This is a genomic window from Anaerofilum hominis (assembly GCF_014287275.1).
Classification (GTDB): domain Bacteria; phylum Bacillota; class Clostridia; order Oscillospirales; family Ruminococcaceae; genus Pygmaiobacter; species Pygmaiobacter hominis.
In genome coordinates this window covers 55904-113574 of the sequence record NZ_JACONZ010000001.1, presented here as the reverse complement: position 1 = coordinate 113574, position 57671 = coordinate 55904, and the positions used below count along the sequence as shown (strand labels likewise).

At 59.6% G+C, this 57671-nt stretch carries 47 protein-coding genes, 1 pseudogene and 1 other annotated feature (2 of these 49 running past the window's edge); of the genes and pseudogenes, 32 read left to right on the top strand and 16 right to left on the bottom strand.

Annotated features, from left to right (window positions below):
* The 16 genes from H8S23_RS00535 to clpX all read left to right on the top strand — a co-directional run.
* On the top strand, positions 1–6807 hold the 3' portion of the coding sequence (locus H8S23_RS00535; protein WP_186886366.1) for a hypothetical protein. It extends 78 nt beyond the left edge of the window; the window shows 6807 of its 6885 coding nt (coding positions 79–6885); its start codon lies beyond the left edge, outside the window; its stop codon occupies positions 6805–6807.
* 196 nt (positions 6808–7003) lie between these two features.
* Positions 7004–7456 carry a MerR family transcriptional regulator gene (locus H8S23_RS13860; protein WP_186886365.1) on the top strand — a complete coding sequence of 151 codons (453 nt, stop codon included), beginning with the start codon at positions 7004–7006 and terminating at the stop codon, positions 7454–7456.
* 79 nt (positions 7457–7535) lie between these two features.
* A complete protein-coding gene (locus H8S23_RS00525; RefSeq protein ID WP_186886364.1) occupies positions 7536–8573 on the top strand; it encodes an aldo/keto reductase in 1038 nt (345 codons plus the stop codon).
* A gap of 29 nt (positions 8574–8602) precedes the next feature.
* Positions 8603–9295, top strand: a complete 693-nt coding sequence (locus tag H8S23_RS00520) for a carboxymuconolactone decarboxylase family protein (RefSeq protein ID WP_186886363.1) — start codon at positions 8603–8605, stop codon at positions 9293–9295.
* A gap of 839 nt (positions 9296–10134) precedes the next feature.
* Positions 10135–11967 (top strand): TIGR03960 family B12-binding radical SAM protein, encoded by a 1833-nt coding sequence (locus H8S23_RS00515; protein WP_186886362.1) that lies wholly within the window; start codon positions 10135–10137, stop codon positions 11965–11967.
* Positions 11939–12595 carry a TIGR03936 family radical SAM-associated protein gene (locus H8S23_RS00510; protein WP_186886361.1) on the top strand — a complete coding sequence of 219 codons (657 nt, stop codon included), beginning with the start codon at positions 11939–11941 and terminating at the stop codon, positions 12593–12595. The genes H8S23_RS00515 and H8S23_RS00510 overlap by 29 nt, the downstream gene beginning before the upstream one ends.
* 171 nt (positions 12596–12766) lie before the next feature.
* Entirely contained in the window at positions 12767–13111 is a 345-nt protein-coding gene (gene rplS, locus H8S23_RS00505; protein WP_186886360.1) for a 50S ribosomal protein L19, read from the top strand.
* Between the two features lie 183 nt (positions 13112–13294).
* Positions 13295–13840 carry a signal peptidase I gene (gene lepB / locus H8S23_RS00500; protein ID WP_186886359.1) on the top strand — a complete coding sequence of 182 codons (546 nt, stop codon included), beginning with the start codon at positions 13295–13297 and terminating at the stop codon, positions 13838–13840.
* Positions 13837–14739, top strand: a complete 903-nt coding sequence (gene ylqF, locus H8S23_RS00495; protein WP_186886358.1) for a ribosome biogenesis GTPase YlqF — start codon at positions 13837–13839, stop codon at positions 14737–14739. Before lepB ends, ylqF begins: the two co-directional genes overlap by 4 nt.
* Positions 14736–15341 (top strand): ribonuclease HII, encoded by a 606-nt coding sequence (locus tag H8S23_RS00490; RefSeq protein ID WP_186886357.1) that lies wholly within the window; start codon positions 14736–14738, stop codon positions 15339–15341. Before ylqF ends, H8S23_RS00490 begins: the two co-directional genes overlap by 4 nt.
* Positions 15341–15700 (top strand): YraN family protein, encoded by a 360-nt coding sequence (locus tag H8S23_RS00485; RefSeq protein WP_186886356.1) that lies wholly within the window; start codon positions 15341–15343, stop codon positions 15698–15700. The genes H8S23_RS00490 and H8S23_RS00485 overlap by 1 nt, the downstream gene beginning before the upstream one ends.
* Before the next feature lie 13 nt (positions 15701–15713).
* Complete coding sequence (gene thrC, locus H8S23_RS00480; protein ID WP_186886355.1) at positions 15714–17171, top strand: threonine synthase; 1458 nt, start codon at positions 15714–15716, stop codon at positions 17169–17171.
* A gap of 11 nt (positions 17172–17182) precedes the next feature.
* Positions 17183–17863, top strand: a complete 681-nt coding sequence (locus H8S23_RS00475; RefSeq protein ID WP_186886354.1) for a metallophosphoesterase — start codon at positions 17183–17185, stop codon at positions 17861–17863.
* A 98-nt stretch (positions 17864–17961) separates the two neighbouring features.
* Positions 17962–19281 carry a trigger factor gene (gene tig, locus H8S23_RS00470; RefSeq protein ID WP_186886353.1) on the top strand — a complete coding sequence of 440 codons (1320 nt, stop codon included), beginning with the start codon at positions 17962–17964 and terminating at the stop codon, positions 19279–19281.
* A gap of 26 nt (positions 19282–19307) precedes the next feature.
* Positions 19308–19892 (top strand): ATP-dependent Clp endopeptidase proteolytic subunit ClpP, encoded by a 585-nt coding sequence (gene clpP, locus H8S23_RS00465; RefSeq protein ID WP_186886352.1) that lies wholly within the window; start codon positions 19308–19310, stop codon positions 19890–19892.
* 17 nt (positions 19893–19909) lie between these two features.
* Positions 19910–21235: an ATP-dependent Clp protease ATP-binding subunit ClpX gene (gene clpX, locus H8S23_RS00460; protein WP_186886351.1), complete on the top strand. Its 1326-nt coding sequence runs from the start codon at positions 19910–19912 to the stop codon at positions 21233–21235.
* A 389-nt stretch (positions 21236–21624) separates the two neighbouring features.
* Here the strand turns inward: clpX and H8S23_RS00455 are convergent, their stop codons facing one another.
* The gene (locus H8S23_RS00455) at positions 21625–22935 is read right to left on the bottom strand and encodes a uracil-xanthine permease family protein (RefSeq protein WP_186886350.1); all 1311 of its coding nucleotides are present in this window, start codon (positions 22933–22935) and stop codon (positions 21625–21627) included.
* Positions 22936–23267: 332 nt separating this feature from the next.
* On the opposite strand from H8S23_RS00455, the gene lon reads away from it, so the two are divergent.
* From lon to H8S23_RS00405, 10 genes are all read left to right on the top strand, one after another.
* The gene (gene lon / locus H8S23_RS00450; RefSeq protein WP_186886349.1) at positions 23268–25634 is read left to right on the top strand and encodes an endopeptidase La; all 2367 of its coding nucleotides are present in this window, start codon (positions 23268–23270) and stop codon (positions 25632–25634) included.
* Between the two features lie 11 nt (positions 25635–25645).
* Positions 25646–26233: a ribosome biogenesis GTP-binding protein YihA/YsxC gene (gene yihA, locus H8S23_RS00445; RefSeq protein WP_186886348.1), complete on the top strand. Its 588-nt coding sequence runs from the start codon at positions 25646–25648 to the stop codon at positions 26231–26233.
* Between the two features lie 45 nt (positions 26234–26278).
* Entirely contained in the window at positions 26279–27034 is a 756-nt protein-coding gene (locus H8S23_RS00440) for a methyltransferase domain-containing protein (protein WP_186886347.1), read from the top strand.
* Positions 27022–27894, top strand: a complete 873-nt coding sequence (gene hslO / locus H8S23_RS00435) for an Hsp33 family molecular chaperone HslO (protein ID WP_186886346.1) — start codon at positions 27022–27024, stop codon at positions 27892–27894. Before H8S23_RS00440 ends, hslO begins: the two co-directional genes overlap by 13 nt.
* 43 nt (positions 27895–27937) lie before the next feature.
* Positions 27938–28096: a hypothetical protein gene (locus tag H8S23_RS00430; protein WP_186886345.1), complete on the top strand. Its 159-nt coding sequence runs from the start codon at positions 27938–27940 to the stop codon at positions 28094–28096.
* Between the two features lie 4 nt (positions 28097–28100).
* The gene (gene radA, locus H8S23_RS00425; protein ID WP_279289043.1) at positions 28101–29480 is read left to right on the top strand and encodes a DNA repair protein RadA; all 1380 of its coding nucleotides are present in this window, start codon (positions 28101–28103) and stop codon (positions 29478–29480) included.
* A gap of 123 nt (positions 29481–29603) precedes the next feature.
* The gene (locus H8S23_RS00420) at positions 29604–30605 is read left to right on the top strand and encodes an efflux RND transporter periplasmic adaptor subunit (protein WP_186886343.1); all 1002 of its coding nucleotides are present in this window, start codon (positions 29604–29606) and stop codon (positions 30603–30605) included.
* Entirely contained in the window at positions 30602–31792 is a 1191-nt protein-coding gene (locus H8S23_RS00415; RefSeq protein WP_186886342.1) for an ABC transporter permease, read from the top strand. The genes H8S23_RS00420 and H8S23_RS00415 overlap by 4 nt, the downstream gene beginning before the upstream one ends.
* 5 nt (positions 31793–31797) lie before the next feature.
* Positions 31798–32538 carry a DUF6873 family GME fold protein gene (locus H8S23_RS00410; RefSeq protein ID WP_186886341.1) on the top strand — a complete coding sequence of 247 codons (741 nt, stop codon included), beginning with the start codon at positions 31798–31800 and terminating at the stop codon, positions 32536–32538.
* A gap of 598 nt (positions 32539–33136) precedes the next feature.
* On the top strand, positions 33137–34216 hold the full coding sequence (locus H8S23_RS00405; protein WP_186886340.1) for a tyrosine-type recombinase/integrase: 1080 nt from the start codon (positions 33137–33139) through the stop codon (positions 34214–34216).
* 3 nt (positions 34217–34219) lie between these two features.
* Here H8S23_RS00405 and H8S23_RS00400 read toward each other — a convergent pair whose 3' ends face one another.
* From H8S23_RS00400 to H8S23_RS00370, 7 genes are all read right to left on the bottom strand, one after another.
* A complete protein-coding gene (locus H8S23_RS00400; RefSeq protein WP_186886339.1) occupies positions 34220–34816 on the bottom strand; it encodes a stage II sporulation protein M in 597 nt (198 codons plus the stop codon).
* 329 nt (positions 34817–35145) lie between these two features.
* Complete coding sequence (locus tag H8S23_RS00395; protein WP_186886338.1) at positions 35146–35502, bottom strand: TIGR04086 family membrane protein; 357 nt, start codon at positions 35500–35502, stop codon at positions 35146–35148.
* Between the two features lie 122 nt (positions 35503–35624).
* The gene (yajC, locus tag H8S23_RS00390; RefSeq protein ID WP_186886337.1) at positions 35625–35936 is read right to left on the bottom strand and encodes a preprotein translocase subunit YajC; all 312 of its coding nucleotides are present in this window, start codon (positions 35934–35936) and stop codon (positions 35625–35627) included.
* 89 nt (positions 35937–36025) lie between these two features.
* Positions 36026–37156: a tRNA guanosine(34) transglycosylase Tgt gene (gene tgt / locus H8S23_RS00385; protein WP_186886336.1), complete on the bottom strand. Its 1131-nt coding sequence runs from the start codon at positions 37154–37156 to the stop codon at positions 36026–36028.
* A gap of 199 nt (positions 37157–37355) precedes the next feature.
* Positions 37356–38651, bottom strand: a complete 1296-nt coding sequence (gene eno, locus H8S23_RS00380) for a phosphopyruvate hydratase (protein WP_186886335.1) — start codon at positions 38649–38651, stop codon at positions 37356–37358.
* Positions 38652–39011: 360 nt separating this feature from the next.
* Positions 39012–40055: a ribonucleotide-diphosphate reductase subunit beta gene (locus H8S23_RS00375; RefSeq protein ID WP_186886334.1), complete on the bottom strand. Its 1044-nt coding sequence runs from the start codon at positions 40053–40055 to the stop codon at positions 39012–39014.
* Positions 40056–40068: 13 nt separating this feature from the next.
* On the bottom strand, positions 40069–42582 hold the full coding sequence (locus H8S23_RS00370) for a ribonucleoside-diphosphate reductase subunit alpha (protein ID WP_186886333.1): 2514 nt from the start codon (positions 42580–42582) through the stop codon (positions 40069–40071).
* A gap of 924 nt (positions 42583–43506) precedes the next feature.
* On the opposite strand from H8S23_RS00370, the gene H8S23_RS00365 reads away from it, so the two are divergent.
* The gene (locus tag H8S23_RS00365; RefSeq protein WP_186886332.1) at positions 43507–43830 is read left to right on the top strand and encodes a hypothetical protein; all 324 of its coding nucleotides are present in this window, start codon (positions 43507–43509) and stop codon (positions 43828–43830) included.
* 250 nt (positions 43831–44080) lie between these two features.
* Here H8S23_RS00365 and H8S23_RS00360 read toward each other — a convergent pair.
* Together H8S23_RS00360 and H8S23_RS00355 are read right to left on the bottom strand one after the other, a co-directional pair.
* Positions 44081–45216, bottom strand: a pseudogene (locus H8S23_RS00360) (aldo/keto reductase).
* 62 nt (positions 45217–45278) lie between these two features.
* On the bottom strand, positions 45279–46382 hold the full coding sequence (locus H8S23_RS00355; protein WP_243165794.1) for an aldo/keto reductase: 1104 nt from the start codon (positions 46380–46382) through the stop codon (positions 45279–45281).
* A gap of 158 nt (positions 46383–46540) precedes the next feature.
* On the opposite strand from H8S23_RS00355, the gene H8S23_RS00350 reads away from it, so the two are divergent.
* Complete coding sequence (locus H8S23_RS00350) at positions 46541–47446, top strand: LysR family transcriptional regulator (protein ID WP_186886331.1); 906 nt, start codon at positions 46541–46543, stop codon at positions 47444–47446.
* 125 nt (positions 47447–47571) lie between these two features.
* Here the strand turns inward: H8S23_RS00350 and queA are convergent, their stop codons facing one another.
* The gene (queA, locus tag H8S23_RS00345) at positions 47572–48600 is read right to left on the bottom strand and encodes a tRNA preQ1(34) S-adenosylmethionine ribosyltransferase-isomerase QueA (RefSeq protein ID WP_186886330.1); all 1029 of its coding nucleotides are present in this window, start codon (positions 48598–48600) and stop codon (positions 47572–47574) included.
* A 390-nt stretch (positions 48601–48990) separates the two neighbouring features.
* Between queA and H8S23_RS00340 the strand changes: the two genes are divergently transcribed.
* Genes H8S23_RS00340 through H8S23_RS00325 form a run of 4 tightly spaced genes read left to right on the top strand, consistent with a single transcriptional unit; the run spans position 48991 to position 52833 of the window.
* Positions 48991–50010, top strand: coding sequence for an aspartate-semialdehyde dehydrogenase (locus H8S23_RS00340; protein ID WP_186886329.1), 1020 nt, complete (start codon positions 48991–48993; stop codon positions 50008–50010).
* Between the two features lie 23 nt (positions 50011–50033).
* Positions 50034–50936, top strand: coding sequence for a 4-hydroxy-tetrahydrodipicolinate synthase (gene dapA, locus H8S23_RS00335; protein WP_186886328.1), 903 nt, complete (start codon positions 50034–50036; stop codon positions 50934–50936).
* Positions 50933–51679, top strand: a complete 747-nt coding sequence (gene dapB / locus H8S23_RS00330; RefSeq protein ID WP_186886327.1) for a 4-hydroxy-tetrahydrodipicolinate reductase — start codon at positions 50933–50935, stop codon at positions 51677–51679. The genes dapA and dapB overlap by 4 nt, the downstream gene beginning before the upstream one ends.
* The gene (locus H8S23_RS00325; protein ID WP_186886326.1) at positions 51676–52833 is read left to right on the top strand and encodes a CapA family protein; all 1158 of its coding nucleotides are present in this window, start codon (positions 51676–51678) and stop codon (positions 52831–52833) included. Before dapB ends, H8S23_RS00325 begins: the two co-directional genes overlap by 4 nt.
* 176 nt (positions 52834–53009) lie before the next feature.
* On the opposite strand, the gene tyrS is transcribed toward H8S23_RS00325, so the two are convergent.
* From tyrS to H8S23_RS00300, 5 genes are all read right to left on the bottom strand, one after another.
* Entirely contained in the window at positions 53010–54233 is a 1224-nt protein-coding gene (tyrS, locus tag H8S23_RS00320) for a tyrosine--tRNA ligase (RefSeq protein ID WP_186886325.1), read from the bottom strand.
* 68 nt (positions 54234–54301) lie between these two features.
* Positions 54302–54540: a binding site (T-box leader), on the bottom strand.
* 28 nt (positions 54541–54568) lie between these two features.
* Positions 54569–56236: a DNA repair protein RecN gene (recN, locus tag H8S23_RS00315; protein WP_186886324.1), complete on the bottom strand. Its 1668-nt coding sequence runs from the start codon at positions 56234–56236 to the stop codon at positions 54569–54571.
* A gap of 11 nt (positions 56237–56247) precedes the next feature.
* Positions 56248–56703, bottom strand: coding sequence for an arginine repressor (locus tag H8S23_RS00310; protein ID WP_186886323.1), 456 nt, complete (start codon positions 56701–56703; stop codon positions 56248–56250).
* Between the two features lie 7 nt (positions 56704–56710).
* On the bottom strand, positions 56711–57544 hold the full coding sequence (locus tag H8S23_RS00305; protein WP_186886322.1) for an NAD(+)/NADH kinase: 834 nt from the start codon (positions 57542–57544) through the stop codon (positions 56711–56713).
* On the bottom strand, positions 57541–57671 hold the final stretch of the coding sequence (locus H8S23_RS00300) for a TlyA family RNA methyltransferase (RefSeq protein WP_186887200.1). The gene runs 688 nt beyond the window's last position; the window shows 131 of its 819 coding nt (coding positions 689–819); its start codon lies beyond the right edge, outside the window; the stop codon is at positions 57541–57543. Before H8S23_RS00300 ends, H8S23_RS00305 begins: the two co-directional genes overlap by 4 nt.

Below are 57671 nucleotides of genomic sequence, written 5' to 3'. Positions count from 1 at the left end.
CAGTGGGATATTTTTACCTCTTACGCCCTGAACCCGCAAACGGTCTATCAGATCGGCGATCATGTGACGGCTTCGCTTTCCGGCGATGGGACCCTCTCGGTCCGCGGTACCGGGGATACCTATGATTACCGGGATGCCGATGGCGCCCGCGCGCCGTTTTATGGAGAGCGGCAGCTCATCCGGCAGATCGAGATCGCTGATGGCGTCGCTTCGGTCGGCGATTATCTGTTTTATAACTGCGAAAATTTGTCCGATACACTGATACTGCCCGCCTCGGTCGTCCGCATCGGCGAAAAGGCGTTTTCCGGGGACAGCGCCGCCGCAGCCCCGGATTTCACCTATGTCTATAACCACTTTACCGCGATGGACAGTTCTTCTCAGGACGAGACCGCATCTGAGCCGACGGCAGCCCCGGAGCCGTCCGCTGTACCTGAGCCGACCGCCGTGGCGGAACCGACCGCTTTGCCGCAGCCGACCGCCGTGGCGGGGGCGGAGATGGCACTGCCGGAGGAAACGCCGTCTGTTTCCGAAAATGCGCCGGAAACAGCGCCGCAGACGGCCCCGTCCGCGGACCCGCAGGGCGGCACGGGCGCGGATGCCGGTACGGCGCCGGGTCAGGACGCTGGCGCAGCGCCTGCGGCGGCAGATGCGGAGCCTCAGGGGCTTGACATCCCCGCAGAGCCGGCGCCGGCAGGCGCCGGGCCCCAACCGGCAAAGTCCCCCGTGACACAGCAGGAGATAGGGGAAGAGATCTTTTATCCCGGCCGGCTTGGTGTGTTTGAATGTGCCGAAAGCCGCAACCAGAGCTTTATTGCGGCGGCGGCCGGCGCAGGCTACGCGGAAATTTTGTCCTGGACGGTCGTTCCCCTTGACGACGGCTTCGGGAATCGCGCCGCGTATGCGATGCCGGTCACCGGGAAAGGCGCGTTTTTGCCCGCTTATGAAAAGACCGGCTTGAAAAAGCCGGGAGACGCGCGGACCGGCTATCGCTTTACAGGCTGGAAAGCGGAGGGCAGCGAGACGGCGGTGCTGGCCGCCAACAGTTTTTGCGCGCTGCCGCAGGACGGTCTGGCCGCACAGTGGGAGACGCTGCCCCGCAGTTTGAAACAGCAGACCATCTCCCGCACCGCAGGCACACAGCTGGTGGAGATCAGCGGCAGCCTGCCGGAAAGCGCCCAGATCTTTGCGCAGGAAGCCGAACTGACGCCGGACCTGCTGGAGCTGGTATCAGGGGCTCTGGGCAGCGATGCGCCGGAGATCTTTTTTGCGCTGGATATCGCTGTGCTGGTGGACGGCGAGAAGTACCAGCCGGAAGAATACGGTGAAAGTGTCACTGTGAATATCCGCAACGTGGAAAACCTGCCCAGCGGGGATGTGAGCATACTTCACCTGAAAGAGAATGACCAGACCAGCGGGTTTGATTTTGTGGAGACCCTTGCACCTCAAAGCCTGGCGGAAAACACGGTAAAGTTTGCCGCTGAGAGCTTTTCCCTCTACATTGCCGCAAAAGCCGCAGCCGGGGAGACGATCGTTTTTGATCTGTCTCAGGGACCCGTCACGCTGGGGGCGAATTATTCGGGCCGGGACAGCAGCGGGGCGGCGGTGACCGGGGCGCATCAGGCGGACAATTACTATGTCGTGACCCAGAGCGGCGCGGCTGCCACGGAGAACAACATCAAATTTGAGGGGGACGGCCTGAGTTTCCGGGTGGAACTGGCTGGCGTCAACATCAGCAGGACGTTTGCCGGTAAGGATACGACTGACGCTGACATCGAGGCGAACAGCAGCATTTTTATCCCGGCCTATGAGGGCTGTGAAAAGCACGTCACCCTGTATTTGAGCGGCAGCAACGTCCTGGACAATATCGCTTACTATACGCATTCAGCCGACAATACAAGCGGAACGCAGGTCTCCGCCTCGACCCTGAAGATCACCAGCGCGGCGGGTGACGGGTCAGAGGAAGGCTCTTTGACGATCGACGCGACGGCGCGCAGCCGTTACACCTGCATCGGCGGCACGGGCACAAGATCTCCGGCCACCGGGCTGACCCTGGCCGGCGGCACCATCACCGCCGTCAACAACGAGTATGAAGCCGCGATCGGCGGCGGCAGCAACGGGTATGCGGAGATCTTTATCACCGGCGGTTTCATCACCGCGACCCAGGCCACCGGCAACGCCCCCGCGATCGGCAGCGGCAGCGGCGGCACCGCTGCGGGCGCGGACGCCAGGATCGTGATCACCGGCGGCACTGTCGCTGCGGCCAATCAGGGGGCGGGCGGCGTCGCGATCGGCGCGGGCGGCTCGACTGATGCGGCCGCCGGAACGGCCGATATCTCCATCAGCGGCGGCACGGTCATCGCGACAGCGGGGGGTAAAAAGGCGATCGGCAGCGGCTACAGTGAAAAAGAACAGAGCTATGCCGCCGCCTCGGTCCGCATCACCGGCGGCAGCGTCGACGGTACGGTGACCGGCACGCCGACCTGTGACGGTGCAGCGCAGGTACAGCGCACCGCGGTCACGTTGAAAAGCAACGGCGCGCCGCAGGCAGGCCTGGCCGTCGACTCGTTTACCCTGTCGTCCGGCGCGGTCTACGGCGCGGCGGATGTAAAGACCGATCAGACCGGCACGGTGTATCTTTGGCTGCCGGATAATGTCGCCGTCACGGCGGCACGGTCGGGCATCTATGTCTTTACCGGCGAGGTGAAAAGCGGAGCAAGCGCCGATCTGACCAGCGGCACCGTGCTCTTTGACCTTGCAAAAGGACCGGTCGTGCTGGGAGAGACCTATTCGGGCACGGACGACGCGGGGCAGCCGGTGACCGGGACGCACGACCCGCAGACCTGCTATATCATCCGGCAGAGCGATTCTGCCGTCAGCGCAACGACCAATACCATCACATTCCAGGGAAATGGTTTGACTTTTCAGGTCGTGCTGGACTCCATCAATGTAGACAGAACTTTTCACAACACGGGCAACGACGACAACCGCGATGTGGACAGCAGCATTTACATCCCCGCCTACCCCGGGGCCGAAAAGCATGTCACGCTTTATTTAAGCGGTGAAAACAGGCTGAACACCATTTGCTATTATACGATCAATGAGGATAGCCATGGGACGGGAGCGGGGCGGTCGGCCTCCACGCTGAAGATCACCAGCGCGGCGGGAGACGGCGCGCTGGACGGCTCGCTGACCATCGACGCCACACAGAAAGGCCGCTTCAGCTGCATCGGCGCCACCGGAGACAAGTCCACGGCCACGGGGCTGACCATCGCCGGCGGCACCATCACGACCAGAAACAGCGGCGCGGAAGCGTGCATCGGCGGCGGCAGCAACGGCTTTGCGGAGATCTTTATCACCGGGGGCAAGATCAGCGCGACCCAGAACGGGAACGCGCCCGCGATCGGCAGCGGCAGCGGTACCGTGGCTGTGGGCGCTGACGCGGAGATCACGATCTCCGGCGGTATCGTGCAGGCGGAAAACATAAGCTCTTCCGGGGTCGCCATCGGCGCAGGCGGGTCTTCAAGACAGGCCGGCGGATATGCGAAGGTCCGGATATCGGGGGGAGACATCCTTGCCACTGTCACCGGCGGCACCGGCATCGGCGGCGGAAACTCCATCGACGTGGCCGGGGGCGGCGCCGAGGTCGCGATCTCCGGCGGCACCGTGGCGTCCAACGGCGCGATCGGCGGCGGGTTTTCCGAGACGATGGGGTACGCGGGCGCTGCGATCACAGTGACCGGCGGCAGCCTCAACGCCATGATGTCCAAAACGCCCACGAACGGTTTTGCCAATGTTTATCTCACCAGCGCCACCCTGTACAACGCGGACCGGCGGATGGCGGACACCGCCGTGGACACGATCAGCGTGGCCGGCTATGGAATGAAAGACGTGCGCACCGACGGCAGCGGTACCCTGTATTTATGGCTGCCGGAAAATACAGAATTGACGGGGGCGAGCGCGGGCGGCAATGGATTTACGGGCAGCGTCCTGGCGAAATATGCGGGCATTTTGAAATACAACTCCGCAAAGGTTTATTATTCCGTACATTTTCCCTATGACGACCGTTTTACGGTGTACGCCGATGCGGACATGACGATCCCGCTTATGGGGACCCAGACCGTGCCGGCAGGCGATGTGCTGTCCTTTTGGGTACAGGCAAAAACATATGACGGCAGCGGGCACTGCTATACGGTGGACGCCTACCGCTCTGCAGATACCTCAATGACTCTTTTACCTGCTGAAAGCGCCAAAAGCGGCAGCTATGCCTATGGGCTGACCGTCACTTCCAATACGGAGCTGCTGTTCGTCACCCGGGCGGGAAGCGCAACGCCGCGCCTGTCGCTGGATATCTCTACCGCCAACGCGGCGGTAGACAGTGAAAGCGTCACCATCGGCGGCTACAAGCTGTCGGGATATACGGGAGATCTTTTCCTCACCTCCGGGGGCCTGCCCACCTCTCGTCTGCTTGTTGTGACAGGCGGAACGCATGCGGTCATGATCGACCGGCTGGTCGCCCAGAGAAGCGGCAATGTGATACAGATAGACGGCGGCAAGCTCAGCGTCACTGCGTCCAGCTTTAATAATAACCTTGCGTCTGCGGGCCACTCTGCCATTTTGGTGCAGGAAGGGGCGGAGCTGGATCTGTCGGTCAGCGGCACAGCCTCTCTGGAGATCAGTTCCTCCGACACCCGTTTTTCTCCTATCGGCGGCAGCGGCGCGGTCAACATCACCAAAGACGGCGGTTTTCTGACCTTATCGGGGGGAGAGAACAAACAGATCACGGCAAAAAGCTATACCTATACGACAAGCTCGCTGAGCGGCGCACTGCCCTATTCGGTCCTGCTGACGGAGGGGACGCTGGCGGGCTACCACGACGGAAGCAGGCTCACGGCGGCGGACGCGGCCCACTCGGTGTCCGCAAAAACCGTCTTTACCGCCTGCGCGGTCAGCTATCTGCTTCCCAGTGATATGCAGGCCCCGGCATATGCCATTTCTGAAAACGGCGGCCTGAGCATCACGCTTCCCGCGGACACCGGCGTACAGACTGTGAAGCGCGACGGAACGCCGCTGGGCGGCGGGGAGTATGAACGGACGGCCGAAGCACTCCTCATCATGCCGGCCGCCGCGCACGGCAGCCTGGAGATTACGCTGGGAAAAGAGGGGGCCATTTCCTACAGGGCCGCCGATTATGCAGCGGAGTATACGGGCGAAGAGCATATCTTCCGGGTAACGGTGGCCTATCCGGCCGAGGGGGCAAAGGTCTCCTACAGCACCGATCAGGTCCGCTGGCAGGACAGTCCGCCCGTCAGGACGGATGTCGGCAGCTCGACCATCTATTGGAAGATCGCCGCGGACGGGCTGGAGGAGATCAGCGGAAGCAACACCTTTGCGGTGACCAAAGGGACGAACCAGTGGCTCACCGACCTGACCTGCCCCAGCGTCCAGTATGGAACGGCTCTGCGGCCGAATGCCCAGGCAAAGTGGGGAGAAGTCATCTATTCCTATTATACGGCGGCTGATCTTAGCAGCCCTCTCACAACGGAGCCCACGGAGGCGGGAAGCTATTATGTAAAGGCTGTGGTAGAAGAGACCGGCAACTATGACAGGCTGGAGAGCGATCTCATCCCTTTCACCATTGAGACCACCGTCATCTATTCCGCTGAGGGCAAGATTTTGGAGCGGCTGAGCACCAAAGACGGCGTGCCGATCTCGACAGCGGTGACAACGGCGGCAAACGGGGCTTTCACCGTGTCTTACGGGTTCTTTTATATCCCCAACAGCGCCGAGACGCCGCTTACCCTGCAATTTTCCGAGCCTCTGCCCAAGGGGACAAAATTGACTATGCTGGACATCTGCCCGAGCCACGCAGATAAACCGCGCTTTTTTTACTATATCGTGCCGGAGGTCGGGGCGGCAAGCGTCCGCTCTACCGACTTTTATCAAATGGGAACGGTTGTGCACGGAACTTTTGAAAATGAAAACGCCCAGACCGCGCGGGAGATCCAGTATCAGCTCTGCGTGGAATTTCCGCAGGAGGCCGCTGCCTCCTCCGGCCTTGTGATCCGGCTGACGCAAAACGGCGCGGAGATTGACAAGACGGCAGTGACCGTCACGCGGACCGCGCCCCGCTCCGCCGGGGCCCTTTCCCTGACCGCGCAAGCGGGCCAGGGAGAGATCTCAGCCGCCGCGGCGGTGTCCGGCGCTGCGGACAACAGCGTGATAGCGCTGTCCCTGCTGGACGGCAGCGGCAGCCGCATCGATTTTCCGGCAGGCCTTGGCATCACGCTGGACGGGCGCATGCCCAGCGCGGTGCGCAGCAGCTTTGCGGCTTTTGACGGCATCAAAAACGGCAGCCATACCATTTCAGTCACCGGTCTGCCGGCAGGCGACTATCAGCTGAAAGCGGACCTTTGCAGCGCGCCGGAAGATCCGTCTTATCCTTTGGCGGACAGCGTGAGCGAGGCGGCTGCCGCAGGGCTTGTGGTGAATGTGTACGAATACGCCCTCAAGGTGGAACTGTCCGACGGTCAAAGCCGTGTGGTCAATGGCGAAGCCGGGGGAGAGCTGCGCTTTCAGTTGACCGGCAGAGGGCCGGGAGAGATCACGGTCGATCCCCAGCGCAAAACAGCCGACGGTTACGTCAGCCTCGCGCCGCAGTGGGAGGCGCGCGTCACAGGCGCTGCGGGCGATGATCCGCGCAGCGCCGCGGCCGCCGTCACGGTGCCCGCGGGCACCGCGCCCGGCACTTACCGCCTTGTCTTTCAATTGGGGGACGCGCAGTTCCCGTATAATATCCTCGTGGAGTGACGGCTCTGCAGCGCCTGCCTTTTGCCCGCAAGGCGGGCGCTACGGGACAAGACAAAGAATGCCCGTGTGCTATGGCCCGGCATAAAAAATAAGCATTAGACCTTACAGGAAGATGGGTTTAAAATATAGGTGTCCCCTCAAGGCCGGCGCGGCCGAAAAGGGACACCTATATTTTTATCGCCGGGAGGCGTTTGATGTGACGGCGGAGCAGGCAAGCGAGCGCTATCATATCCCCATGCAGGTGCTGCGGGAGTACGAGAGCTGGGGTTTGTGCGGCGCCTGCGGGGACGCGCCGGGCGCGCGGCAGTACGACGGGCGGGATCTGGAACGGCTCAGCATGATCCTGGGATTGCGGGACATGGGGTTTACGGGCGACGAGACCGAGGCCTATATGCGCCTTTTGCTGGAAAGCCCGCACAGCGAAGAAGAACGTCTGCGGATGCTGGCGAAAAAACGGGCGGCCCTGCTGGAGGAGATCCATGTGAGGGAGCGGCAGCTCGATCGCCTTGACTGCCTGCGCCACAAGATACAAAAAAGCCGGCCGGGAGCAGAGCAAAGGACCGGGCAAAAAGCGGGCCGGACGATTTCCGGCGGCCAGCAGCCCGCCTGCGCCGCGGAGGAGAGCCGCCGCCCGGAAGAGACGGACTGAACCAAAACGCCTGGGCCTTCGGGCGGCTGGCGGCCGGTAACAGGGCATCATAAGAAAATGAGAGAGGGGTGCAGTTTGAATGAGATCTATCCAATTGGGCAATTCAGATCTGAAAGTGTCCCGCATCTGCATGGGCTGCATGGGGTTCGGCGACCCTGCGCGCGGGCAGCATACCTGGACGGTCGATGAAAAGACGTCCCGCGAGATCATCCGGCGCGGGCTGGAACTGGGCGTCAATTTTTTCGACACGGCGTCCGCCTATCAGGGGGGCAGCAGCGAGCAGTATCTGGGACGGGCCCTAAAAAGTTTTGCCCGCCGGGACCAGGTGGTGGTGGCCACCAAGTTTTTGCCGCGCACACAGGAGGAGATCAGCGCGGGCGTCAGCGGGCAGCAGCACATTCTGCGCATGCTGGACAGCAGCCTGCAAAACCTGGGGATGGAGTATGTGGACCTGTATATTTACCATATGTGGGATTATCAGACCCCGCTGTATGACATTATGGAGGGGCTGGACCGCACGGTGAAAGCCGGAAAAGCGCGCTATATCGGCATATCCAACTGTTTTGCCTGGCAGCTCACAAAGGCGAACGCCCTGGCCGAGCGGGAGGGGTTTGCAAAATTCATTTCGGTGCAGGGGCATTACAATCTGATCTTCCGGGAGGAAGAGCGCGAGATGGCGGGGCTGTGCAGGGAGGACGGCATCGCCATGACGCCGTACAGCGCCCTTGCGGGAGGCCGGCTGGCAAAGCGCCCGGGGGAGAGCTCCAAACGGCGGGCAGAGGACGATTATGCCCGGCTGAAATATGACGGCATGGCAAAGCAGGACGAACCCGTCATCCGCCGCGTGGCGGAATTGGCGGACCGGCGGCAGACGTCTATGACCGCGATCGCGCTTGCCTGGCTGCTGTCCAAAGTGTCGGCCCCTGTGGTAGGGGCGACCAAACTCTCCCATATAGAGGGGGCGGCCCGGGCTGTGGAGCTGACGCTGCAGCCCGAAGAGATCGCCTATCTGGAAGAACTGTACGTGCCGCACCCGCTGGTGGGGGTGATGGCGCAGAATACGGCGGCCGCAGCCAAAGAGAAACAGGTCTGGTCGCCCGGCTGCCAGAAAATTTAAAACCAGCAGCATAGGGGGAGAATACGAGTATGGATCTGCATCAGACCGACCCTGAATTTATGGAACGCTTTGAGGCCTTTGCATTGGAAGAGGTGGTCAAAGAGGAGGGGCAGCAGCTGGCGGAAACAACGCGCCATATCGCGATCCTTGCCGCCCTGCTCGGCTGCCAGGGCGTGGAGGCGTTCCGACTGGCGCTTCCGCGCGCGCTGGACGCAGGCGTGGTCCCAACGGCGGTGAAAGAAGTCGTTTATCAGGCTGTGGACTATCTGGGCATCGGCCGGGTACTGCCGTTTTTGAACGCGACAAACGAAGTCCTGAAAGCCCGCGGCGTAGAACTGCCTCTGCCGGGACAGGCCACAACTACCGCTGAAGACCGGCTGGAAAAGGGCGCGGCGGCCCAGGCGGAAATTTTTGGCGAACACATGAAAGACGCCTGGAAAGCCGGACATATCAACCGCTGGCTGGCGGCCAATTGCTTTGGGGACTACTACACCCGCACCGGCCTTGATCTGGCGCAGAGAGAGATGATCACTTTTTGCTTTTTGGCGGCCCAGGGAGGCTGCGAGCCGCAGCTCGTCTCTCATGCACGAGGCAATATGAACCTGGGCAACGACAGAGCGTTTTTGATCCGGGTGGTCTCCCAATGCCTGTCCTATATCGGTTATCCCCGCAGCCTGAACGCCATCAGCTGCATCAACAAAGCGGCGGAGGAAGCGCGATAAGGCGGGGCTGGCGCTGAGCTTCACCCGAAAGCGGCGCCGCGGCGGAAAAAAGCTGCCGGGGAGGGAGGATCCGCTGGCGGCGCGCTTTTTCGGACGACGCCCTGGCACAGGACCGCACGTATGGACGTCCAGGGGGCAGAGAGCGTCCGCGAAGATGTGAGGCGTCTGTAAAGACGTGCGGAAGGAAGCCCCTTTGCATCGGAATGCCGCGGCGGTCCATACGATGCAGACGGGGAGAGGCGCAGGCGGGCCGGTCCCAACACAGGCCTCCCGGTGCGCATGGTGCCAGACGGCCTGCGCATCCTTGAACGCGCAGGTCGTCCAAAGCGGGAAGACACCTGCTTTTTTGGCCGGGAGCGGCGGGCAAAAGACGAGCATTGGCTGCAGGCCGCCGCATTTTTCATCCGGGCAGGATGCAAAGTCTTGTCCCAGCAGGACGCCGAAAAAGAGAGACGGGCACAGCGCCTGTCTCTCTTTTTTGCTGGGCCCCGCCGATCGGGATTGAAAAAACTATGGGAGAACGCAGGCGGTAAAAAGGGCAAAGCGGGATACGGCTTTGCCGCATTGCTATTTGTCGGGACCGGGGAGGTATGTTATAATAGGGACCGGCGGCAGACTTCCGCTTTCCGTACTGCCGGACGATACGGGGAAAAGCAGGATGCCTGCGGTCCGCGTCCGCAGGGAAAACGCCCCCCCCTGGCGCTGTCTGGTCCCGGCACGGGCGGAAAAGCGCACAGGGGCGGGTCGGACGCAAAGATAAGCGGCGGGCCGCGGGGCGGCGATTATATAAGGGCAGAGGTGATCTGGTGTCTATCCCAAAACAGATTGAACAGGTTTTGATGAAGGTCCAAAAACCCGGTCGGTACACGGGAGGGGAGCCGGGCAGCATTTACAAGGACCCGGCAAAGATGGAGTGCCGGTTTGCTTTTTGCTTTCCCGACACCTACGAGGTGGGCATGTCCTTTTTGGGCATGAAAGTGCTCTACGAGATTTTGAACGCGCGGGAAAACATCTGGTGCGAGCGGGCGTTCATGCCATGGGTGGATATGCTGGAGCAGATGCGGGAAAAAGAGATCCCGCTGTTTTCCATCGAGAGCAAGACGCCGCTGGCCGAATTTGACGTGGTCGGCTTCACGCTGCAGTACGAGCTGTCCTATTCCAACATCCTCGCCATGCTGGACCTTGCCGGCATCCCGCTGCGCGCAAAGGACCGCGGGCAGGACCACCCGCTGGTCGTGGCCGGGGGCCCCTGCACCTGCAATGCGGAGCCGGTGGCTGATTTTTTTGACGCGATCATGCTGGGAGAGGGGGAGCATCAGCTGCCCGCGCTCTGCGACGCGGTCATCGACGCCAAACGGCGCGGCCTCTCCCGGGAGGAACTGCTGCTCAACCTGTCCAGGATCAAGGGCGTCTATGTGCCCTCGCTTTATACCGTGCAGTACAACAAAGACGGCACGGTAAAACATGTGACCGCGCACAAGGGCGCGCCGCGGGTGGTGGAAAAGGCGATCCTGCCGGACTTTCGCCATCAGCCGCTGCCCACCCATTTCACCGTGCCGATGGTGGGGGCGGTGCATGACCGTGCCATGATAGAGGTGCTGCGCGGCTGCGTCCGGGGCTGCCGGTTTTGTCAGGCCGGTTTCATCTACCGCCCCATGCGCGAGCGGGACGCCGATATGCTCAACAGCGCCGCGCGCGACCTGTGCCGCAATACCGGCTATGAGGAGGTGTCGCTGACCTCGCTCTCTACCAGCGATCACAGCCAGCTGGAGCCGCTGCTGGACAAGCTGCTCACCTGGACAGAGGGCGAACACGTCAATCTGGCCCTGCCCTCGCTGCGCATCGACAATTTTTCGGAAAGCCTGGTGGAAAAGACCACCCGGGTGCGCAAGAGCGGCCTGACCTTTGCGCCGGAGGCAGGCACCCAGAGGCTGCGCGACGTCATCAACAAAAACGTCACGATGGAAGAGGTGCTCAAAAGCTGTACGCTCGCCTTTCAAAACGGCTACACTGCGGTCAAGCTCTATTTCATGATGGGCCTGCCCACCGAGACGATGGAGGATATCAAGGGGATCGCGGACACGGCGCAGGCGGTGGTCGATCTGTACTACAGCCTGCCCCAGCGCCCCAAGGGCAAGGGCGTCACAGTCTCCATCAGCGTGGCCTGCTTTGTGCCCAAGCCCTTTACGCCGTTCCAGTTCGCGGCCCAGGACACGATGGAGCAGCTGCAGGAAAAACAGAAATATCTGCTCAGCTGTGTGCGCACAAAGAAGATCTCGGTCAGTTATCACGACGCGCGCATCAGTTTTCTGGAGGCCGTTTTTGCCAAGGGGAACCGCAGGCTCTCCCGGGTGCTGGAGGAGGCTTACAAAAGCGGATGCTGCTTTGACGGCTGGGCCGAACATTTTAAATTTGACACCTGGGTGGAATGCTTTCAAAAGTGCGGCATCGATATGGCCTTTTTTGCCAATCGCCCGATCCCGACCGACGAGATCACGCCGTGGGAGCATTTCAGTTACGGCGTGGACAAGCGTTTTCTTATTGAAGAGTATCAGCGCGCCCAGCGCGCGGAGACGACGATGCCCTGCAGCCGCAGATGCAGCGGCTGCGGCGCAAACAAGCTGATGGGGGGAGGGAAATGCGTTGCAAACGATCAGAGTGTGGTTCTCTAAGCAGGGCGAAGCCTGCTATATCTCCCATCTGGACCTGCAAAGGGTGGTGCAGCGCGCCCTCAAATGCGCCGGGGCGCCCGTCTGGTACACCCAGGGCTTCAACCCCCATATCTATCTGACCTTTGCGCTGCCGCTGCCGCTGGGCCAGCAGAGCATCGCCGAGAGCTTTGATTTCAAGACCGAGAGGCAGATCATCGACACCGAGGCGATCTATTGGGACTTGAACCGGGTCCTGCCACGGGGCATCCGGGCCTACGACGTCACCGGGGCGAAGATGGGCCCCAGCGAGATCGCCTGGGCGCGCTATCTGGTCCGTTTTGCGGGCGACCCGGAGCAGGCGCGCCGGACGGTGGACGCGTTTCTGGCGCAAAAAGAGATCGTGGTGGAAAAGCGCACCAAGCGGGGCGGCACAAAGCAGGTGGACCTGGCGCCCCATATCGCGAAGAGGGAGTGGCTCCCCCTCGCGCAGGAGGCCTGTCTGGACCTGACCCTCCCCGCAGGCAGCACGCTGAACCTGAACCCGGACCTGCTGCTGGGCGCGATGGAGGCGGAAATGGGCGCCGCCGCGCCCAGGGCGGAGGTCTGCCGCACCCAGGTGCTGACAGCGGGCTTTGAAAAGTTTGAATAAAACGCCGAAAAAGCTTGCAAACGCCTGTGCGGTATGCTAAAATATTTAAGCGTTAGTGTGCCGTTGGTAACCATCCAGCGGGATAATGACAATCATTAAACAGACAGTCCTCTGCCGCGGCCCGCAATGCTGCGGGTATGAATGTCGACAAAAAATGGAGGATCACAATTTATGGATGCTATGAAAATCATGACCGAGGGCATGGTCAAAGCCGAGCGGCCCGAGTTCAACATCGGCGACACCGTGCGCGTTTCCGTGCGCATCAAAGAGGGTGAGCGGGAGCGCATCCAGGCCTTTGAGGGCACCGTTATCGCCAAGCGCCACGGCGGCGTTGCCGAGACTTTCACCGTGCGCCGCACCGCTTATGGCGTCGGTGTAGAGCGTGTGTTCCCGGTCAACTCCCCATTTGTGGAGAAGGTCGAGGTCGTCCGTCACGGCCGCGTGCGCCGCGCCAAGCTGTACTATCTGCGCGATCGCGTCGGCAAGGCCGCCAAGGTCAAAGAGCAGCTCAGATAAGTGCAGCGAAAGGGACAAGGGATTGTCCCTTTTTTGCTTACAGGACACAAAAAGAGGATCGGACCCGCACCTTGCTGTTGATTGGGCAGGCCGGCAGTGCGGCCCCGGCGCGGGCCGGCCGGGGGTCTGTTCCTCTTTTTTGTATTCACCGCCCCTGCGGGGGCCAAAGAGGAGGCCGGGCAGATGGCACAGACCGAAAAAAAGCCAAGCGGCGCGCAGACCGCCATCGAGTGGGTGGAGAGCCTGGTGTTTGCCACGGCGCTGCTGATCCTTGTGTTCATTTTTCTTTTCCGCGCGGTGACGGTGTCCGGCACCTCCATGATCCCCACCCTTTATGGGGGCGACAAGATCATCGTGCAGGGCGTGGGTTACCAGCCCTGCCGCGGCGACGTCATCGTGGTGGACGGCTACATCAATTACGGCGAGCCCATTGTCAAGCGCATCATCGGGGTGGGCGGCGACGAGGTGGACATCAACTTTGAGACCGCCACCGTCACGGTGAACGGCGAGGCCCTGAACGAGCCTTATCTCGGCACCCCCACGCAGCGCCGGGGGGACGTGGAGTTTCCCTTGACGGTGCCCGAGGGCATGGTCTTTGTGCTGGGCGATAACCGCCAGGCCTCTCTCGACAGCCGCTATACCGACGTGGGCTTTATCGACAGCCGCGATATCCTGGGCAAGGTGTTTTTCCGCGTCCTTCCCTTTTCCTCGATAGGAGCGATCCGATGAACGATTCTTTCAGCGGGCGGCAGATCCAGTGGTTTCCCGGCCATATGACAAAAACGCTGCGCCTGATCGGGGCGGAGCTGAAAAATGTAGACGCTGTGCTGGTACTGCTGGACGCGCGCATCCCGGCTTCCAGCCTCAACCCGGAGATCGAGGCGCTTTTGGGCGACAAGCCGCGCGTTTATATCCTGAACAAGAGCGATCTTGCCGACCCGGCTGTGACCCGGCGCTGGGTGGCGCATTTTCGCGGTGAGCACAGCGCCTGCGTGGCGCTGTCCAGCAAACGGCGCGGCGCGGCGGCCGGCGCAAAGGCAGAGGTGGAGCGGGCACTGGCGCCCCTGCTTGCCAGACGGGCGCAAAAAGGCATTGCGGGCGCGCATATCCGCCTCATGCTGGTGGGGATCCCCAACGTGGGCAAATCCACCTTTATCAACAGCTTTGCCGGCGGCCAGCGCGCCCGGGCGGAAGATCGGCCCGGCGTGACGCGGGGCAAGCAGTGGGTCACGGCGGGCAATTACGATCTGCTGGATATGCCCGGCGTGCTCTGGAAAAAATTTGAGGATCGCCGCACGGCGGTGAATCTCGCCTTTATCGGCTCCATCCGGGACGAGATCCTCGATATGGAGGAGATCGCGGCCGAACTGCTGAGCGAGGTAAAACGCCTTTACCCCCAAAAGCTGGAGGAGCGCTACCGGCTGAAACCGCAGCAGATGGAACAAGAGCGGTATGATCTGCTGGCCGAGATCGGCCGCAACCGCGGGATGCTGATCTCGGGCGGCGAGGTGGACCTTGCCCGCGCGGCGGTCACGGTAGTGGACGAGTTCCGCGCCAGCAAGCTGGGAAATCTTTCGCTGGAAAGCCCGCCGGAACGCGTCTGCGGGGAAGAGGTGGAGCAGGGATGAGCGCGCTTTATGAGTTTGACCGGCCGCTGATCGCCCGCCACGGCCTTGTCTGCGGCGTGGATGAAGCGGGGCGCGGCCCCCTGGCCGGCCCCGTCTGCACGGCGGCGGTCATTCTGGACGAGGGCACGGTGTTTGAAGAACTCAACGACTCTAAAAAACTGACCGAAAAACGCCGCGAGGCGCTGTATCCCAAGATCATCGAGAACGCCGTCAGCTACAAGATCGTGCTCGTGGGCCCGGAGGTCATCGACGAGATCAATATCCTGCAAGCCACCATGAAAGGCATGCGGGAGGCGATCGGCGGGCTGGACCCGGCGCCGGCCCTGGTGCTGATCGACGGCAACCGCTGCCCGGAGGGGCTCGGGATGCCCGCGCGCGCCGTGGTGAAAGGGGATGCGACGTCCGCCTGCATCGCGGCGGCATCGGTCCTGGCCAAGGTCACCCGCGACCGCTATATGACGGAGCTGGGGCGCAGGTATCCGCAGTATCAGTTTGAAAAGCACAAGGGATATCCCACCAAACTGCACTACGAGCTGATCGCGCAGTACGGCATTCAGGATTTTTATCGCAAGAGCTTTCTCAAAAAGAGAGGGATCGTTTGATGGACAGAAAGACAGCGGGGATCATGGGGGAGGTCGCGGCGGCGAAACTTTACCGAAAGGCGGGCTATCGCCTGCTGGCCTCCAACTTCCGCACCCGGCAGGGAGAGATCGATCTGGTGGCGGAAGGGGCCGGCTGCCTTGTCTTTGCCGAGGTAAAGACAAGGGCGGAGGGGGGCATCGCCTCCCCGCGGGAGGCGGTCACTCCCGCAAAGCAGCGGCGCATCGTTGCAGCTGCCAAAGGCTATCTGGAAAAATTCGGGGACAGCGGCAGGCCGGTCCGCTTTGACGTGGTCGAGGTCTATTACAGCGGCGACGCCGTCACCCGCGTGGAACAGATCGAAAACGCATTTACCGCATGAGAGGGGACAGAGGATGAATTATCACAGCACAAGGGACACGTCGCTGCGCCGCACCGCTTCTCAGGCCATCCTGCAGGGGATCTCGGAGGAGGGCGGCCTTTTCGTCCCGCAGGAGATCCCCCGGGTGGACCTTGCGTCGCTGCAGGGACTGGATTACTGCGCGCTGGCGGCAAAGCTGCTGGGGCTTTATCTGACCGATTACAGCGAGGAGTTTTTGCTGCGCGCCGCGCGGCAGGCCTATGGCCCGCAGCGCTTTGAGGGCGCGGCGGCAAAGACCGTAAAACTGGAGCCGGGCCTGTACAGCCTGGAGTTGTGGCACGGCCCCACCAGCGCTTTTAAGGATTACGCGCTGCAGCTGATGCCTCTGCTGCTGGTGGAGGCCAAGCGCATCAACCGGGATAACAGCAAGACCGCGATTCTGGTGGCGACCTCCGGCGACACGGGCAAGGCCGCGCTGGAGGGCTATAAAGACCTGCCCGGCATCGAGATCGCCGTCTTTTATCCCGCCCACGGCACCAGTGAGACCCAGCGGCTGCAGATGGCCACGCAGGAGGGCGAAAACGTCCATGTCTTTGCGGTCGAGGGCAACTTTGACGACGCGCAGACCGGCGTGAAGCGGGTGTTTACCGACGCCGCTTTTGCAGCCGAGTGCGCTGCGCAGGGCAAGCATCTGACCAGTGCCAATTCGATCAACTGGGGCCGTCTGGCCCCGCAGATCGTCTATTATTTTGCCTCTTACCTTGAGCTGGTCCGCCAGGGAGAGCTTCAGCTGGGCGACGCGCTGGACTTTTGCGTGCCCACCGGCAATTTCGGCGATATCCTGGCGGGCTATTATGCCCGCCGCATGGGCCTGCCGGTCCGCCGCCTGCTCTGCGCCTCCAACAAAAACAATGTGCTCACTGATTTTGGAGCCAGCGGCGTATACGACGCCGACCGCCCGTTTTACAAGACCGCCTCGCCCTCGATGGATATCCTGGTCTCCTCCAATCTGGAGCGGCTGCTGTATCACGAGAGCGGCGATGCGGACCTCATCGCGCAGCTGATGGACGCGCTGGCCGAAAACAAAAAATATCAGGTGCCGCGCAGCCTGGGGCAGCGCATAGCGGAAAGCTTTGCCTTTGGCTGTACCGGCGAGGAACGCTGCTTTGCCGAGATCGCCGCGACATGGGAGAAGGACCATTACCTGGCGGACCCGCACACGGCGGTGGCCCTTTCCGTGGCGCGGGCTGAGGCAGACGGCAAAACGCCCTGCGTGGTGCTGTCCACGGCAAATCCCTACAAATTTTCCGGCGCGGTGCTCGGCGCGCTGGGCGGCCGGGCACAGCAGGACGACTTTGCTGATCTCGCTGCTCTGGAGCAGCTCACCGGCACCGTTGCCCCGGCCCCACTGCGGGCCCTGCGGGAAAAGCCGGTGCGCTTTGAGGCGACGATCCGCCCGGAGGGGATCCCGGCGGCCGCCCGCGCGCTCTGAGGGGAGGCGCCATGTCACTTTACGCCATTGCCGACCTTCATCTCTCTCTGGGCGCCGACAAGCCGATGGATATTTTCGGCGGCTGGAAAGACTACGTCCCACGCCTTGAGGCCAACTGGAACCGTCTGGTCCGGCCGGAAGATACCGTCGTGCTGCCGGGGGACATCTCCTGGGCGATGAAGCTGGAAAACGCAGTGGAGGATTTCCGCTTTATCGAGCGCCTGCCCGGCCGCAAGATCATCCTGAAAGGCAACCACGACTACTGGTGGGCCACCATGGCCAAGATGGAGGGATTCTGCGCCGCCCAGGGCTTTTCCAGCATCCAGTTTCTCAACAACAACTGCTGCTGGTATGGCCAGACCGCTGTCTGCGGCACCCGCAGCTGGCTGTTCGACGTGGGCAAACCCCATGACGCCAAGGTCATGAACCGGGAGCTCTGCCGTCTGCGCGCCTCGCTGCAAAGCGCGGGGGATGCGGAAAAACTGGTGTTTTTGCACTATCCGCCCCTTTACCCCGCCGGAAACGCCGACGAGGTGCTGGCGCTGCTGCATGAATTTGGCGTCCGGGAGTGCTGGTACGGCCATCTGCACGGCCCCTCCATCCGCGGCGCCATTCAGGGAGAAGTGGACGGGATCCGCTACAAGCTCATCTCCGCCGACGCACTGGGCTTCTGCCCGGTACAGGTGCGCTGAAACAGCGGTTTTGTTTGCCTGAAAGCCTGATAAATTAATGGAAAATTCATAGCTGGTATGCTATAATAAAATGTAATGTCTTTTATGGAGGAAAGAAAATGGAACTCAAGAAAAATGAAAAGCTCGAGAACAGCCGTGTGGAGCTGGAGATCGCCGTCGATGCCGCCGCTTTTAGCGATGCGGTCTCCAAGGCGTTCAGAAAAAATGCAAAAAACTTTAACGTCCCCGGCTTTCGCAAGGGCAAAGCTCCCCGTCACCTGATCGAGCAGATGTACGGCAAGGACGTTTTCCATTACGACGCCGTCAACGAGATCTTCCCCGAGGTCTATGACGAGGCTGTCAAGGCGGCCGGGATCGAGCCGGTAGCCGCCCCGGAAGCCGAGCTGGTCTCCACCAGCCTGGAGGACGGCGCCGTGCTGAAGGTCACCGTCACCGTCAAGCCCGAGGTCGCTTTGGGCGAATACAAGGGTTTAAAGGCCACCAAGACCGTCCATACTGTAGAGGCGTCCGAGGCCGACGCTGAGATCGCCCAGATGCAGCAGCGCAACGCCCGCACCATCACCCGCGAGGGCAAGGCGGAGAACGGCGATATCGCAGTGATCGATTTTGAGGGCTTTGTGGACGGCGTCGCCTTTGAGGGCGGCAAGGGTGAGAACTTCTCTCTGGCGCTGGGCAGCGGCCAGTTTATCCCCGGCTTTGAAGAGCAGGTCGTGGGCCATGTGGCCGGCGAGGAGTTCGACATCGAGGTGAACTTCCCGGAAGAGTATCAGGCCAAAGAGCTGGCGGGCAAGGCTGCCACCTTTAAGATCAAGCTGCACGAGGTCAAGACCAAAGAGCTGCCGGAGCTGGACGATGAGTTTGCCAAGGACGTCAGCGAGTACGACACGCTGGCCGAGCTGAAAGACAGCATTCTCAAGCGCAAGCAGGAGCAGACCGACAAAGAGGATGAGCTCAACGTCGAAAACGCCCTGGTGGACCAGGTCGTGGACGGCATGGAAGTCGAGGTCCCCGGCTGCATGGTGGAGAACCGTGTGGACGAGATGGTGCGCGACTTTGAGTATCGCCTTGAGCAGCAGGGCCTCAAGTTGGAGATGTATCTGCAGTACACCAACAGCACCATGGAAAAATTCCGCGAGGGTTTCCGCGAGCAGGCTGAAAAGCAGGTCAAGATCCGTCTTGCGCTGGAAAAGATCGTAGAGCTGGAGAAGATCGAGGCCAGCGAAGAGGAATTTGACGCCGAGATCAAGCGCATCGCCGCCGCCTACCAGATGGAGGAGGAGAAGATCCGCAGCGTCGTCCCGGTCGACGAGGTCAAGAAAGATCTGGCTTTCAACAAGGCCATTGATTTTATCAAATCCAACGCCGTGGTGACTGAAGAGGCCGCCAAAGAGGAAAAGGCGGAGGAAAAGAACGACTAAAATTTCCACATTCGGAGGGTTTTGCAATGAGTTTGGTCCCTTATGTCGTTGAGCAGACAAGCCGCGGCGAGCGGTCTTATGACATCTTTTCACGGCTTCTGAACGACCGCATCATCATGCTGTCAGAGGAGATCACCGACGCCACGGCCAGTGTGGTAGTCGCGCAGCTGCTGTATCTCGAGGGGCAGGACCCTGACAAGGACATCAGCCTTTATATCAACAGCCCGGGCGGCTCCATCACCGCGGGCATGGCGATCCACGACACCATGCAGTATATCAAGTGCGACGTCTCCACCACCTGCATCGGCATGGCCGCCTCGATGGGGTCTTTCCTGTTGGCGGCCGGCGCCAAGGGCAAACGGTTTGCACTGCCTAACAGCGAGATCATGATCCATCAGCCGCTGCTCAGCGGCCTGCAGGGCCAGGCGACCGACATCAAGATCCATGCCGACCACATCATCCGCATCCGCCGCAGAATGAACGAGATGTACGCACAGTACACGGGACAGCCGCTGGAGCGCATCGAGGCGGACACGGAGCGCGACAATTTTCTGACGGCACAGCAGGCTGCGGACTATGGCCTGATCGACGCCGTGACCACAAAGCGATAAAAGTAAGTTGGTGAAACATGGCAAATAAAGAGAAGGATATCACCTGCAGCTTTTGCGGAAAAAGCCAGGACGCGGTCGAACGCATGATCATCGGCCCCGGCGTTAACATCTGCAGCGAGTGCATCGAGTTGTGCGGCACCCTTCTTTCCGAAGAGGGGGTGCGGCCCAAACCGGCACAGCACGCCCCGCAGCGCATTGCCCGGCCGGGTGCAAAGCCCGCTCCGGCAGCGCCGCAGAACGATTTCAAGATCCTGACCCCGCAGGAGATCAAAGAGGGGCTGGACCAGTACGTGATCGGGCAGGACGACGCGAAGATGGTGCTGGCGGTATCGGTCTATAACCATTACAAGCGCATCCTTGCCAGGGACTACAGCAATGATGTAGAGCTGCAGAAGAGCAACGTTTTGCTGGTGGGCCCCTCCGGCGTGGGTAAGACCTATCTGGCCCAGAATCTGGCCCGGATGCTGAAAGTCCCATTTGCAATCGCTGACGCCACGACCCTCACCGAGGCGGGCTATGTGGGCGAGGACGTGGAAAACATCCTGCTCAAGCTCATCCAGGCGGCTGATTTTGACGTGGAGCGGGCGGAAAAAGGTATCATCTATATCGACGAGATCGACAAGATCACCCGCAAGAGCGAAAACCCCTCTATCACCCGCGATGTGGGCGGCGAGGGCGTGCAGCAGGCGCTGCTGAAGATCTTGGAGGGAACCGTCGCCAACGTGCCCCCTCAGGGCGGGCGCAAGCATCCCCAGCAGGAGTTCATCCAGATCAACACCAAAAACATCCTGTTTATCTGCGGGGGCGCTTTTGACGGGCTGGCAAAGCATATCCAAAAACGCACCGACAGCTCTGGTCTGGGGTTTGGCAGCCAGCTGAAAGAGCCGAAAAAAAATGCCGACGACGCCAAGATGCTGCGTCTGGTGGAGCCGCATGATCTGGTCAAGTTTGGCCTGATCCCCGAGCTGGTCGGCCGTCTGCCCATCGTCACGGTGCTGGACGCGCTGGATGAGGGGGCTCTGGTGCGCATCCTCAAAGAACCGAAAAACTCTATCGTAAAGCAGTATAAGGCGCTTTTTGCGCTGGATAATGTGGAGCTGGACATCACCGACGAAGCGCTGCACGAGATGGCGAAAAAAGCCATCAAGCTCAAAAGCGGCGCGCGGGGGCTGCGCAGTATCGTAGAGCAGACGCTGATGGAGACCATGTATGAGGTGCCCAGCGATCCGACCATCATCCAGGTGACCGTCGACGCAGACGCGGTGCTGGGGGGCAAACCGAAGCTAGAATACGGCGCGGTGCGCAAACGGTATAAAAATACCGTCAATACCCTCATCCATTGAGTTCCATTTGAGGCAAGTTATCTCCATAAATTTTAGTGCGCGGCGAAGCGATGGCTTCGCCGCGTTTTTTCATGCTTTCATGCGTTTGCGTGCAAATTTTTTACTTTATCAGGAGAGTGGAAGAAAAAGGCCTCCCGCACCAGCCCAAACGGGCGTGGAACGGGAGGCCGATTTTTTTATTGCTCCGCAATAAAAAACATCTTATCTTGATAGCCCGCCCTCGCCGCTTGCGCGGCAACCGGGCGAATGGCCCCCAAAATAGCCTTGCGGCTATTTTTTATCAAATCAGTGCATGTTTTGCACTTCCCCTGCGCGCCGGCTTGTCCGCGCGGCAGGCAGGGATGCGGGATTTTGACGGGATAACGCAGGGAAGAGGGACGTTCCGCCCGTCAGACCTTGAACGAGACGGACGTTTTCCCGTCGTCCGGTTTTTCATCGTCAAAGATATAGTCGTTTCCGGGCAGGACCGCGTTGAGGACGATGCCCAGGATCGCGGCGATGGCAAGGCCGGACAGCGAGATGGTAATATCGGCGGTGACCGCAAAAGACAGCCCGCCGATGCTGTTGAAGCCCAGGGCACTGACCAGGATGACCGCAGCGATGATCAGGTTGCGGGACTTGGTCAGATCGACCTTGTTTTCCACCACATTGCGCACGCCAATGGCGCTGATCATGCCGTAGAGGATAAAGCTGACGCCGCCGATGATGGCGTTGGGGATGGAATGGATGATCTCGCCGAATTTGGGAATAAAGGAGAGCGCGACCGCAAAGACGGCGGCAAGCTCCATGACGCGGGGGTCATAGACGCGGGTCAGGGCGAGAACGCCGGTGTTTTCGCCGTAGGTGGTATTGGCCGGGCCGCCGAACAGCCCGGCAAGGCTGGTGGCAAGGCCGTCGCCCAACAGGGTGCGGTGCAGGCCGGGGTCGCTGATATAATTCTTGCCGGTGGTGGCGCCGATCGCGGCAATGTCACCGATGTGCTCCATCATAGTCGCGAGAGCGATGGGCATGATGGTAAAGACGGCGCTGATGCTGAACTTGGCCATGGTGATGGGCGCCAGGGCAAAGACCTGCGCCTCTTTTACCGCCGTAAAATCCACGCGGCCCAGGCAGACGGCCAGCAGGTAAGAGCCCACGATGCCCAGCAGGATGGGGATGATCTTGACCATCCCCTTGCCCCAGATATTGCAGACCACAATGATGGCCAGCGCCACAAAGGCCAGAAGCCAGTCCTCACTGGCGCTGGTGACCGCGGTGGGGGCAAGGATGAGGCCGATGGAAATAATGATGGGGCCGGTCACAACGGGCGGAAAAAAGCGCATGACCTTTTTGACGCCAAAGGCCTTGATCAGCGCAGAGAGCGCCACATAAGCAAGGCCGGCAGCCACCACGCCGCCGCAGGCGTAGGGCAGCAGCTCCGCGTTGGGGGAACCGTCGGCCAGCTTTGGCGCCACCATGGCATAGCCGCCCAGAAAAGCGAAAGAAGAACCCAGAAAGGCGGGCACCTTGCCCTTGGTGATCAGATGGAACAGCAGGGTGCCGAGACCGGCGAACAAAAGGGTGGTGGAGACGTTCAGGCCGGTGATGATGGGCACCAGTACCGTGGCGCCAAACATGGCAAAAGTGTGCTGCAGGCCAAGCAGCAGCATTTTGGGGATACCCAGTTTTTTGGCGTCCCAGATCGGGCTTTCTGACTTCATGACACATTCCTCCTCACAGTTTGACACGGCAGAGCGCAAAAAAAAATTAAGCTGAAAACAGCTTAATTTTCCATAACGCTATTGCAGGTGAAAAAGGGAATAAAAAGCCCGGGCAGAAAGCATCTTTTTGCCCCAGGCAGCAACATCCCGCAACACCCCTCTAGTTTGTTTTGCCGCATACACTTTTAATAGGATACCCAAATATGGACAAATTGTCAATATTTTTTTAATAGGACAGCGAAAAGTTGCACCCCGAAAGGGAAATGGTTATAATAATATGGATAGCGGCTGTTTTGCCGCTTTCTGATTTTCTATCAGGGAGGAACTGCTTTATGCCGGTCAAGGTAAAGCTCAAAATAGACCACAAGAACGAAGTTATCTCATTGCCCGCCATCGCCCTGCGCGGGCTGGTGGTGTTTCCCAACAACGTCATCCACTTTGAAGTGGGACGCCCTCAGTCCATTGCCGCCGTGGAGTGGGCGATGGAAAACAATACCAGCCTTTTTCTGGTCACTCAAAAGGATATGGATCAGGAAGAGCCCAGGCTGGCTGATCTGCACGCTTACGGCGTGGTGGCGGAGATCAAGCAGGCGCTCCGGGTGTCGGACGATCTGGTAAAGGTTCTGGTTGAGGGCAAATTCCGCGCCCGCCTGCTGGAAATGGACACCGCATCCCACTTTATGCAGGCCTCGGTCAAGCCCGCCCCCGTGCGCGGGGCCAAGTCCGCGGACAATGTGCAGGTAGAGGCGCTGGTGCGCTCGATCCGCGAGGCGTTTGAAGAGTATCTGGGCCTCAACTCCCGCATCCCCAAGGATGTGGTTTATACCATCCTGTCCAGCGAGGACCCTGTTTTCCTCAGCGAATATATCCCCAGCAACCTGCTCTTCAAATATAACGACAAACAGCGCATTTTGAACGAGAGCACCCTGTTGGGGCGGCTGGAGACCCTGCTTTCCGTTTTCAGCAAGGAGAATAAGGTCCTCTCCATCGAAAAGGAGATCCAGGACAAGGTCTCTGTGCAGATGGACAAGAACCAGCGCGATTATTTTCTGCGCGAGCAGATGCGCGCCATTTCGGACGAGCTGGATGAGGAAGAAGATACCCGCCGCGAGGCCGATGGATATAAACAGCGCATTGAAAAACTGCTTTTGCCGGAGGAAGCGCGGGAAAAGCTGAACAAAGAGGCGGACCGCCTGTACAAGATGCAGGGGAACTCTCAGGAGGCCTCGGTCATCCGCACCTATCTGGATACCTGCCTTGACCTGCCCTGGGACCAGTCCACGCCGGAAAATATCGATATCAATAAGGCGGAGGCGATCTTGAACCGGGACCACTATGGCCTGAAAAAGGTCAAAGAGCGCATTTTAGAGATCCTGGCGGTGCGCAAGCTCTCGGATTCTGTAAAAAGCCAGATCATCTGCCTGGTGGGCCCTCCGGGCGTGGGCAAGACCTCGATCGCCAATTCGATCGCGCGCTGTCTGGGCCGCAGGTACGCCCGGGTCTCTCTGGGCGGCGTGCGGGACGAGGCGGAGATCCGCGGCCATCGCCGCACCTATATCGGGGCCATGCCGGGCAAGCTGATCAGCGCTGTTGCCACGGCAAAGAGCAATAACCCCGTGCTTCTTCTCGACGAGGTGGACAAGATGGCGGCCGATTTTCGCGGCGACCCCTCGGCGGCATTGCTGGAAGCGCTGGACCCGGAGCAGAATGTCGCTTTTAAGGATCTTTATCTGGACATCCCGTTTGATCTGAGCAAGGTGCTGTTCATCACCACTGCCAACACGACCGATACCATTCCGCGTCCGCTGCTGGACCGCATGGACGTCATTGAGCTGCCCAGTTATACACGGGTGGAGAAATTCAACATCGCAAAACGTCACCTGATCCCCAAGCAGCTGGCTGCAAACGGCCTCAAGGGGCGGGTGCGCCTGACCGATTCCGCCGTCACCGCCCTCATCGACGGTTATACGCAGGAGGCGGGCGTGCGCGGGCTGGAGCGGGTCATCGGCGAGGTGCTGCGCAAATGCGCCAAATCTATCGCTTCGGGCGAGATAGAGGGGGATCTCTCCGTCACCGGGAAAAGCATTGAAACGCTGATCGGCCCGGTGCGGGTAAAACCGAATTTTTCCAATAAAACCAACGCCGTGGGCATCGCCAACGGTCTGGCCTGGACCTCCGTGGGGGGCGAATTGCTGCCCATCGAGGTGCAGATCATTGAAAACGGGAACGGCGGTCTGGAACTGACCGGCTCTTTGGGCGAAGTGATGAAAGAATCCGCTAAGCTGGCCATCACCTATGCCAAAGTACACGCGTCGGAATACGGCTTTGAGAGCACGGTGTTCAAGACCATCGACATCCATATCCACGCGCCGGAGGGCGCGATCCCCAAGGACGGCCCGTCGGCGGGCGTCACCCTGGCCACCGCGCTGATCTCCGCGCTTTCCGGCCGCCCGGTGCGCAGCGACGTGGCCATGACCGGCGAGATCACGCTGCACGGCCTGGTGCTGCCCATCGGCGGCCTGAAAGAAAAGACCATGGCAGCCTACCGTGAAAAAATGCACACCGTTCTGGTGCCCGCAGACAATATGTCCGATCTCTATGAGGTGGACGACGTGGTCCGGGAAGCGCTGTGTTTTGAGCCGGTGACTGACCTCAAGGCGGTGCTGAAAACCGCCCTGCTGCCGAAAAAGGAAGGATGAGGTTTTCGCTTATGAAATACAGTCAGGCCGCTTTCAAGGCCTCCTACGGGCTTTCCTCCCAGCTGCCCGACCACGACCGGCCCGAGATCGTCTTTTCGGGCCGGTCCAACGTGGGAAAATCTTCCCTGATCAATAAGCTCTGCAACCGCAAGAGCCTGGCCCGGGTCAGCGCCACCCCCGGCAAGACCGCTACCATCAATTATTATGATCTGGGGGACGCCTATCTGGTGGATCTGCCCGGCTACGGTTACGCCAAGGTGTCCGCCTCAGAGCGGGCGCGCTGGGACGATCTGATCAACAGCTATTTTGCCGTGTCTGAACGCTGTACCCTGCTGGTGCAGCTGCTGGACAGCCGGCACGCCCCCTCTGCCGATGACAGGATGATGCTGGAATATCTGCGTCATCACGGCATTCCCTTTGTGGCGGCGCTCACCAAGGCCGACAAGCTCAAAAAGGCGGAGGCCGAGCGCGCAGCCGGGGAATTTGCCTCGCTTTGTGCGGAGTATGGATGTAAAGGGGTCATACTTACCAGCGCCCAGAACGGGCGGGGCGTGGAAGAGCTGCAGCGGGTCATCGAGGCTGCGGCCGAGGCCTTTTGAAAACCCTCCCTTTTTCAGGCCAAAGAGAAAGGCGGCGAAAGACCGGTGGCAGGGTATGGAGATTTTGCCTATTTTTATGATGAGTTCAACGGGGAAGCCGACTACGATGCCCTGTATGCGTTCATCCGGGAACGGTTTTCCGGCCATGGGCTGCCCGGCCCCATCGTGGCCGACCTGGGCTGTGGAACAGGGGAACTGACCCTGCGCCTTGCCAGAGACGGCTATGATCTGATCGCGGTAGACGGTTCGCCGGATATGCTGGCGATGCTCAGCGAAAAACTGGCGGAAGAGGGCAGGCAGGGCCTGCTGCTGCTGGAACAGGACCTGACCTGCCTTGACCTTTACGGGACGATCCACGGGGCTGTGTGTACGTTTGACACCCTCAACCATCTGGGGCCGCTGGAGACGATGGGACGCGCCATCGAAAAGGCGGGCCTTTTTATGGAAAAAGACGGACTGTTCATTTTTGACGTCAATACCCCCTATAAGCACTGCAAAATATTGGGGAATGAGACCTTTATACTGGAGGATGAGGACGCGGTCTGCGTCTGGACCAACGAACTGCAGGAGGCGCAGCGCCGCACCCGCATCTCGATCGACATCGCCTACACAGGGGATCCCGTCCACTATAAAGAGTGTTTTTACGAATATTACTGCACGCCGCAGGAGCTGGAAGCCCTGTGCGAAAGGCACGGCTTCCGGGTACTGGAGATCGTGGACGGCGAGCGCTTCTGCGCGCCGCTGCCAGACAGCCAGCGCCTGCTTTTTGTGGCTGAAAAGGAGAGACAATGTCAAAGCTGATAAGAGCGATCTCAGAAAATGGCGGCGCGGTGGTCTCGATCTTGGATTCCACCGCGATCGTCGCGGAAATGGAAAGGCTGCATCACCCCAGCGCGGTGGTCTCTGCGGCGCTGGGGCGTCTGGTCACCGGCGCCGTTTTGATGGCTGCCAACCTGAAAAGCGGGGACGATTCGCTGACGCTGCGGGTAAAGGGAGACGGGCCGGCGGGCCTGCTGCTCGCCGTGGCGGACGGCCGCGGCAATGTCAAGGGCTATGTGGAAAACCCCATCGTGGAGCTTCCGCCCCGGGAGGACGGCAAACTGGATGTGGGCGGCGCCGTCGGCCGGGACGGCACCCTCACTGTGATCAAGGACATGGGGCAGCCGTATGTGGGGCAGGTGCCGCTGGTTTCCGGTGAGATCGCCGAGGACCTCACCTCCTATTATGCCACCAGCGAGCAGATCCCCACCGTATGTGCGCTGGGCGTGCTGGTAGAGCGCGACCTGACCATCAAAAGGGCCGGCGGCTATCTGCTGCAGCTGCTGCCGGGCGCCACCGAGCAGGAGATCAGCATGCTAGAGGAGAACGTGGGGCGCATGAGAAGCATGACCGAGCTGCTGTGCGATGGAAAAACGCCTTACGAGATCATCGAAGAAATATTAAAGGGCTTTTCCCCCAACGTCCTGGACGAGAGCGAGGTGCAGTATCATTGCGACTGCAGCCGCGACAGGGTGGAGCGCGCCTATATCAGCCTGGGGCAGGAGGAGCTGCGCAGGATCGCCACCGAGCAGGAAACGGTGGAGATGAAATGCCAGTTTTGCAACAAAGCCTATCATTTGCATGCGGCGGATTATGTCAAGCGGGAAGAAGCTCAGGGGTAAAAAAAGGCTTTCGCTCATATGATTGCAGTATGAGGTGAATGCCGTGAAACTGAGAGAAAAATTTTTGATCGCGCTGATCCTTTTGGCCCTGGGGCTGCTTGTCTACCGGGTAGCGGACGGCCTGACGGGCAGGGCGCTGCTGAATGCGGCCCGCCCTGCGGCTGCTTATGCGGTGGACGCGCGCTCGTTTGACGGAGGATGATTTCTTGGCAAAGGAAAAACTCAAAACCATTTATGTCTGCAATGCCTGCGGGGAGCAGAGCCCGCGCTGGATGGGGCGCTGCCCGAGCTGCGGCGAGTGGAACACCATGGTGGAAGACGTGGTGCGCCAGCCCGCGGGCGGCGTCAAGGCCGCCAAGGCCCCGGTGCTGGCAGGCGAGGTGCGCTCTGCCAGGCTGTATGATATCGACACCAATGACGAGCGCTCGCGCATCGTCACCGGCATTTCTGAGCTGGACCGGGTGCTGGGCGGCGGCATCGTGATCGGTTCGGTCATACTGCTGGGCGGCGAGCCCGGGGCGGGCAAATCGACTTTGCTGCTGCAGATCTGCGCCTCCATCCCCCCCGGACTGCACGTGCTGTACGTCACGGGCGAGGAGTCGGTCCGTCAGATCAAGCTGCGTGCCGACCGCCTGAATGTCAGCGGTGAAAATGTCACGGTGGCGGCGGAGACGGAGATCGAGTCCGTTGTGGAGCTCATCCGCTCCGTGCACCCGGACCTGGTGGTGGTGGACTCTATCCAGACGATGCACTCAGGGGCGGTCTCCTCGTCCGCGGGCAGCGTTTCCCAGGTAAAAGAGTGCTCTGGACAGCTGCTGAACGCCGCAAAGACGCTGGAGATCCCGGTGTTTATTGTGGGCCATGTCAACAAGGACGGCGCCATTGCCGGCCCAAAGGTCATGGAGCATATCGTGGACACGGTGCTGTATTTTGAGGGGGACAGGATGCTCCCGTACCGGATCTTGCGGGCGGTCAAAAACCGTTATGGGTCCACCAATGAGATCGGAATGTTCGACATGACGGGAGATGGCCTGCGCGAGGTGGTCAACCCCTCCAAGCTGCTGCTGGAGGGCAGGCCTTTGGGGGTTTCGGGGAACTGCGTGGCCTGCACCATGGAGGGCACCCGGCCCATCCTCTCCGAGGTCCAGGCGCTGGTCACCAAGAGCAGCTTTCCGTCCCCGCGGCGCACCACCTCCGGCTTTGACTTCAACCGCGCCAATCTCCTGCTGGCCGTCATTGAAAAGCGGGGCGGCTATTTTTTGGGCACGCTGGATGTTTACCTGAATATCGTGGGCGGCCTGCGGTTGGACGAGACAGCCTGTGATCTGGCGGTCATCCTGGCCGTGGTGTCGAGCCTGCTGGACAAGCCCATCCCGGACGGCACAGTCGCCATAGGCGAGGTGGGGCTGGGCGGTGAGGTGCGCAGCGTCAGCAACCTGGACACCCGCCTGAGAGAGGCGTCCCGGATCGGCTTTTCCCGGGTGATCGCCCCCAAACACAGCCTGTCGCAGCTGGACCCGGCGGCCTACCCGGGCCTGGAACTGGCGGGAGTCTCTTCCATCCGAGGCGCGATCACCCTGCTGTGAGCTGCGCGCGCTGTGCGGACGCGCGTCCTGCAAAAAGGCTTTTTCTTTGCAAAACTCATAAAACCATCCCCCTTTGGCAAACTAGAATGCAGTGATTTTTAGTTTGCCGGGGGGATTTTGTCTATGGTCAAAAAAAGGATCTACGCCAGCCTTTGTGTTCTGCTGCTGCTTTTCAGCGCCGCCGCCCCGGCGGCTTTTTACGGTGCCCTGCCGGTCTGCGGGCTGACGGCCCCAATGCTTACGTCCTATACCCGGACGCTGAACTGCAGCGGCACGGTGATCGCGTCGGAGATCGCGGTGGTCAGCGCCGCAATGCCGATCTGTGTGGAAAAGCTGTATGTGCAGAACGGCAGTTATGTGGTGCGGGGACAAAAACTGCTGGACGTGGACCGGCAAAAACTGCTCGCGCTCGCTGCCGCCGGTGCGAGCGACGACTTTTCGCAGCTGGAACCGGCGGATCTGGAAAAAGCTGTGGCCGCCGCCGCGTCTCTCGACAAAGGGACGGCCTCGGCGCTGGAAGAGATCCCGGCGGCCATTTACGCCTCTAACGACGGTTATATCGAGGGCTTCAACCTGGAAGAAGGCGCGTTTGTCCCGGCCAACACCGGCATTTGTACCGTCTCTTCGGGCGGCGCGCACCGGCTCAAGCTCACTGTGCCGGAGGACCGCCTCGGCGATATCCCGGTGGGCAGCGCAGTGCGCTTTCGCCCTGTCGCCTATGATGACCGCGAATATTACGCGGTGGTGGAGAACACCCCCGCAAACATCCGCCGCCAGCTGACTACCACCGGCTATCGCAGCGTCGCGGACGTTTACGCGACGGTGGAAGCGGGCGACGAGTATCTGGAAAATGGGCTGACGGTCACCTCCACCGTGCTGATCGCAGACCGGCAGCAGCTGCTGACGATACCCTATAAAGCGATCGGTCAGGACGAGAACGGCGAATATGTATATCGCATCGAGAATGGACGCGCCGTGAAGTCTTATATCGTCACCGGGCAGGAACTGGAGGACGCCGTGGAGGTGCAAAGCGGACTCGAGCTGGGGGCGTCGATCGTGGAGGACCATTCGCTGATCCGCAGCGCAGGGCAGCTGGTGCGGCTGAAAGGGGAGAAAGCGGCTTGAAGAAAAAGCTGGGCCTGTTTGCAGCGGAACTCAAAAGCGAGTTTGCCCCTTACCGGACGGCCGCGCTTTCCATCGCGATCGCCATCACAGCCATCGTCATCGTCTCGGCGATCTCCGGCGTGGGTTCTTCTTTGATCGACACTGAACTTTCCAGCCTGGGACTGGACGGCGTAGCGCTCTCGGCCGCGGAAAAGACCGACAGGAACCAGATGACCGCGGCGCTCTATGAACAGTTGAAGACGGTCTCCGGCGTCAAAGACAGCACACCTGTCGTGATGGACAGCGGCGCTTATGAACTGGGAGCCAAAACAGGGAACGCTTTTTTCTGGGGGATCGCGCCCAAAGCGGAAAACATCGTCACGCTGGAGCTTTTGCACGGCCGGATGATCGGCAGCGAAGAGGTGTTGGGGGCCAGGAAGGTCTGCATTGTGGACGAAAAGATCGCCCAAGACGCTTACCAGCGGACTAATATCGTGGGGAAAACGATCCGCCTGACCATCAACGGCGTAACAGACGGCTACACGGTGATCGGCGTGGTCAAGGCGGGCAGCAGCCTGCTCAACGGCCTTACCGGCAGTGTGATGCCGAACTTTGTCTACTTGCCCTATTCGACGCTGTCCTTTTTCAGCGCAAAAGAGGGGTTTGACCAGATCATTTTTACCGCCTTTCAGCCGGAGGGGCTGGATGAGGTCAAAGAGGCGCTTACCGCCGCCCTGCGCGGCCTCACACAGGGCGAAGAGAGCACCTTTGTGCTCAATGATCTGGCGGCACAGCGGGACAGCATAGACCGCATCGTCACGGTCGCATCCGCAGCGCTGGCCCTGATCGCCGGCATCTCGCTGGTGGTGGGCGGGCTGGCGGTCAGCAGCTCGGTGGGCACGGCGGTGCACACCCGGCGCAGGGAGATCGGCATCAAAAAAAGTCTGGGAGCCCCGCCCTCGGTAATTGTAAAGGAGTTTCTGGCAGAGATCCTTTTCACCGCTCTCGGGGCCGCATTGTTGGGCACCCTGATCAGCGGCCTGCTCTGCTGGCTGCTGCTCGCCATGTTCCGTCTGCCGCTGCAGATGGATCTGCCTTTGCTTCTCGGCGGCATTTTTGCTACAATAGGGCTATCGATCCTGTTCGGGGTTTTTCCAGCGCTGCGGGCGGCCCGCATGAAGCCTGTGGACGCGTTGAGAGGGGAGTAGAAGCGATGAAATTCAGCAGGCCAAATCTGCCGCAGGGCGCCGCATGCCTGTGCGTGGTATCCGGCAGCAACAAACAGGTGATCCGCGCATTGGAGCAGCGCGGCCTTACCTGCTACATAACCCGCCCGTCCCGGGCGCTCTCCGCGCCGGTGGCGAGCCATGCGGATATGCTGGCGTTTTCTCCCAGGGCGGGTAAGCTGCTTTTAGCTGCCGACCAGCGGGAACTGCACACGCGCTTGCAAAAAAGCGGTGTGGAGACCGTGCGCTTTGATGGGCTGAAGCCCGGCTATCCGTTTGAAACGGCCCTCAATGCCGCGGTGGTGGGAAAAACGCTGATCGGGGGAGAAACTGCGCTTTCTGCTCTGAAGAGTTTCGAAACAAATAAATTGGAGGCGCTTCAGGTCCGCCAGGGCTATGCGCGCTGTTCCATTGTGCCGGTGACCGAAAACGCTTTGATGACTGCGGATAAAGGCATTGCCGCCGCGGCCCGCGGCGCCGGGTTGGAAGTGCTGGAGCTGCAGCCGGAACCGGGCATCCAGCTGCGCGGGTATCAATATGGCTTTTTGGGCGGCTGCTGCGGCAAGCTCAGTGCATCGCAGCTGGCGTTCTGCGGCGATTTTACAGCGCTGAGCCAGCACGAGGTGATCAGAAAATTTTTATCGCGCTTTGATGTGGAACCAGTGAGCCTGATCTCCGGGCCCATGCAGGACATTGGCGGATGGCTGGTCATTGCGGAAAAAGAATAAAATAAGAGGAAGAAAAATCCCGTCCAACACAGGCGGAGATAAACAGTTCCGCATGCGGCAAACTCCCGCGAGTCCTGGTCAGGCTCGGCGGGAGTTTGCTTTTTGGCTGCTGGATTTATTTTAAAGATTAAAAATCATTTTATTCGTCGTTTAAGTCCAAGGATAAAGCTCGAGATCGCGACAGGTCCGATCGTTGACAAATCAGACTGTAAAAGGTATAATAGCGTCAATCACTTCCCCATATTTCGCTAAACTTACATTTAGCGAAATAGCGTCACTCCTTTGACCTTGATGAAGATCTCAGCCAATGCCCTGCCTCCTGCTGATCTCTCAAGGCACACGCCCTTTATCTTTGGGAATCTGAAAATCTCAAGCTTCTGCAGCAAATGGAAACAGCGCTAAGCGGGCAAATCGATCAAGCGATCAAAAGAGCGGTCCAAAAACAAGCGTTCACTAAAGACGCAGCGGGTAGAAGACGACTGTGGTTTGAGCGGTTTGGAAGGAATTCGACGCCCCCCTCTTAATTGCGGCTTTTTGACTTCCGCATTTTTAACCATAAATAACTATAAAAAAGACGAAAGTGACGAGGTGCTCAGCAATGGCAAACAGTTCCGCCGGAATAAAAAAAGACGAATATGCCGACTGCCCGGGATTTTTGCGCGATTTTCTCTACTATGCGCTCTCTATCCGCAACCTGTCGCCGCGCACAGTGGACGGCTACGCCGTTGATCTGCGCACTTTTTTCCGCTTTCTGCGCCGTTTTCGCGGCGAGGTACAGGATGAGCTGATGCTGGAGGAGATCTCCATCAAGGAGCTCTCTTTCGATTTTGTACAGGCGGTCACCAAGGCTGAAGTGTATGAGTTCATGTATTATATCACGCGGGAGCGGGGCAACGCCTCGAATACACGGGCACGCAAGTTATGCAGCATCAAGGCCTTTTTTCGTTATTATGTCAACAAAAAAAATCTGCTGGAGAGCAACCCCGCCCTGGATGTGGACTCCCCTTCGCTTAAAAAAGCCCTGCCCCGCTATCTCTCTTTGGAGGAATGTCTTGAGTTGCTGCGCAGTATCCAGACGGAATTTACAGAGCGGGATTACTGCATCATCACCCTGTTTCTCAACTGCGGCATGCGTCTGTCCGAACTGGTGGGGATCAACCTGACCGATTTTAAGGAAGAGACCATCCGCATTGTCGGCAAGGGCAATAAAGAGCGCACCGTTTATCTGACCGAGGCCTGTCAGGCCGCCATCGAACCTTACCTGGCCGCCCGGGCAGCTTTGACCAATTTAAAGGATCGCAATGCCATGTTCGTCTCAAAACGGACGGGAAAGCGCCTTACCGCCCGCAGGGTGGAGCAGATCGTCGCCGAATGTCTGGCGCAGGCGGGCCTTGCGGGCAAGGGGTATTCCCCTCATAAGCTGCGCCATACCGCGGCCACGCTGATGTACCGCAGCGGACAGGTCGACATGCTGGCGCTGCAGGAGATCCTGGGGCACGCCAATGTCTCCACGACCCAAATTTATACCCACATTTCCCGGACCCAGTTGGACGAAGCTGTAAAGTCTTCTCCCCTTGCAGGCATCAAAAGGGTGAAAAAACAGGCATCGCCCAAAAAGGAGGAGGATGCTCCGCAGCCGCAGGACGAGGACGGCGTGGCGATGGCGGACTTACAGTAAATCTTAAAATCGAAAGACCGGGCCCAGCAGCAGCGCGAAAAAACCCTCCAAAATCGCGGCGGCAAGCCCCGCTGAGGAGTAAAGGACAAAGCCCTGCAGCGCTTTGCGCGGATCGATCAGAGCCACGCTGCTGCGGTGCAATAGTGCACAGCGAAAAAGCTTTACAGAGGTGTCGAAGGTGTCAGCCGCAAAAAGCAGCAGCTCCAGGGCCTGCACCACAGTGGGCAGCAGCAGCAAAAAGAGTTCAAACAGCAGGCCTTTCAGGCCATAGGACAGATAGAGCACTGCGCTGACCATCCCCGCGCTGATGCCGCGCAATAACGGCAGCATAAGGATAAACGGCGCGCCCAGGCAGGAAAAGCTGCAGATCAAAAGCAGCAGATTGAGCCCCAGCACCGAGAGAAACGAGACGGAGAACACGGGCAAAAAGCTGCCTGCATTGTGATTTTGGAGGAAGCTTTCGATATAGTACCAAAAATAGTTGTTCTGCTCTCCCCTGTGTCCGGCGGCATAGACAGCGCCCAGGATCAGGCCCAGATAGTAAAGCCCAAAAACCGTGTAGGTGACGAGCCTGTTTTGAAGATCCACTCTTTTTCTCAACGAAAAAACCTCGCTTTGCCAACAGCCTGTACTTTTTACGATGATCACAGTACAAGCCTATTCCGCAAAAGCGGGGTTTATGCTTTGCCGCCGCAGGATGCAGCGCAGAAGATCGCGTTCAAAAAAATGCGTGCCTTTCCAACAGGAAAAGCACGCAGCGGGCAGAGGAACCGCGCCGTCCTCTGCAAAAAGTCCCCAAGGGGCCTTTGCCCCACAGCGCGGCCTCTTGCCGGCCGGGACTTTGGACGGACCTGCAAGGTCGAACGGGAACGCACGGCGGGCCTGTGGGACGTGTGTCCCGGCTCTGCCGCTCTGCCGTCTTTTGCCGTTCAGTGCTTGCGCCGCCTGCGCTCCGCCAGGCTCACGCCAAGATATCCCCCAACAGCGCCTGCGGCACACATTGCGATCAGTTTGATGAACGCCATGCTGGAAAGCTCAAAATCCCCGCGCAGGAACGCTGCGGCCATAAGGATGAGATAAAGGACCGCGCCGCCCGCAAACCCCAGCAGCATCCCCTTGCTGCCGATGCAGAAAGCGAGCGCCATACCGGACGCCAGTGCGGAGATGCAGACCATCACCGTTGAGAGGGGGCCCAGCATACTGGGGGCCACGTCCACCCGGCACATCACCGAACTCACCAGTGCGAACTGCACCAAGGTCAGCCCCACGGCGGTCAAGAATGCCAAAATAAGCGCCGGGACAAAAGAACGCTCCTGCTTTTTTATTGCAGCCGTTTTTTTCACCATATCAAAAACACCCCCAAATACACTGCTAAAGTGTATTCAGAGGTGTTTGCGTTTATGTTTGGTTACTCGACGACGAGTTTCTCCACATCCTGCACGGCCCAGCGCTTGAAGCGGACCTTATTGCGCTCGGTGCCGGTCTCCAACACGATGGTGTCGTCCTTGAGCGCCACGACACGGCCCACAATGCCGCCGATCGTGGTGACGTTGTCGCCGATCTCCAGCGCGTTGCGCAGATCTTGCAGCTGCTTGTCCTTTTTCTTCTGGGGACGGATCATGAGAAAATACATCACAACCAGAACGAGGGCAAACGGCAGGATCGTGCCGATAATTCCAAACGTAGCGTCAGAACCGGTGGTCAGAAAAATTGGAAACATCTAAAATCTTCCTCCTAAAGTTTGGTCGATTACAATACAATATCCATTATAGCCGCATCGCGGGCTGCTTGCAAGCTTTTTCCCCCATTTCAAATACGGCTGTCCAAAATTTTGCTGTATTTTTCACGGAATCCCTCAAAATTGCCCGCATCCAGCGCGTCCCGGCAGCGCTCCAGCAGCGTGTTGTAGAAATAAAGGTTGTGCATGACCCCCAGCCGCAGCCCCAAGATCTCGTCGGCCTTGAACAGATGGCGGATATAGCTGCGGCTGAAATTGCGGCAGACCGGGCAATCGCACTGCGGGTCGATGGGCGATTCATCCCTTTCATATTTGGCGTTGCGGATATTGATGATGCCGCCCCAGGTGTTGAAATGGCCGTGACGGGCGTTGCGCGCCGGCATGACGCAGTCAAAAAGATCCACGCCGCGCGCGATGGACTCCAGGATATTGCCCGGGGTGCCCACCCCCATCAGATAGCGGATCTTATCCTTTGGCATGTGGGGTTCCACTACCGTGATCACCCGATACATTTCTTCCGTCGGCTCCCCTACCGCCAGGCCGCCGATGCTGTAACCGTCCAGATCGAGTTCTGCGATCTCTTTCATCTGTTCCACCCGCAGATCGTCGAAGCAGCAGCCCTGGTTGATGCCGAACAGCAGCTGGTCTGGGTTGACTGCAAGCCCCTCCCGTTTGAGGCGGGCCATCTCATCTTTACAGCGCTTCAGCCAGCGCACCGTGCGGGCGCAGGAATCCTTGGCATACCCGTGTTCCGCCGGGTTTTTGATGCACTCGTCAAACGCCATGGCGATGGTCGAGCCCAGGTTCGCCTGGATGCGCATGCTCTCCTCGGGGCCCATAAAGATCTTTCGCCCGTCGATGTGGGAATTAAAGGTGACGCCCTCTTCCCGGATCTTGCGCAGCGAGGCAAGGCTAAAAACCTGAAAGCCGCCCGAATCTGTCAGGATCGGCCCGTCCCAGCGCGTGAAGCGGTGCAAACCGCCCATGTCCCGCACCAGCTCGTCGCCCGGGCGCAGATGAAGATGATAGGTATTGCAGAGCATTACCTGGCATTTGATCTCTTTCAGATCAAATGCAGAAAGCCCGCCCTTGATGGCCGCGGCAGTGGCCACGTTCATAAAAGCAGGTGTCTCCACCGTGCCGTGTACCGTTTTGAAGCGGCCCCTGCGCGCCGCGTGTTCCGTCCTGATCAGTTCATACATCCATTGAACCCCCTCTTTTTATCAGAGGCGCCGGGCATAGGCCCTTCTGCCAAAAAACGGGCGGCGCCGGGGAACACTTCCTCAGCACCGCCTTTTTTATCTTTTGTTTATTATAGCTGCTTCACGGCCGAAAGTCAACGCGGGCGGTGTGGGCCTTAAGAAATGCCGTCCGCCGCGCCCGCTTTTGGACTCGCCGCGTTTACCGCCGGACCCCGAAAGCGCTGAAACCGGGATAGACGGCGCCTGACCCCAGGGCCTGCTCGATGCGAAGCAGCTGATTGTATTTTGCCACCCGCTCGCTCCGGCTGGGGGCGCCGGTCTTGATCTGGCAGGTGTTCAGCGCCACCGCCAGGTCGGCGATCGTCGTGTCCTCCGTCTCGCCCGAGCGGTGGGATGCAATGGCGGTATACCCGGCCCTGTGCGCCATCTTGACGGCTTCCAGCGTCTCCGACACCGAGCCGATCTGGTTCAATTTGATGAGGATCGAGTTTCCGCACCCAAGGCGGATGCCCTTGTCCAGGCGCTCTGTGTTGGTCACGAACAGGTCGTCTCCCACCAGCTGGACATTTTTGCCCAGTTCCCGGGTCATCAGCTGCCAGCCCTCCCAATCCTCTTCGTCCAGGCCGTCCTCGATGGAGTAGATGGGATATTTTTCGCAGAGGTCTTTCCAGTGCGCCACCAGTTCGGCGGAACGAAAACGCGTTCCGCTTTTGGGCAGCAGATACTCTCCCTTTGTCCCGCTTTTCCATTCGCTGGACGCGGCGTCCAGGGCCAGGACAATATCTTTTCCCGGCTGATACCCGGCCCGGCGCACAGCTTCCAGAATATACTGGATCGCTTCTTCGTCGCTGGCAAGATCGGGGGCGAAGCCGCCCTCATCCCCCACTGAGGTCGCGAGCCCTTTGGCTTTCAGCAGGGCGGACAGCGCGTGGAACACCTCGGTGCACCAGCGCAGCCCTTCGTGAAAACTTCCGGCCCCGGCCGGCATGATCATAAACTCCTGCACGTCTACGGTATTTGCAGCGTGCGCGCCGCCGTTCAGGATATTCATCATGGGTACCGGCAGCCTGTTGCCGCTGATACCGCCCAGATAGCGGTAGAGAGGGAGCCCCATCCCCTGTGCCGCCGCGCGCGCGCAGGCAATGGAGACCGCAAGGATGGCATTGGCCCCCAGCCGGGATTTATCCTGCGTGCCGTCCGCCGCCCGCATGGCGCTGTCGACCGCGTAGATGTCGGAGGCGTCCATTCCGGACAGCGTCTCGTTTATCACGGTGTTGATGTTTTCCACTGCCTTTAAAACACCTTTCCCTCCAAAGCGGCTCTTGTCGCCGTCCCGCAGTTCCAGCGCCTCAAATTCGCCGGTGGAGGCGCCGCTGGGCGCCGCTCCCCTGCCGGACACGCCTGTGGAGAGGACCACCTCGGCCTCTACAGTGGGGTTGCCGCGCGAGTCGATGATCTCGCGCCCAAGCACGCGTTCAATTGAAAAACGATCCATAAAACCCATCCTTCCTTTTTTCGGTCATCCGCAGCCTGAAAATTGCGGTACAAAAGTAGTATGGCAATTTTTATAAGGTTAGCAACAACTAACTTTGTGTATTTTTTAGTATACGCTCTTTGAAAGAAAAATACAACCCCCTGCCCCGCAGCGCTTTCCCCTGTCCGGCAGCGTTTCAAGACAGGAAAAAGAGGCTGCCGGATTTAGTGGCAGCCTCTTTTTCTGAAAGCGTTTTTGTCTGCGGTGCAAATCCTGCCGCCATGCCGTCCCTGTGCAGAAAAGACGGCACGGTTGCTGCGGGGCCAGGGCGAGGCGCCCCAAGCGATTTTCCTCCCGGGGCACGGGGAACCACCCGGCTCTTTACAGATCGTCCACCAGGGCCGTGCTTTTGGCATAGGCGGTGCTTTTTGCCTCAAAAAAATCAGTCTTCACCATATTCGCGTTGGAATATTGGCTCACCCAGCCCATGCTGGCCGGCTCTTCCCGGTTGTCCTCAAAGAGATATCCGTAGCCCAGGCCCGACCAGCGCAGGTTCCCCAGATAGCGGATATAGTCGGTGACCATGCGGCTGTTGAGGCCGGGGATCTCGTCGCCGATCACATAGCTGCCCCAGGCGATTTCCTGCCGTACCCCCTCTTCCAGCATTTCTTTCAATGTCTGGATATTGGCCGGCGTGAACAGTTCCGGCTGCTCTTTCTGCAATTCCAGCAGGATGCTGCGGAAAAGCCAGAGATGCGTGTTTTCATCCCGGTTGATATAGCGGATCTCCTGTGCGGAGCCGGGCATCTTTCCGTTGCGGGACAGGTTGTAAAAGAACATGAAGCCGCTGTAAAAGTAGACGCCCTCCAGGATATAGTTGGCCATCAGCACCTGCAGAAAGGTCTCAGGGTCTTTCTTCTCCTGAAAGCGGTTGTAAAGATCGCCGATGAAGGTATTGCGCCGCAGCAGGTGTTCATCGGTTTTCCACTGATAAAGGATATCGTTGCGTTCTACCGGGCTGCAGATGGTGTCCAGCATATAGCTGTAGCTCTGGCTGTGGACGCACTCCTGAAAAGTTTGGATCGACAGGCAGAGGTTGACCTCGTTGGCGGTGACATATTCGCCGATATTGGGCAGATTGGCGGTTTGGATGGAGTCCAGGAACACCAGAAAACTGAGGATCTTGTCATAAGCGGTGCGCTCAGCGGCCGTCAGCTGCGGATAGTCTTTCACGTCCTGCGCCAGATTGATCTCTTCCGGGATCCAGAAATTGTTCATCGCCTGCCGGTACCAATCGCTGACCCAGGGATATTTCATGTTGTTGAAATCGTTCAGGTTGGTGGTGTTGCCGCCGATCATGCGGCGCAGGCGCACATCGGTGTCTCCGCCCGGATTGAAGAGCGGCTTTTTGATCAGCTGTGCCATTTTTACCTCCGTTTCAGGAAGAGCAGCTCTCGCACTCTTCCACTTCCAATGATTTGCTGCGGATATAATAGATCGTCTTTACACCCTGTTCCCAGGCCAGCAGATACAGGTCCAGCACCTGGCGCAGCGTGTACTCGTTGGTGATATACAGGTTCATGCTTTGGGCCTGGTCGATATGGCGCTGCCGCACGCCACAGGCGCGGACGCTCCAGCGCTGGTCGATCAGATGGGCGTTTTTGTAATACCAATAGGTGGCCGGAGAGAGCTCCGGCGCCACCCGGGGCAGCATGCTGCCCTTTTTTTCCTCCAGAAAAAACTTGTTCATCACCGGGTCAACGCCTGCGGTAGTGCCCGCCAGGATGCTGGTGCTGCTGGTGGGGGCCACGGCCAGCAGATAGGCGTTGCGCATCCCGCTGCGCTGCACCCGCTGTGCCAATGCCTGCCAGGCAGGGCTGGTATAGCCCCGCTTTTCGAAATAGGCGCCGGTGGCCCAGTCGCTGCCGGAAAACAGGCTGTAAGCGCCTTTTTCTTCGGCCAGTTCGCAGCTTGCAGTGATGGCGGCGCGGTTGATGGTCTCAAACACGCGGTCGGCAAAGGCAAGATGCTCCTCGCTTTCCCAGCGGACGCCGTGCTTTGCCAGCATGTGGTGATAGCCGCTTACCCCCAGGCCGATGCTGCGGTATTTTTGGTTGGTGAGGCGGGCATAGGCCAGCGGATAAAAGTTGAGGTCGATCACGTTGTCCAGCGCCCGCACCGCCGTGCGCACGATCTCGCCCATCGCGGTCTCATCCTGCACCGGCAGGTTGCCCAGGGAGAGACTGGCCAGATTGCAGACTACAAATTCACCCGGGCGGGTGGTGGTCACCACCACGGTATCACCCTCGCGCGTCAGCACCTCGGTACTCACGGTCTCGACCGGGGCCATGTTCTGCGCGATCTCGGTACAGAGATTGGAGCAGTAGATCATGCCCTTGTGCCCGTTGGGGTTGGCGCGGTTCACCGCGTCGCGGTTAAAGGTGAAAGGGGTCCCGGTCTCCACCGCGCTTTTCAGGACCAGACGCACGATCTCCTTTACCGTCACGGTGCGTTTCGGGATGCGGGGGTCCTCCACACAGCTGTGGTAACGCCGCTCCCATTCCTCGCCCCAATAATCCTCCAGCGCATATCCCTTGACCGTCAGGATATCGTGGGGACACATCAGATACCAGGGGGCGTCCAGGTCCTGGGACGCCAGCTTCCAGAACAGGTCCGGCCAGCACACGGCCGGAAAAACGTCATGCGCTTTCATGCGGTCGTCCCCGTTATTGGTGCGCAGCTGCAGAAATTCCGGCAGATCTTTATGCCATGCGTCCAGATAGACCGCGACCGCCCCCTGGCGCATGCCCAGCTGGTCCACTGCCACAGCGGTGTCGTTGACCAGCCTGATCCAGCGGATCACGCCGCCCGCCGCCCCTTCAAAGCCGCGGATGCTGCTGCCGGTGGCCCGCACTTTGCCAAAATACAGCCCCATGCCGCCGCCGAACTTGCTCACTTTGGCAAAGCTGTCGACGCTGCGATAGATCCCCTCCAGGCTGTCGGGCACGGTGTCGATAAAACAGCTGGAAAGCTGATGATAGGGCTTGCGCGCGTTGGAGAGGGTCGGCGTCGCCATGGTGACCTGCATCAGGCTGAGCATATCGTAAAACCGCCGTACCCAGACCATGCGGTCCTTTTTTTCATTCATGGCCAGATGCAGCGCAATGCCCAAAAACATCTCCTGGGGCGTTTCCAGCGCCACGTGCTGGCGGGTGCGGATCACATAGCGCTTGAGCAGGAGATCAAGGCCAGACCAGGTGAACCGGTCGTCCCTTTTTTCGTCGATAAAGCCTGCGGCCTCATCGAGATCCGCTTTTGTGTAGTTCTGCAGGATGTATTCGCCGTAAAGGCCTTCCCGGGTGAGATAGACCAGCTTTTCATAAAAGCTGCCAATACCGCGGCGGCAGCATTCTTCCTGCAGCTGCAGGCGGAAGCCGAGATTTAAAAAGCGGGCGGCGATCAGCTCCCACTGAGGCGCTTCGGGGCTGGTCAGTTCCACCGCGGCTTTGGTGAGCACCGCCAACAGTTCCGCCGGGTCCATATCGGGCTTTGCAAAACCCGCAAACTGCGCGGACAAAGCGGTGACCGGGTAAAGCGCGGGGTCAAATTCAGCCTGGATCCGGGACAGACATTCCTCCAGCCCGTCGACCCCGATCTGGCCCGCCAAAGCCTGACGCGCGCCGCGCAGCTCTGCCCTTTTCTGCCGGTAAAGGATATAGCTTTTGGCAGCGTTGAAATGTCCGTGCTCCATCATGACCCGTTCCACGAGATCCTGAATGCGCTCCACGGAAAGTTCACCGTCTGCCAGGCGGCCCTCCACATCGGTGAGCAGGCCTGCCAGCAAACTTTCCCCGGGCTGTTCGCCCACGCTGAAAAACGCCTTTTTTATGGCCTGCGTGATTTTGGCTGGATCGTACTCCTCCAGCGCGCCGCTTCTTTTTTTGATCTGCATTTTGGCCCTCCCTCTGGCACAAACAGGAAATTATCTCAATAATATACGATATCTTGTGCCTTTTCAATAGCAAAACACATTTTATATTAATATATACAAAAATAGTATATATTTGCGCTTCCTTTTTGACGGTCGCCCGCAAAGCCCGGTCTGGTTTTTACGGGGCAGAAGTTTTCCCTGAAAGAGCATTTCCTGCCGGGTGACGTCTTTGTGCGCGGGGCCGCACCGGCGGTCTCATCGCCGCGGGTCTCAGCTTGGCTTTTCGGCCTTGACGCGGGACGGCTTGGGAGGAAACCGCGCGTCCTCCGGCTGCTGCGGCATGCGCGGTTTTGTCCTTGGTCTATCTTTCCCAAAGAGCGCGCCGGCCATCCGCATCCAGGAAATCGGCATTGCGCCCGAAGTCCCTTTCCCTGTTGAAGCCCGTTATCAATATCTATATCTATCGCGCGAAGAAGAGCACGCGGCGCCCGCGAGGAGAAAAGGGCTTCGAAAGCTGTGCCGGCACGCAGGGGCCCGGGCCTGCGGTGAATCCCCTTTCGCCGCTGGAAGAGGAGATGAGGCACACATTTAGGAGGCCCAAAGCAGAAAGTATCTCCCCTCCCCTTTAAAAAATGTAGGGGAATGAAAAAAATCGGATCTGGCGGGAAGGAGCGGCGCAAAAAACGCCTTTGCTGCGCGGCCCTGTTTTGGCCGCGCGATCCTGCGGCGGCCCTGCCTTTTTCCGGCGCGAAAACAGATCGGTACCACAAAGCGCTCTTGCTTTATTGCGGTCATTTATGACAGGACCGCAGAGACGGAAAGCAAGCGGACCAAGAACGAAACTTTTCCGTTTAAAAAAGCGCTGTCAGAAATCCTGTAATTCTTACAAATCGCTCATTGCTATATTAAAAGTACAGATTTTCTTTCATAAAGGAGCGTTGGCCTATGGCGGAACAAAAGCGGATCAGGAGAACGCCGGAGCAGATCGCTGCGGATCTCGACGTCCGGATCGCAGAGCAGGAAGAACATATAAAAGCTTTGGAGGTAAAAAGAACGGCAGCTTGTCAGGAGTATGACGCCAAAATAGCCGTTATACAAAAGAGGATCGCCGGGCTGCGCGGCAAAAAGAAATCCCTGCTTTCCCCCAAAAAGAAAAAGCCCCACAAGAGCAAAGCGGAGCAGATAAAAGAGCTGGTAAGATCCGCGCAGAAATCGGGCATGAAGCTGGAAGAGATCGCCGATAAGCTGGGGATGGAACTGTCCGCTTGACTGGAAAAAGCGGACCGTCGCGCGGCTCCAAACGATAAACAAAAAGACAGGGATGGGCGCTGCGCTCATCCCTGTCTTTTTGTTTATCCTGCGGCAGCAAAACAAGATCTTTTGCCCGCTGTGTTTCTCGTATTTGCCGATGGGAGGAAAGAGCAGGTATCGCGCTTTTTGCCTCTGCGTACCGGCAAAAACAGCCTTTCTTGGGAGACCTGCCTTTCAGATCCAAAACAGCCGGGAATAAAAACCGCCACTACTGGGAAAGCTTTTGTGCAAAATCCGCCATGGCCTGTGCGATTTTGATCTGCTGGGGGCAGACCGCTTCACAGCTTCTGCAGCCAAGGCAGGCGCCCGGCTGCTTTTCCGCAGGCAGGGCGGACAGAGCCATCGGCGCAAGAAATCCTCCGCCGGTAAAGCAATGCTCGTTGTAAAGCGCCAGCAGCGACGGGATGTCGAGCCCCTGCGGGCAGTGGCTGGTGCAGTAGCGGCAGGCCGTACAGGGCAGCGCGATGCGCTGCACCATATCGTCGGCGACCTGCAGCAATGTCTCCATCTCCTGTGCGCTGAGCGGCCGGTTTTCTGAAAAAGTCCCGATGTTTTCCTGCAGCTGTTCCAGGTTGGACATGCCGGACAGGATCATCGTGACCCCGGGCACGCTTTGCAGAAAGCGGAAAGCCCAGGCGGGGACCGATTCCTGCGGCCGCAGGGCACGCAGCTTTTCCGCATTGTCGGGTTCAAGAGAAGCAAGTTTGCCCCCGCGCAGGGGCTCCATCACCCATACCGGGATCTCATGACGGCGCAAAAGCTCCACTTTGGCTTTTGCGTCCTGAAAAGTCCAGTCGATATAGTTCAGCTGGATCTGGCAAAATTCCATCTCAGAGCCGTAAGCCTCCAAAAAGCGCTGCATAACGGCGGCGCTGCCGTGGGCGGAAAAACCCAGATGGCGAATGTGCCCGGCCTTTTTTTGCCGCAGAAGATAGGCAAAGATCCCATAGCGTTCGTCCAGATAGGCGTCGATATTCATCTCGCAGACATTGTGGAACAGGTAAAAATCAAAATATTCCACCCCGCACCGTTTCAGCTGCTCTTCAAAGATCCTGTCCACCTTGTCCATGTTGGCAAGGTCATAGCCCGGGAACTTATCGGCCAGGAAATAACTCTGCCGGGGATACCGCCTCAGTACGCGGCCCAACGCGGCTTCCGACCGGCCGTCGTGATACCCCCCCATGCGGTGTCGTAATAATTGACGCCCTGTTCCATTGCGCAGGCTACCATATCATTCAAAGCCGCTTCGTCGATCTCACTGGTTTTTCCCGCCAGCAGGGGCAGGCGCATCGCCCCCATCCCCAGCGCGGAGAGCTTTACATCCCGAAACGCCTTATAGATCATCTTAGTTCCTCCCTCTCTGTCCTCTGTGCAGACTGTGCGGCAAGCCGCGTGACCGCGGCGGCTCAGCCACCAAAATATGCGGCGATTTTTTGCATCCGCGCTTCCTGCTTGACGTGAAATGGGCAGCGGGATTCGCAGTGACCGCATTGCACGCAGCTGTCCGCTTTGAGGCGGAGCTTGCCATAGTGCCCCTTTGCCAGCACGTCGCCGGCCAGCGCCAGATCATAATATTTGTTGATCAGCCCCACGTTCAAGCCCTGGGGACACGGCTGGCAGTGGTTGCAGTAAACACAGATCCCCTCGGCATTCTGCGGCGTGAACGCGCTGATGACCGAATAATCGCGCGCTTTCTCCCCTGCATCCAGGTAGGCGAGCACTTCCAGCAGGTCGGCGCTGTTCCGCACGCCGGGCAGCACCGTGAGCACTGCCGGCCGGTCAAGCGCGTACTGGATACACTGGACCCGGGTCAGCGGCTGACGAAAGGGAGAGGTGGCAGCCTGCAGCAGCTGGCCGCCGCCAAAGGGCTTCATCACCGAGAGCCCGACCCCCGCTTTTTCACATTCCCGGTAAAGACTGCTTCGGTCCGCCGCCGTGCCGATGCCGTAAGCGCCGGTGGAATAGTCATAAGCAGGGTTGATGCTGAACATGATCATATCCACCAGCCCGGTGTCCAAAAAACGGCGCACGATGCCGGGATCATGAGAAGAAAGCCCCAGATGCCGGACTGCGCCGTCCTCTTTCAGGCTTTTCATATAATCCCAGATACCGCTGGACATGATCTTGTGGTAATCATCCTCTTCGTCGATGCAGTGGACAAACCCAAAATCCGCATATTCTGTGTGCAGGGTCTTCAGCTGGTTTTCAAAGGTCTGTTTGATTTTGGACAGATCGCGGGTCCAGCCGTATTTGCCCCCGTCGTATACGGCGCCGAAATGCATTTGCAGGTAAGCCGCCTGCCTGCGGCCGTCCAGAGCGCGGGCATAGCAGGCATAAGGCTTGCCCTCCGACGCGGCCATGTCAAAGTAATTTATCCCCGCATCCAGGGCAAGGCGCACGGTCTTTTCGATCTCCGCTTCGTCCCCTTCATGGATAGAGCCCATCCCCAGCCCGATCACGCTGATCCGTTCTGGCCCATGCGGAAGTTTTCTATACTCCATTTCCGCCATTGACTTTCCCCTCCCCTGATGCATGCTGCTTTTCCTATTTCATCCTTATTCTATCACGCCCTCAGGCAAGCCACAAATACTTATATCAGATGATTTTCCATGCTTGACAGGTATGGCTGAAAGAGATAGGATGAGAGAAAACGCGGGGAGGAATTTTTATGGATATCCGCACGCTGCGCTACTTTTTGGCTGTTGCCCGGGAAGAAAGTATCACCGGCGCCGCCGCAGTGCTTCATCTCACCCAGCCCACCCTGTCCCGCCAGCTGATGGAGCTGGAGTCGGAGCTCGGCAAGCAGCTTTTTATTCGCGGCAAGCGCAGGGTCACGCTGACGGAGGACGGTATCCTGCTGCGCAAGCGCGCTTTGGAGATCGTGGAGCTGATGGACAAGACCGAGGCAGAATTTCGAGAGCCGGGCGAGAGCGTTGCAGGCAAGGTCTATATCGGCGCAGGCGAGACGCAGGCGATGCGTCTGATCGCCCGGGTGGCAAAAGAGCTCGGGGCCGATCATCCGCTTTTGCATTATCATTTGTTCAGCGGCAACGCCGACGACGTAACGGAACGGCTGGACAAAGGGCTGTTGGATTTTGGCGTTTTGATCGAGCCCTTTGACATGAAAAAGTACGATTGCTTCAAACTGCCGGTCACCGATACCTGGGGGGTGCTGATGCGCCGGGACCATCCCCTGGCACAGCGGGAGAGCATCCGGCCGCAGGACCTGAAAGGCATCCCGCTTTTCTCCTCTCGGCGCAGCATGATAAAAAACGAATTTTCAAGATGGTTCGGACAGGAATTTGACGGCCTGAACATCGTCGGCACCTTTAATTTGATCTTCAATGCGGCGCTGATGGTGGAAGAGGGCCTGGGATGCGCCCTTTGCCTGGACAAGCTGGTGGGCACTTCGGGCAACGCCTCTCTTTGCTTTCGCCCTCTGGAGCCGCGGCTGGAGGTGGGGCTGGATATCGTCTGGAAGAAATATCAGATCTTTTCCAAACCCGCAGAGCTGTTTTTGGAACGGCTCAAAAAAGCGTCGGCCAATTTGGCCGCAGATCAACGGCGCCCCTGAGCTGCGCCGGCCTGCCCGCAGGGGCGCGGGCCTTTTCAAAAAGAGTATCGGGGACAAAGCAGGCGCCATGACAGCGCAAGAAATCAGCGCTGTCATGGCGCCTGTTTTTTTATCGAGGGGCGGCTTCACAGGATCAGCATTGCGTCGCCGAAAGAATAAAAGCGATAGCCCTCTTCCACCGCGGTGCGGTAGGCGGCCATGGTATGGTCGTAACCGGCAAAAGCCGAAACCAGCATGATGAGCGTGCTTTCCGGCAGATGAAAATTGGTGATGAGGCCGTCGATCACCCGAAAGGTGAACCCCGGATACATGAAAATGTCAGTGTCTCCCTGGCAGGCGCAGACCTCTCCATGCGCCTGATAGACGGATTCCAGGGTACGGCAGCTGGTGGTGCCAACTGCGATCACCCGGCGGCCCGCGGCCTTTGTCCGGCGGATGAGGTCCGCGGTCTCTTCTGACACAGAATACCACTCGGTGTGCATGTGATGCTGTGTGATGTCGTCCACCTTTACAGGACGGAAAGTGCCCAGCCCCACGTGCAGCGTGACCTCGGCCACCCGCACGCCTTTTTGCTTCAGCTCCTCCAGCAGCCGCCCGGTAAAATGCAGTCCCGCTGTGGGGGCTGCAGCGCTGCCGGGTTCTTTGGCATAAACGGTCTGATATTCGGAATCGTCCTCCATCTCTTTTTCAATATAATGCGGCAGAGGCAGACGGCCCACCAGCTCCAGCGCCTGGTAAAAGCTGCGGTCCGGATGGGTAAAAGAGACGATCTTGTTTCCCTCTTCGGTGGTCTCAAGGATCTCGGCTGTCAGAACGCCGTCCCCAAACACGACCCTGGCGCCGGTTTTCAGCCGTTTACCAGGCTTGGCCAGACATTCCCAGACGTCGTCGCCCCGGGGCCGCAGGATCAGGATCTCGCAGGCGGCCCCGGTGCCCTCTTTGACGCCCAGCAGCCGGGCAGGCAGCACCTTGGAGTTGTTCACAACCAGCAGGTCGCCGTCATCTAATAGAGTAGTCAGTTCGCGGAACACATGATGGCTGATCTCCCCATCGCTGCGCCCCAGTACCATCAGGCGGGCGGAATCTCTTGGCTCGGCGGGCTCCTGCGCGATGCGGCTTTTTGGCAGGTCATAGTAGAAGTCACTTTTCTGCATCTTTTTATTCGACCTTTCCTGTTTTTGCGTTTCTTTGTGTACTTCTATAGCGAACACTTATTCTGTACAAAACGACAATTTTGCCTGTTTTGCGGCTTTTTTCATTGACACGTCCCCTGGCTCGATGCTATAGTAGGGAAGAAAAGCCGCCGGCTCTGCGCAGGCAGGCCGTCTGCTGCGCAAAGCCCGCGCCGCCGGTGTCCCCGGTCTGCGCGGCTACATTATTATATTGCATCGGGCTCCGGTTTTCAAGCCGCGGCCGCGCAGGGCCCGGCCGGACCCGTTTTTTCTTTGCGGGCCGGGGCTTTTATTTTTGACGCTTGCTCCACTGCACAGCGCGGCGGGGCTGCGATAGAGAGGGTCAAAATGTTGGAAAAGGGAGTATGTGAGATGAAACAGTATCGGATCGCCGTCGTGGGCGCCACGGGCATGGTGGGCCGCACCTTTCTCAAGGTGCTGGAAGAGTTCGATTTGCCGGTGTCAAAATACAAGCTTTTTGCCTCCGCGCGCAGCGCCGGCAAAAAGCTGACCCTGCTGGGACAGGAATACACTGTGGAAGAGCTGACCGAACAGAGTTTTGACGAGGGGTTTGACCTGGCGCTGTTCTCCGCCGGCGCGGGGATCAGCAAAAAGTTTGCGCCCATCGCCGCCGCCCATGGCTGTGTGGTCATCGACAACAGCTCGCAGTGGCGCATGGACCCCAAGGTGCCGCTGGTGGTGCCCGAGGTCAACCCCGGCGACCTCAAATGGCACAACGGCATTATCGCCAATCCCAACTGCTCCACGATACAGGCCATGCTTCCCCTCAAGGTGCTGCACGACCGGTATGGCATCCGCCGCGTGGTCTATTCCACCTATCAGGCGGTGTCCGGCGCAGGGGTCAAGGGCTGGGATGATCTGGCAAACGGCGCCCGGGCTTTTGCAGAGGGCAAAGAGGGGGCGGAGCTTCAAAAGTTCCCCTATCCCATCTTTTCCAACTGCATCCCCCACATCGATGTTTTTATGGAGGACGGCTATACCAAGGAAGAGCATAAGATGATCGACGAGACGCATAAAATTCTGGGAGACGACTCGATCCGTATCACTGCGACCACTGTGCGGGTGCCGGTGTTCAACGGCCACAGCGAATCCATCAACGTGGAGCTGGCAAAGCCCTATGATCTGGCGGACGTGCGCCGCGCCATGTCCGAGATGGAAGGGCTTGTCCTGTATGACGATGTGGCCCACGACGTCTACCCCCTTGCCAGCGTTGCCTGCGGCAGAAACGAAGTGTATGTGGGCCGCCTGCGCCGGGATGAGAGCGTGGAAAACGGCCTCAACCTGTGGTGCGTGGCGGACAATATCCGCAAGGGCGCCGCCGCCAACGCGGTGCAGATCGCGCGGTACATGATCGGGCACGAAATAATCTGAAAACTGAATAGTGGGAGGTCTGCATGAAAACCTGCGTCTTCACAGGATCGTGCGTCGCCTTGGCGACGCCCATGAATGAGGACGGTTCAATCAATCTGGATGTTTTAAAGCAGCTCATCGAATTCGAGATCGAAAACGGAACAGACGCGATCCTGGTCTGCGGCACCAGCGGCGAGGCCCCGACCCTTGACCAAAAAGAGCACATGGACGTCATCCGCTGCGCCGTGCAGGCGGTGCATGGCCGGGTGCCGCTGATCGCCGGCACCGGGTCCAACGACACCCGCCACGCCATTGCCCAGTCCCGTGAGGCCGAAGCGCTGGGCGCGGACGCGCTGCTGCTTGTGACACCTTATTATAATAAGACCTCGCAGGCAGGGCTGGTCCGTCATTTCACCGCGATCGCGGACAGCGTCTCGCTGCCGGTCATCCTGTACAACGTGCCCTCCCGCACCGGGCTCAACATCCAGCCCGAGACCTACCGCCAGCTGGCGCGGCATCCGCGCATTGCAGCCACAAAAGAGGCGAACGGGGACATTGCCGCACTGGCCCGCACAAAACAGCTCTGCGGCGACGACCTTTGGGTCTATTCCGGCAACGACGACCAGATCGTGCCGGTGATGTCGCTGGGCGGAGTGGGGGTCATTTCGGTGCTGGCCAACGTGGCTCCGGCGCTGACAAAAGAGATCTGCGCCGCCTGTCTTGCCGGGGACACCGCGCGGGCGGCCGCCCTGCAGCTGAAAGCCACCCCGCTGATCACAGCCCTTTTTGCAGACGTGAACCCCATCCCGGTAAAGTATGCGCTGAACCGCCTTGGCTTTGCGGCCGGGCCGTGCCGCCTCCCGCTCGTGTCCCCCGCCGCGGAGGTCTGCCGCCGGGTGGACGAGGCGATGGAGGGGCTGGGGCTTCTCTCCCCGTCTCAGTTATGAAAATTTTATTGAACGGCGCGCTGGGGCGGATGGGGCGCTGCCTTGCAGACTATGTGGCGGCGCAGCCGGACTGCACGGTCGCCGCCGGTGTCGACCGCGGCGGGCGGCCGCCCGGCCTCCCCTTCCCCATCTACTCCGACATCAAGGAAGTGCCCCAAAGCGCGGACGTGCTGATCGATTTTTCCTCGCCCCTCTGCGCGCAGCGCGCCATGCTCTACTGCGCCGCGGCGCGGCTTCCCTGCGTGATCTGCACCACGGGCCTCGGGGCGTCCGCACTGCACACCATGAACTTTTGCGCCCAGGAGATCCCACTGTTCAACAGCGCCAACATGTCGCTGTGCGTCAATCTGATGCAGGAACTCTGCCGCATGGCGGCGGAGGTGCTGGGGACCGGCTATGCCGTCGACATAGTGGAAAAGCACCACGGGGCCAAGCTGGATGCCCCCAGCGGTACGGCCCTGGCGTTGGCGGACGCCATGAACCGGGGCGGAGACTACAGCATCTGCACCGAGGCTCAAAGTACCGTGCCCCGCCAGGAAGAGGAGATCGTTCTCCATTCTCTGCGAGGCGGGAATCTTGCAGGAGAGCACGAAGTCCAGTTTTCTGGACAAAACGAGATCCTGCGCATCAGCCATACCGCTTTTAACCGGGACGTATTTGCGGTGGGAGCGCTGGCTGCCGCCCGTTATCTCATCGGCCAAAAGCCGGGACTGTATAATATGAAGGATTTGATTAAAAAATGAGACGACTTTCCGCCCTGCTTTTATGCTTTGCCCTGCTGCTGTCCGGCTGCGGCCAGACGGACCGCCCGGTCTCCACCGCGGCGCCCGCGGCTGCCGCGACACAGCAGCCCGCGCCGACCCCTACGCCGCAGCCCACCGTGGACTTTTCCGCCACAGGCGACAACCTGATCCACGGCCAGCTCTATCTGCAGGCACAGCGCAGGGCGGAAGACGGCGGCTATGATTTTATGCCGCTTTATGAAAAGGTCGCTTCTTTTTATGCCGGACAGGACCTCAACTTCATCAACCAGGAGACCCTGGTAAACGACGAGATCCCACCCAGCAGCTACCCGCTGTTTTCCTCGCCCGCAGAAGTGGGGCGCACCGCTTATGAGCTGGGGTTCCGGCTGTTCGGCACCTCCAATAACCACAGTTACGACCTGGGGGCCGCAGGCATCGCCGCCACCCGGCGTTTCTGGGCGTCCATGCCGGACGATGCGCTCGCTTTCGGCCTTTGGGAGAACGGCACAGAGAACGATATCCCGCTTTATGAAAACAACGGCGTCACCTTTGCCTGTCTTGCCTATACCCAGTACACCAACGGTCTGCCCACCCCCCAGGGGAGCGAAGCCCATGTCATCCTGACCTCGGACACCGAGACCATCGAGCGGCAGATCACTGCGGCGCGGTCGCTGGTGGACGTTGTGCTGGTCTCGGTCCATTGGGGCAACGAGGACAGCCACCTCGTCACAGAGGGCCAGCGCGCGCTGGCCCGGCAGATGGCGGACTGGGGGGCGGACCTGATCATCGGCACCCATCCCCATGTGCTGCAGAGCGCGGAATGGCTGGACCGGGAGGACGGCGGGCGAAGCTTTGTGGCCTATTCGCTGGGCAACTTTGTCTCCGCCCAGAGCAAACCGGATCAACTCATCGGCGCGGTCCTCAGCTGCACTTTTACCAAGACCGGGGACGGCAGTTCCGCGATCAGCAATGTCCGTTTTCATCCAACGGTCACCCATTACGGCAGCCGCTACAGCGACGTCAAGGTCTATTTTTTAAGCGACTACACCGCCGATCTTGCCCAGGGGCATGGCGTGCGGACGGATTATCCCGTCTTTGGGCTCGAGTATATCAACGCAGTGGTCGCTGAAAACCTGCCGGAAGAATTTCTTTGATTCCCTTTGATTCCATATAAGAAAAAAACGGTCTATTGTATTGGCAAAAAAGCAGGCAGCAAACGCTGCCTGCTTTTTTATATTTTGAAAAAGTTGCCGCGCATAAAAATTTTTCATGGAGGCATATGCACAAAAAACGCATCCAGCCAACGGGCGGCTGAATGCGCAGAAGGTTTTTATTTCAAGATCACGCGCTGGTAGATTTTTTTGCCCTTTTTGATGACGACGCCCTGCTGCAGGCGCTCGGCGGCGACGGTCTGCTGGGGGTCTTCCACCTTTTCACCGTCCAGCGCGATGCCGCCCTGCTGCACCAGGCGGCGCCCCTCTCCCTTGGAGGAACAGAGCCCCGCGGCGACCAGCAGGTCCAGCAGGCCCGCAGCACCGTCCTGCAGGACCGCGGGGCCCACTTCAGCGGTGGGCATGTTTTCCTGGTCGGCAGCGCCGCTGAACAGGGCGCGCGCAGTCTGCTGTGCTTTCAGGGCCTCCGCTTCGCTGTGGACCATCTTGGTCAGCTCAAAGGCCAGGATCTCCTTGGCCCGGTTCAGCTCTTCGCCCTCCCAGGCGTCCATCTCGTCGATCTGCTCCAGCGGCAAAAAGGTGAGCATCCGCACGCATTTCATCACGTCGGCGTCGTCCACGTTGCGCCAGTACTGGTAAAAGTCAAAAGGACTGGTCTTGTTCGGGTCCAGCCAGACGGCATTGCCCGCCGTTTTGCCCATCTTGTTGCCCTGCGAGTCGGTGAGCAGCGTGATGGTCATGCAGTGCGCGTCTTTGCCCAGCTTGCGTCGGATGAGCTCTGTGCCGCCCAGCATGTTGGACCACTGATCGTTGCCGCCGAACTGCATGTTGCAGCCGTAGTGCTGGAACATGTAGTAAAAGTCGTAGCTTTGCATGATCATGTAGTTGAATTCCAGAAAAGAGAGCCCCTTTTCCATCCGCTGCTTATAGCAATCGGCCCGCAGCATGTTGTTGACCGAAAAGCAGGCGCCGACCTCGCGCAGCAGTTCCACATAATTGAGCCCCAACAGCCAGTCTGCGTTGTTCAGCATCATGGCCTTGCCCTCGCCGAACTCGATGAACTTTTCCATCTGGCGTTTGAAACAGGCCGCATTGTGGTCGATGTCCTCTTTGGTCAGCATCTTGCGCATATCGGTGCGGCCCGAGGGGTCTCCGATCATGGTGGTGCCGCCGCCGATCAGGGCAATGGGCTTATTGCCTGCCATCTGCAGGCGCTTCATCAGGGTCAAAGCCATAAAATGGCCGGCAGTCAGGCTGTCCGCCGTGCAGTCGAACCCGATATAAAAGGTCGCCTTGCCGGTGTTGATCATCTCGCGGATGGTCTCCTCGTCGGTCACCTGGGCGATCAGGCCGCGGGCGACCAGTTCTTCGTACAATTGCATGATGATTCTCCTTCCAACAGTTCCTGGCAGGGGGAATATAAAAACGCCCTCCGCCAAATCAAAATCTGGCAGAGGGCGAACGATTCGCGGTACCACCTCTGTTTGCCCTGCCGCTCACGCGGCGGGGCCTTTGCGTGTTCTCAAGAGAACAACTGCGCGCTAACGGGCGCCCCCGGCACGGCCTACTTCCCTGTTCAGCCTGCTGCTCCAAGAGGTAATTCACCTGCGGAACGCGCGGTCCCTCGCACCAGCCGGGACCTCTCTGCGCCGCCATTCCGTGGCTACTGGGTCTTTTCATCGCATTTTTATAACTATATCCTTTTTGACAGTACTTGTCAAGCATCCGCCAGCTGCAGCATTTCGCGGGCGTTGGCCAGCGCCAGTTCGGTCACCCGATCGCCGGAGATGATGCGGGCCAGCTCCCGCACGCGCTCTTCTTCCCCCAGCGCACGCACGCTGGTATAGGTGCGATCGTTTTCCACCGCCTTTTCGATCAGCAGATGACTTTTTGCATAGGCCGCGATCTGGGCAGTGTGGGTGATACAGATCACCTGGTGGCCGCTGTCGGCGGTCTCTTTCAGCTTTTGCCCGATGCGCCCGGCCGCAAGCCCCGACACGCCGGTGTCGATCTCGTCGTAGATCACCGTGGGGATGTGGTCTTTTTCCGCCATGACGCTCTTGATGGCCAGCATGATGCGGGAAAGTTCGCCGCCGGAAGCGATCTTTGCCAGGGGCTTTGGCGCCTCGCCCGGGTTGGTGGAGATGTAAAATTCAAGATCATCCTGTCCCGCGGGACCCAGGGCGGCCTTTTCCAGGGCAAGGGTCAGGCGGATGCCCGGCATATTCAAAAATTGGAGAGAGGCGGCGATTTCGGCACTAAAGGCCTCAAAAGCTTTTTTTCGGGTGCGGGTGAGCCGGTCCGCCAGCGCCGCCGCCCCGCGATACGATTCCTCCCGCCGCCCAGTCAATTCCGCCAGTTTCTGGTCTGAAAATTCGATGGTATCCAGTTCGGAGCGGGCTTTTTCATAAAAATCCAGGATATCCTCCACGCTTTGGCCGTATTTGCGCTTGAGGCCGTAAAGCAGATCCAGCCGTCCCTCGATCTCCTCCAGCTGGGAGGGGTCAAAATCAAAGCCGTCCAGCGTGTTTTTGATCTCGGCTGCAAGGTCCTGGGCGGAATAATAAAGGTCGTTCAGCTTTTCCGCCAGAGAGGAAAATTCCTCCGACAGGTCCCCAATCCCCTCCACCTGGCCGCCGGCCTCGCCCAGCAGGTCCACGCCGCCCTGAAGATCCTCCCCGCCCTGCAGCGCGGCGTAAGCTGCCCCCAGGCTGTCGAGGATCTTCTGCGAGTGGCGGATCTTATTGCGCTGTTCAGTCAACTGCTCCTCTTCGCCTTCGACAAGGCCGGCGGCTTCGATCTCGTCCACCTGATAGCGCAGCAGGTCGAGCCGGCGCTGCTTTTCTCCCTCGTCCATCGAGAGGGCGGCGATCTGCTTTTCGATCTCGCGCAGGGCGCGGTAAGCGTGTCTGTATTCCTCCAACAGCTCTTCGTTTTGGGCATAACCGTCCAGAATGCCCAGATGTTTTGAGGGGTTCAAAAGGCTCTGGTTATCGTGCTGCCCGTGGATGGTGAGCAGCGAAGCGCCGATCTCCCGCAGGATCGCCGCCGTCGCGGGCCGGCCGTTGACCCGGCAGCTCGTCTTGCCATCCGCGCCGATCTCGCGGTAGAGCAGAAGCTCTTCGTCCGCTTCATAGCCGGCCGCTTCCAGCGCTGCCTGCGCCTCGGCTGGCAGCTGGGTAAAGGTGGCCCAGACCGCTGCTTTGGGCGTGCCGCTGCGCACCAGTTCGCGGCTGGTGCGGTTGCCCAGGATGGCGTTGATGGAATCGATCAGGATCGATTTGCCCGCACCGGTCTCTCCGGTCAGCACGTTGAGGCCCGCGCCGAAGCGCACCTCGGCCTTTTCGATCACGGCTACATTTTCAATGCTCAGTTCGTTCAGCATGGCGCTGCCCTCTACTTTACATATTTGGTGAGTTCCACGACAAGACGGTTCGCCGCTTCCTCGCTGCGCATCAGGATGATAAAGGTGTTTTCGCCCGCCAGGCTGCCCACCACGTCCTCCCAGGTGACAAGATCAAACACTTCACACGCCGCGCTGGCCATGCCGCTGTGGCATTTCACCATTACGATGTGGCCGGCACTTTCGATATTGATGGCGCTCTCGCCGAAGATCGTCTCAAAGCGGCTGGGCCTCTCCCCTTGCCCTTGCTGTCCCGCAGGGGTGGTGTAGCGGTAGTGTCCGTCGCCGGTGGCTGCTTTGACCAGCCGCAGCTGGCGGATATCCCGCGAGACGGTCGCCTGGGTCACTTCAAAGCCCGATTCCCGCAGCCGGGTCAGCAGGTCCTCCTGCCGCTCGATCGGATAGGTGTGGATAAGCTCCAATATTTTCTGGTGCCGCTGGTTTTTCACTTCCGCATCATCTCCCTTTCAGTTTTTTGTCGATCGCACGGAACTGGTCCGCTTCACAAAAGCTGACCAGCGAGAGATGCTTTTGCGAAAGTCCGATCAGGATGTCGTCTTTTGGGTCCAGCGCCACATAGTCGCGGCCGTCGGTGGAGAGATAGGCCCCGCCCGCGCGGTGTTCGGCGGTGACGATGCGCAGGCTGCGGCGGGCGGAAAAGACCATCGGCGGCGTGTTGAGGCTGTGCGCGCAGATCGGGGTGACAAGGATGCCGCCGATCTGCGCGTCCAGGATCGGGCCGCCGGCGGACAGCGAATAGGCGGTAGACCCGGTCGGCGTGGCGATGACTACCCCGTCGCCGCGATAACTGCTCACCTGGGTGCCGTCGCAGTAGATATCAAACCGGATGGTGTTGGTGCCGGCGCCCTTGCTGATGACCACATCGTTCAGGGCGTCGCTGCGGTAGCGGGTCGTCCCGTCCACCCGCGCGGCCAGCATGAGGCGTTTATCCAAAGTATATTCGTTTTTGACCAGCTTCGCAAGCAGCTCCAGCTCGGAGGCCTCCACGGTGGCCAAAAAGCCCACCCGCCCCACGTTGATGCCAAGGATGGGTTTTTGCCAGCGCGCGGCCTGCGTGGCAGCGTGCAGCAGCGTGCCGTCGCCGCCGATCGTGACCACAACGTCGCAGCTGCGCACGGCCTGTGCTTCCGCACAGGCGTCGTCTCCCGTGGGCAGGTCTGCCTGAGAGACGGACCATTCCGCGCCTTCCCGCGTCAGGATCTCGCCGGCACGGCGCGCGCAGCGCACAGCCTCCTCTTTTGCGGCGTTGACAATGAGCAGCACTTTCATTTTTTTTCCTCCGCCAGGGCGGCGTGCGCCTGTTCCACCACCTCGCAGATGCGCGCTTCCCCCACCGCGGACTGCCCGCCCCGCGTGACAAAAAGCAGAAATTCGATGTTCCCCTCCGGCCCTTTGA

Coding starts and splice junctions, on each gene's coding strand:
- H8S23_RS00525 (WP_186886364.1), top strand. CDS start 7,536: ATGAGATCTATCCAATTGGGCAATTCAGATCTGAAAGTGTCCCGCATC.
- H8S23_RS00520 (WP_186886363.1), top strand. CDS start 8,603: ATGGATCTGCATCAGACCGACCCTGAATTTATGGAACGCTTTGAGGCC.
- H8S23_RS00515 (WP_186886362.1), top strand. CDS start 10,135: ATGAAGGTCCAAAAACCCGGTCGGTACACGGGAGGGGAGCCGGGCAGC.
- rplS (WP_186886360.1), top strand. CDS start 12,767: ATGGATGCTATGAAAATCATGACCGAGGGCATGGTCAAAGCCGAGCGG.
- lepB (WP_186886359.1), top strand. CDS start 13,295: ATGGCACAGACCGAAAAAAAGCCAAGCGGCGCGCAGACCGCCATCGAG.
- ylqF (WP_186886358.1), top strand. CDS start 13,837: ATGAACGATTCTTTCAGCGGGCGGCAGATCCAGTGGTTTCCCGGCCAT.
- H8S23_RS00490 (WP_186886357.1), top strand. CDS start 14,736: ATGAGCGCGCTTTATGAGTTTGACCGGCCGCTGATCGCCCGCCACGGC.
- H8S23_RS00485 (WP_186886356.1), top strand. CDS start 15,341: ATGGACAGAAAGACAGCGGGGATCATGGGGGAGGTCGCGGCGGCGAAA.
- thrC (WP_186886355.1), top strand. CDS start 15,714: ATGAATTATCACAGCACAAGGGACACGTCGCTGCGCCGCACCGCTTCT.
- H8S23_RS00475 (WP_186886354.1), top strand. CDS start 17,183: ATGTCACTTTACGCCATTGCCGACCTTCATCTCTCTCTGGGCGCCGAC.
- tig (WP_186886353.1), top strand. CDS start 17,962: ATGGAACTCAAGAAAAATGAAAAGCTCGAGAACAGCCGTGTGGAGCTG.
- clpP (WP_186886352.1), top strand. CDS start 19,308: ATGAGTTTGGTCCCTTATGTCGTTGAGCAGACAAGCCGCGGCGAGCGG.
- clpX (WP_186886351.1), top strand. CDS start 19,910: ATGGCAAATAAAGAGAAGGATATCACCTGCAGCTTTTGCGGAAAAAGC.
- H8S23_RS00455 (WP_186886350.1), bottom strand. CDS start 22,935: ATGAAGTCAGAAAGCCCGATCTGGGACGCCAAAAAACTGGGTATCCCC.
- lon (WP_186886349.1), top strand. CDS start 23,268: ATGCCGGTCAAGGTAAAGCTCAAAATAGACCACAAGAACGAAGTTATC.
- yihA (WP_186886348.1), top strand. CDS start 25,646: ATGAAATACAGTCAGGCCGCTTTCAAGGCCTCCTACGGGCTTTCCTCC.
- hslO (WP_186886346.1), top strand. CDS start 27,022: ATGTCAAAGCTGATAAGAGCGATCTCAGAAAATGGCGGCGCGGTGGTC.
- H8S23_RS00420 (WP_186886343.1), top strand. CDS start 29,604: ATGGTCAAAAAAAGGATCTACGCCAGCCTTTGTGTTCTGCTGCTGCTT.
- H8S23_RS00410 (WP_186886341.1), top strand. CDS start 31,798: ATGAAATTCAGCAGGCCAAATCTGCCGCAGGGCGCCGCATGCCTGTGC.
- H8S23_RS00405 (WP_186886340.1), top strand. CDS start 33,137: ATGGCAAACAGTTCCGCCGGAATAAAAAAAGACGAATATGCCGACTGC.
- yajC (WP_186886337.1), bottom strand. CDS start 35,936: ATGTTTCCAATTTTTCTGACCACCGGTTCTGACGCTACGTTTGGAATT.
- tgt (WP_186886336.1), bottom strand. CDS start 37,156: ATGTATGAACTGATCAGGACGGAACACGCGGCGCGCAGGGGCCGCTTC.
- eno (WP_186886335.1), bottom strand. CDS start 38,651: ATGGATCGTTTTTCAATTGAACGCGTGCTTGGGCGCGAGATCATCGAC.
- H8S23_RS00375 (WP_186886334.1), bottom strand. CDS start 40,055: ATGGCACAGCTGATCAAAAAGCCGCTCTTCAATCCGGGCGGAGACACC.
- H8S23_RS00370 (WP_186886333.1), bottom strand. CDS start 42,582: ATGCAGATCAAAAAAAGAAGCGGCGCGCTGGAGGAGTACGATCCAGCC.
- H8S23_RS00365 (WP_186886332.1), top strand. CDS start 43,507: ATGGCGGAACAAAAGCGGATCAGGAGAACGCCGGAGCAGATCGCTGCG.
- H8S23_RS00355 (WP_243165794.1), bottom strand. CDS start 46,382: ATGGCGGAAATGGAGTATAGAAAACTTCCGCATGGGCCAGAACGGATC.
- H8S23_RS00350 (WP_186886331.1), top strand. CDS start 46,541: ATGGATATCCGCACGCTGCGCTACTTTTTGGCTGTTGCCCGGGAAGAA.
- queA (WP_186886330.1), bottom strand. CDS start 48,600: ATGCAGAAAAGTGACTTCTACTATGACCTGCCAAAAAGCCGCATCGCG.
- H8S23_RS00340 (WP_186886329.1), top strand. CDS start 48,991: ATGAAACAGTATCGGATCGCCGTCGTGGGCGCCACGGGCATGGTGGGC.
- dapA (WP_186886328.1), top strand. CDS start 50,034: ATGAAAACCTGCGTCTTCACAGGATCGTGCGTCGCCTTGGCGACGCCC.
- dapB (WP_186886327.1), top strand. CDS start 50,933: ATGAAAATTTTATTGAACGGCGCGCTGGGGCGGATGGGGCGCTGCCTT.
- H8S23_RS00325 (WP_186886326.1), top strand. CDS start 51,676: ATGAGACGACTTTCCGCCCTGCTTTTATGCTTTGCCCTGCTGCTGTCC.
- tyrS (WP_186886325.1), bottom strand. CDS start 54,233: ATGCAATTGTACGAAGAACTGGTCGCCCGCGGCCTGATCGCCCAGGTG.
- recN (WP_186886324.1), bottom strand. CDS start 56,236: ATGCTGAACGAACTGAGCATTGAAAATGTAGCCGTGATCGAAAAGGCC.
- H8S23_RS00305 (WP_186886322.1), bottom strand. CDS start 57,544: ATGAAAGTGCTGCTCATTGTCAACGCCGCAAAAGAGGAGGCTGTGCGC.